The following is a 57,671-nucleotide window of genomic DNA, read 5'->3' as shown; positions in this document are numbered from 1 at the left end:
TCGCACGCGAAGAAGCGCAATGTGCTTGGCAAGACGGACATTGCCGACGTAGTGACGGCCTACCACGCGAGCTTCGACACCGACGGCAGTCCGGCCAACCTCGACGGCGACGGCCGCCTGGTCTCGCGTTTCGTTTCCATGACGGAGATCGCTGCGAGTGGGTGCGACCTAAACATCGGCCGTTACATTAAGCGAGCTGCTGGCGAGGCAGAAGACCTCGGAACCCTCATCGACGCCTACAACGTCGCCCGCGCTGAACGACGCCGCGCCGAAGAGAACATGGTCGGAATGCTAGCCGCCGCCGGAATCGAGGGCTTCGATGAGTGACTGGCAGCAAATCACACTCGAACCGCTCCTCTCGGTGGACAACCCCCTGTTGGGGGCACAGAGAGCCGAACCGACTGCAATGAAGGCTCCGATGAGTGACTGGCAGCAAGTCACACTCGGACGGCTCTTCTCGGTGGACAACTCCAAGCTGGGGCCACACACAGACGAGCCGACCGTGATGAGTCTATCCAAATACGATGGTTTCGTCCGTGCCGACGAATACTTCGACAAGCGGATCGCGTCGGAGAAGCTCGACGGCTACAAGACCGTCGGACCGGGAGGGTGGGCGTACTCCACCATTCACATCGACGAGGGGTCCATCGCTCGGAATAACCTTGGCGAGGTTGGAGCCATCAGCCCCATGTACACCACCCTCCGATGGCGGGGCGAAGGTGTTGCAAGGCCAAAGTACGCAGAACTGATGGTCCGTAGTCCTCGAATGCTGGCCGAGTACGCCAACAATGCACAGGGCAGCGTAAATCGCAGGCGTAGTCTCCCTTTCAAGGTGTTCAGCACTCTCCCGATCACCCTGCCTCCACTGCCTGTGCAGGATCGGATCGTCGAGATCGTCGGCGCAGTGGATGACCAGCTCACCGCGCTTGATTCCGAGGCCAGCACTGCACGGAAGCTCCTCAACATGATGCTCGCGCAGCACTTCGCGGCTGTCGAGGGGGAACCGCATCGCATTGTCGACCTGTGCTCCCATGTAGTCGGGGGCGTCTGGGGCAAGCCGCAGGGCGAAGGCGAGATTGATCGGCTCGCCCTAGGCCCTCGCATCTATACACCCGGCACCTCTGACTTCGTAACCGACGCCTCACCAGTCCGATCGTTCACGACCAAACAGGCGGACACCCGGACAGTGCAGGAACAGGACATCATCCTGGAACGGTCCGGCGGTTCGCCTGAGCAGCCTGTCGGCCGGGTCGTTATCGCAGGACCCGACCTGGAGCCGTGCGTACCAACCGACTTCCAGCGATTGATGCGAGTGGATCCGGAGAAGGCGCTTCCCAGGTACGTGTTCTGGCGACTGCGACACGACTGGGCGTCAGGGCTGACCCGTAACTACTCCCGCCGTACAACGGGAATCACGAATCTTTCGGTGAAGGAGTACATCGCCCGCGAAATCCCGGTGCCTTCATCGGAAGAGCAGGCGGGACTCGTTGAACGCGCTGAAGCGGTCAATAGACTTATTGTCACACTGCGCGCGGAGGCCGCCATCCTCCGTCAAGTACGAGCGAGTCTGTTGTCGGGGTTGTTGGATCGGACGATCAATGTCGAGTCCGCTGGGTTGGAGGACCTCTGATGGCTAAGGGCGTCGCGGAGCGCGAGTTCCAGAACTTAATGATCCAGTGGTCCCTTCCGATGGGCTGGGGCTTCGCACCAGGCAGGTCGCTGCCGCGAGAGACGACACAAACGGTGCTCGCCGGCGAGCTGCGGGGCGCCATCGTCCGGCTCAACCCTGAGGTGATCGACGGGTTCGACGTGGATGCCGTGGTGGAGGAGATCATCGCTACGGTCAACGCTGTCGAAGGCGGGCTGGTGCGGGCCAACCAGCAGGTGCTTGAACTGCTGCGCGGGCACAAGGAGTTCCGGGGCGCCGACGGCGTGTGGCACGCCCTGAAGGTCATCGATTTCGAGCACCCGACTGACCCGACTGCCAACACGCTGGTCGTGTCGGACGAGGTGACCATAACCATCCCTGGCAAAACCCCTCGCCGGTTCGACCTTGTCTACTGGGTCAACGGCCTGCCCCTTGTGGTGGTTGAGGTGAAGTCACCGACGGCGAAGTCCGGGTGGGCCAACGCCGCACGCGAGATCAACAACGTGTACGCCACCGAGTACCCGTGGTTCTTCACCCCCAATGTCTTCTCCGTCGCCTCTGACGGGCTCAAGCTGCGGTTCGGGGCCGCCAGGGCGCCCCTGAACCAGTGGCAGCCGTTCCGGTCCACGGACGACGACGAGAACCTGTCCGGGCAGGCCGACGTGCAGCGCTCGGTCGAGCTGCTGCTCAACCCGGCCACGGTCCTGGACATGCTCGGCAACTTCGCCCTCTTCTCCACCTCTGGAGGAGGGGCGGACAAGAAGTACCTGCCCCGCTACCCGCAGATGGAAGCCGCCCATCTGATCCACGAGCGAGTCCTGGCCGACGGCCAGAAAGGTCTGATCTGGCACCACCAAGGCAGCGGGAAGACGCTGCTGATGGTGTTCGCCGCCTCGCTGCTGCTGGCCGATACCCGTACCGAGTCGCCCACGATCATCCTGCTCTCGGACCGGACTCAGCTCGTCCGGCAGACTTCCGGGGTGTTCACCTCCGCGATGGGGGACGCCTACTTCCACCAGCCCGCCACTAGCAAGGAGTTGCGCTCCCTGCTGGCCGATGACGTGCGTGGTGTCATCTCCACGACGGTCCATAAGTTCGCCGACGCCGGCAAGGACCTGTCGACGCGGGGCAACATCATCGTGCTGGTCGACGAGGCACACCGCACCCAGTCCTCCGAGGAGGAGTCCCTGGCCGGGCAGATGCGCGCAGCATTGCCGAACGCGAAGTTCTTCGGTATGACCGGCACCCCTATCAGAAACCTCTCCACCAACACCTTCGCACTCTTCGGTGAGGAGGCCGACCCGGACAGGGTGCTGCACCGGTACTCGGTGTCCCGCTCTCTGCAGGATGAGGCAACCGTCCCGGTCGTGCTGGACCCGCATCCGGTCCTCTTCGAGATGAACGACCAGGCGTTGCAGGATGAGTTCGACCAGTTCGCCGACGAATTCGACCTCGACGACCCAGACCGTGAAACCTTGTCCCGCAAGTTCGGGCGCCTCACCTCGGTGTTCGCCAACCCCGAGCGCATCCAGACGGTCTGCCAGGACATAGTGGACCACTACCTGGCCGGCGCCTACCGCAACGGCCTCAAGGCCCAGGTCGTCGCCTACAACCGTGAGCTGGCCGTGGCTTACACGGACAAGATCAATGAACTGCTGGCCGGTTTCGAGGCGTCGCAGGTGCTCACCGAGGTCGGCAAGCACGACCGGATCACCGCCGAGGTCAACGTCCACGTCAAGGACTCCAAGGACGAGGTCGCCGCCATGCGGCCGTACCAGCTCTCGGAGGCCGACGAGGAGGACCAGAAGCGGCGCTTCCTCGCCCCGGACGATCCGCTGTGCTTCCTGGTGGTGACCGCGAAGCTGATGACGGGGTTCGACGCCCCCAACGAGGGCGTCCTCTACCTGGACAAGCCGCTGAAGGCCCACAACCTGTTCCAGACGATCACGCGGCCGAACCGCACCTGGGTTTCCCCGACCGGGTTCGTGAAGACCTCCGGGGTGGTCGTGGACTACATCGGCCTGGCCGAAGAGGTCCAGCGTGCCGTTGCCGACCCCACCGCGGACGGGGCCGCCGGCAAGGGGGGCGGGTTCGTCACTGACCTGACCGAACTGATCGCCGAGTTCCGCACCACCTTCGCCCGCATCGAAGACCTCCTCGCAGACGTGGACGGCTTGGACCCCTCAGTCCACGGTTACGCGTCCGTGAGGGCCATCAACGTCTTCCTGGATGCCAATCCTGACGCGGCCGAGGTGTTTTCCAAGGACTACCGGCTCTTGGCCCGCCTGTACCCGCTCATCAACACCGACAAGCGGGTCGCGAAGTACCAGGACGGCTTCGGACTCTTCGGGTCCGCGTATACGACCCTGTTCAAGAAGTCCTCCGACGAGGAGAGGAAGGACCGGCTGGGCGAGCTGGGACCGATGGTCCTGGAGATAATCAATGCCCACGTCCACTCGTTCTCTGTGGCCGCTTCCCAGGAGGAACCCCTCGTCCTGGACGCCCAGGGCATCTCCATCCTCAAGGAACTGCTGGCCCTCGTCCGCCCCAAGCCCGGCAAGGGCGACGATGAAGACAAGAGGCCACCGTCCGCGGCGGAGATCCTGGACCACATCAAGGCCGCCCTCGAAAAGGGCGTCGAGCCAGGGTCCGCAAAGTACACCGCCCTAGCGGAGCGGATCAGGCAGCTGCGGGACCGGATCATCCAGAACGCCCAAGACGCCCTGGAGTTCCTGGCCGAAGCACTCCGAGTCGCCCAGGCCATCGTGAACGCGGAGAAGCACCCCGACGAAGCCGTGGTGCTGGATGATGACCATGTAGGCGTCCTGTCGCGGATCATCCACGACCATGCACCGCCCGGCCTCACCGTCACTGAGCGGAACCTGGCCGAGGAAATTGACCACGTGGTCAAGCGCACGCTCGCCCAGTCATGGGACAACGCCGAGGCCCGCAACCGCGGCGTCCGCCGTGCTACCGCCGCGGTCTTCCGCCGTTACATGTTGAAGCCGGTAGGGGAGCCGTATGGCTCCACCGTCGCCTACATCGAGGCCCACTACCTCGTCGACTGACGAAAGCCCTGAAGCCCGGCAACCTGTCACGGTTGCCGGGCCTCGTCGCGCTGCTCGGGCCTTGAACTGGCTGCTGAACGGCACCCTATGGCAGGTCAGCAGCCTCAGAATCTCCGTACGTTTCCGGATTCCGCGCCCGGTCCACAGCCTGTGCACAAGCCTCGCCGAACGCTACGGCCACAGCGTCCCGGTCCGTGCCGCGGACTTGGGCCTCGACCTCTTGTCCGGGGCGCCGTGTGGTGTGCCATCGGACTGGCAGGTCCGTGTACAGGTCTATCTCGAACTCCCAGGCCGCCACGGACCACTGTTCGGTGCGACCCACATTGAGACGTGCGCCGCCGGGCAGAAACACGGCCTGGGCATGGTGGACACCCCTGCGGTCAGGCACGCGTCCGCGGATGGCCCGCACGCCGCCGGGCCCGTTGTGCTCCCACTCCTCCCGGCCCCATTCCTCCACCTCTGCTGACTGGTCGGGATGGTCGGCACCCCACTGCGCGACCACCGCGCCCGCGTGTTCGCGATGCAGGAATGGGATAAGGCGCTCGCCGAGTCGGGCCACGTGAACTGTCGGCTCCGCCGGGACGGGGCTGTGGCTGTCGCCTGGCAAGGATCCCCCGTGAGTCGATAGAGGCGCGGGGGGCGCCGTTCCCCACAGCAATCCGCCCACCTTCGCCGCCGTCTGCTGGAGCACCTGGCCCGTGAGGTGCTGATAGCGGCGGCGCATCCGGGCGGATTTTCCGGGTTCCCAGCCCATGATGCGATCGACCACCGCTTCCGGGACGCCGAGGATGAGCAAGACGGTCGCGGCCGTGTGACGGGCGTCGTGGAGGCGGCCATCACGGACCTTCGCCGACTTGAGCAGATCCTTCCACCGGTGGAAGTCGGTGTTCAGATTGAGGGGTTCGCCGGTCGGCGAAGTGAACACGTACCCCTTCTCGACCCACAGGTCCCGGGCAAGGGCGCGCTCACGCTCCTGCTCTTCCTTGTGCCGCTTCAGAAGCTGCAGCAGCTCCTCGGGCATGCCGATCGGACGCTTGCCGGCGCGGGTTTTGGTGTCCTTCGTCTCGCGACGAATGTTGATCTTCTGTGGGCAGTAGCCGGGCTTGCGGCCGCACTTGTCGCCGCAGCCGTGTTCGTATCGGGGCCGCAGGCGGCCTCGGCGCACGAGGATGACGCCCACCTCGAAGTCGACGTCCTCCCACTTCAGGCCGAGGACCTCGCCTTGTCGCAGGCCGAGTGCGAGGGCGATGACCCAGCGGGCGGTATTGCGCACCTTGGTGGCCTCGGCGAGGAGGCGCTGGACCTCTTCGAGCGTGTACGGCTCGACCTCCTCCTCTTCTACCCTGGGCGCCTTGGCGACGGAGGCCGGGTTGATGGTGAGGTGGCGGCGGCGCACGGCCTCGTTGAGCGCAGTCTTGACCGTCCGGTGTACCTGGTGGGCGGTGCCGGCGGAGCTGCCGTTCGCCTGCATCTTCCGGTAAAGACGCTCCAGGTGCTCAGGTTCAAGCTTCTCCAGGCGGTGCGCGCCCAAGCCGGGGATGAGGTGGTGGTAGACCGCCACACGGTAGCCGTCGATGGTGTTCTCGCCGACGTTCGGCGCGGCGATGTTCTCCACCCAGTGACTCAGCCAGGTCTCGACTGTCCAGGTTTGGCCGGCCTTGCGGACACCGGTGGAGTCGCGCTGCTTCTCCAGCTCTCGGACGACCTTGGTTACCTCAGCGCGGGTCTTGCGGCTGACGTGGCGCCGGTCTGGGGAGCCGTCGTCTTTGACGCCGACGGTGACGCGGCCGTGCCAACGGCCGTCCGTGCCGCGGTAGATGGACGAGGCGCCGTTGGGCTGGCGGGACTTCGGTGCGGAGGCTCGCGTCACGCGGCGGCCCCGAAGTCGGTCGCCGACAGCCGGCGGGCCAGGAAATCGTCCACCGCCTCCGTTGGGATGCGGCGCAAGCTGCCGATCTTGACTGAGGCGATCTCGCCGGAGGAGACGTACTCGTACAGCTTGGTGCGGCCGATGCCGATCCGGCGAGCTGCCTCGGCAACGGTGAGGGCGACCAGAGTCGCGTCGCCGGCGGATCGTCGCTCGACCATCAAGGTACGAAGGGCGTCTTCAGGGACGCCCAGGAGTTGGGCTATCTGGGAGATGGGCAGCGCAGGCTGCGGCATGGGGTACTCCTCCCGCCGGCATCGCGACGAGGCGGGAGCGGCAACTCCCGCCGGCCTGGCCGGTGGCGTCGTTCAGGGATGGATGGGTCGACGGATGATCGTCGGCGACAGATATCGCCGTGCGTGGAGGTTCTCGGCGTTCGTAGCGCCGTGAGGGGGCAGGAGCCGACTATTCACCCGTGGGTGGCTGTTCCTGGTTTCGCAGGTGCGCCCGGGATGGGTGCAGACTCCTCTGCAGGGCCCGTTCTTCGAGCCGGAGGAGTTCGTCGACCTGCCCCCTTTGCTCGGGGCCCTTATCCCCGTATGCGTTGAGTTCCATGTCGATCTCGTGCAGGTGCATCTGGTTCCGGTCGATCGCTGCTCGCAGTTGGTGGTACTCCCGCGTCATCTGGACGTACTCACGGACAAGCTCGCGAATGCGGGGCGTGGCCAGTTCTCCTGGCGGCCCCGTCAGGTCCTGCATGGTGATGTCGAAGACCTTGCAGAAGCCGAGCGCCTCGTCGAGGTTGACCCTGCGACGGGGTTTGCCGCTTTCGATGCGCCAGATCGCCGACTGGTTGATCGGATGGCCGACAGCGGCCATCTCCTCGGCGAGCTTCACCGTGCTCCAACTGCGGACCTCGCGCTCCAGCTTGATGCGTGCGGCGACATGGTCCTCCGGCACCGGACGACCGGGACCGGCGCGCTCCGCACCTTCCTCACCGCTCACTCGCACCTCCCTTCACGCGACAGGCGGGTCCACTGGGGCCAACGTCCACAACTAAACATCGTTGCGGAGTGAAATGCAAGGCGTTGCGCTTCCGAAAATCTCGGCTATGGTCATAGTCCGCCGTACAGCGTCGAACGGATCCGCACACGCAAGCGGCCCCGGTGCTACGAACACCGGGGCCGAAGTAGAGGCTCCACCGCACAACCATCCATCCCTGAACGATCGAAACCGGAGGCCGGGGTTGCCGCCCCGTAATGGCCTGCCGGATGAGGAGCTCCATGCCCCAGGGTACGACCCTGCCTTCCCAGACGCCATCTCGCCTCGACGCGAATCTCGCCCCGACGGAGCCCCCGCACAACGTGGACGCCGAGCGCGCGGTGCTCGGCGCCTGCATGCACAACGGCGCCATCATCGACGTGGTCCGCCCAGTCCTGGGCGACGACACCTTCTACCGGCCCGCACACGAGACCATCTGGCGCGCGCTGCTCACCCAGCGCCGCGAAGACAAGCCCACCGACCCGATCGTCCTCACCGAGCTCCTTGAGGAACAGGGCGATCTGCAGCGAGTCGGTGGCCGCTCCTACGTCTTCCAGGTCTCCGACGTGCTCTACGGCACCGGCAATGCCGCGTACCACGCGGAGATCGTCCGCAAAAAAGCCGACCTCCGCCGCCTGCGCGCCTCCGCCGTACGCACCCTCCAACGCGCGCAGGAACCGGGTGCCGACCCCGAAGCGATACGCAGCGAGGTCGAAACGGAAGTACGCGCCGAGCGCGAGCGCGCCCTCGCCTCGGGCCAGGGGCGCCTGAACCGCTTCGCCAGGGACGGGTGGTCCTTCGTCAAGGAGACCGGAGCGGATGCCGAGCCGCTGTGGGGAACCCGCGAGAAGACAGTCTGGGCCTCCGGCGAAAGCCTGATGATCGTCGGCGCGCCCGGCGTCGGCAAGACCACACTGGCCCACCAGGTGATCTTCGCCCGCCTCGGCCTCCAGGAGACCGTCCTGGAAATGCCTGTCGCGCCCGCCAGGAGGGTGCTCTACCTGGCCATGGACCGCCCCAAGCAGATCGCCAGGGCCATGGACCGCCGCGTCTTCCCCAGCGACGAGAAGATCCTGCGCGAGCAACTCGTGGTCTGGGAGGGACCACTGCCCGCCACCCTCGACAAGGAGCCCGACCTCCTCGCCGACCTCGCCGCCGCGCACCAGGCCGACACCATCGTGATCGACAGCCTCAAGGACGCCGTCAGCACCATGGTCGACGACAGCCTCGCCGTCGCCTTCCACAACGCCCGCATGCGCGCCCTGCGCAACGGCGTGGAGATCATGGAGCTGCACCACCAGCGCAAGGCCACCGCCGACGCCCCGCGCGGCCAGCGTCCGGGCCTGGACCAGGTTTACGGCTCCACCTGGATCACCGCCGGCGCGGGCAGCGTCCTCTTCGTCACCGGGAAAGCCGGCGATCCCGCCGTCACCCTGCACCACCTCAAGACGCCCACCGGGGAGGTCGGCCCGCTGGACGTCACCCACGACCACAAGCGCGGCACCACCACACTTGACCCGACGAAGGACCCCGCCGTCCTGCTGCGCACCTCCCCGAACGGGATGAGCGCCCGCGAGCTGGCGACTGTCCTGATCGGCGGGAGCGACCCCGAACGCGCCGACCTGGAAAAGGCACGGCGCCGCCTGGAGAACCTCGTGGCCACCGGACTGGCGACCAAGGTCGAGGGCGTCGCCGGAGGAGCCGGTGGCGGCCAGCAGACGCGTTACTACGCCTCAGCACGCCACCTCACCGCCGTCGGCTGACCTCCCCGCCGGACCGCACGAAGCGATCACGGAACCGTACACGCGGCCCTCACGCCTGCACGTCGCCGCGGACCGCTCACAGCGTCCACGGTCACCGAGAAACCGCAGGTCAGGCGTTCACGCGAGCGTCCACGCCGTACACGCGACCAGGCGTACACGCGCGGGCCCCTCTTTAGAAGGGGGCCCGCGTGAACGCCCCCTCCGTGAACGCCCCTCGCTCCCACCTCGTAAGCCCCACTTCCCTGCCCTGGAGACCCCCCTTGCGCTCCCCCGCCCTCCAAGCTCACGCCGTCCAGAGCAGCGGCCCACTCCTGCCGGGCTGGGTCACCTCTTCCGAAATGACAGCGGTACTGGTCGTCCTGCTCGCCGTGTCCGCCGCCTGGCTGGTCTGGCGGCAGCGCCGGCAGCCGCCGGTCCGCAGCCGGTGGCGCTCGACCGTCGCCGTGCGGGTGGCTGCCGTGGCCGCCGTCGGCTGCACCGCCTACAGCGCGGACACCGGCTGGCGGTTCGCCGCCGACTACCTGGCCATGGCCAGCACCGTCGAGCGCGCCTTCATGTTCGCCATCGCCGAGCTGGCCCTGTTCGCCACCGCGCTGATGGCACGCCAGAACCTCAACGGGCCGCGCCAGGCACCCGGGCTGCCCGGCGTCCTGGTGTGGGTGGTCACCGCAGGCCAGCTCATCCCCGCCTACGCCGTGTTCGGCCCCGTCGGCGGCACCGTGCGCGCCCTGATCGGGCCCGTCATGGCAGCCATGCTGTGGCACCTGGCCATGGGCATCGAACTGCGCCACCGCACCCCCGACGCCGCCTCGCGCAGCCTGGCAGCCGTCCTGCTTCGTCAGGCACGTGAACGCCTGCTGGCCCGCCTCGGCATCGCCGACCAGGACGCCGATGCCGCCCGCCTCATCCGCGAGCGCGCACTGAGCGAGGCCGTCGCCCTGATCCTGCGCGCCGAAACGATGCCCGACAAGAAGCGCGGCAAGCGCCGAGCACGGCGCCTGGCAGATCGCCTTCACCAAGCCCTGGAGCGGGCCGACGTCGACGGCAACCCGCGCCAGGACGAGCTGCTGCTGCGCAAGCTCGCCACTCGCCAGCAGGCCCTCGGCCTCGCCTCCCTCACTCTGCCGCCGCGGTGGCAGATCCCTGCCTCATCCGCCCCCCGCAACGCAGAGCACGACCCCCGGGACGCCGACGCGCCCAGGCAGGGCAGGGGGACGGACCGCCTGAACCCGGAAGGTGCGAGTACCGAAGACGCTGACCAGGCCGCCCACCCACCAACAGCACCGCGCGACGAGGACCTTGCACGACCACACCCGTCGGTACCGGACGCCGGCGCCACGCCCTCAGCCACGGCCGACTCCCCTGCGCCTGAGACCGAGGCCGCCCCCGGCGCGGCGCCACCGGTCAAGGAGAAGCCCGAGAAGGGAGGGCGCAAGACCACCGTCCCCGACGCGGTGCTGTGGGCAACCGCCCGCGCCATCGGCGCTGAACTCGGCACGGTCCCCCGCACCCAGCTGGAGGACGCGGTCAGGGCCAAGGAGTACACGATCCAAAAGGACCGCGCCAAAAAGGTCGCCGATGCCGTCATGGCGGAACTCGCCGCCGACAATACCGCCACCGCCGCGTAAACGCCACGGCGGAACTCCCGGCGCTGGCGGCCATGGCGGAACACCCGGTCGTTGGCGGAACTGCCCCCGCCGCCGGCCACCGCCAACGGAACTTCTCCGCCAGCCCCCTCGCCGCGCTGCGGGTCTTCAGCCTGGTTTCGCCAACCGCCAGGCCGCCTACGCCGAGACGCTTCCCCGTGACATCGCCCGCGCGATGAACAGCGCCTCCTTCCCTGGCACCACCACCGCACGTACGACCACACCACGCACAGCCCCACGGAGACACATCCCATGCGCGTCCAGCACCACGAACTCCCCACCCCACAGCAGCAGATGACCACCACTCCGGCCACGGCGTCAGCAAGTTGTACCGGGAGCAATGCTCCCGGAGTCCCCGCCCCACAGGGGGCGGGGAACGCCCGGCACCAGGGGGCGCCGGGCGAACAGGCTGCGGCCGAGGGCGGACCGCAGCAGGGAGGGGAGTGGCCTGTTGAGAAGCCCGCGCGCAAGCGTCAGCGTCTCCGCCAGCCCCCGCACCGCAAGCGCCTGCACCAGCCCAGCTGCCGCATGAACGACGCCGAACTCGCACGCCTCACCGCCGCCGCCGAGACGTGCAAGATGAGCATCGCCGGCTTCCTCGCCTACGCCGTCGACAAGGCCGCCCGCGACCTGAACCGCACCGCCGCCGAGATCGCCGCCGAGCGGCAGATCATCGACGAACTCTTCACCGCCCGACGCCACCTGGGTCGCATCCACGGCCTGTTCAATCAGATCGTCAAGGCCCTCAACTCCGGCGCCGACGTGCCCCACCTCGATGCCGCCGCCCAGCAGGTCGCCAGCGCGGCGGCCCGCATGGAAGACGCGGCCGACGCGCTGCTCGCCCACCGCGACAACGCCGAAGAGGACCGAGCCGCAGCATGATCCCCAGCATCCACAAGCGCGGCAGCGACACCGTCGGCCTGATCCGCTACCTCTACGGCCCCGGCACCAAAGAGGAGCACACCAACCCGCACCTGGTCGCCGCCTTCGACCCGCTCACCCCCGACCCCGGCCGCGACCCGAGCGCCACCTACCAGCAGCTGCAGCACCTGCTCGACCAGCCCGTCAACGCGCTGCCCAAGGGCCGACGCCCGGCCAAGCACGTGTGGCACATCTCCGTACGAGCCAGCCCGGAGGACCCGATCCTGTCCGACGAAAACTGGGCCACCATCGCTCGCCGCACCGTCGCCGCCACCGGCATCGCCCCCGACGGCGACGAAGCCGCCTGCCGGTGGGCCGCCGTGCGCCACGCGGATGACCACATCCACATCATCGCCACCCTGGTCCGCGACGACGGACGCCGACCTCGGCTGCACAACGAAGCCCGCCGCGCCCAGGCCGAGGCCCGCCGCATCGAAGCCGACTACCGCCTGCGCCAAGTCGCTCCGGGCGACGGCACCGCCGCCAAGCGCCCCACCAGCGCCGCCCGCCACAAGGCCGAACGCCTCGGCCAGGAAGCCGCCTCGCAGGAACTGCTGCGCGAGCACGTCCGCCGCGCCCTGGCCGGCGCCTCCGATGAAACAGAGTTCTTCGACCGCCTCGCCGCCGAAGGCGTCCGCATCGACAAGCGCCTCGCGCCCTCCGGCGACGTGCTCGGCTACAAGGTCGCCATCGTCGGCGACCGCAACAAGGCCCAGGAGCCCATCTGGTACGCGGGATCAACCCTCGCGCCGGACCTGTCCCTGCCCCGCATCCGTAAACGGTTCACGGCTGCCGCGGACTTGGAAAGGGAGGCAGCAGCCTTTTACAGCAGCGGCGTCTCGGCGCCGGCCCGCGCCCGGTATGCCGCCGCCGATGCCACCGACACCGCTCGCGCCGCGTTCGCATTCGGCGACGAGCGCACGGCAGCCGCCCATCTGGTCGGTGTCGGGGAGGTCCTCGACGCGATTGCCCAGACCACTATCGGGCCCAGCCGCACCGAACTGCGCGAAGCGGCCTGGTACTTCGAGCGCGCCACCCGCTCCCACATTCGGGCCAAAGATCAGGAGATGTACGCCCTGCGCCGCGCGGCTCGCCAGATCGTGCACTCCGGTACCGCTCTCGGCCGCGGCCCGGACGGCACCGCCACCGCTCTCATCCTCGACGTCGTGATCCTGGCCGTCATCGCCGCCGCCCGCTGGCACGCTGCCCGCGGCCACGCCCAACAGACCGAAGCCGCCCAGCAGGCCGCCGGCCACCTTCGCGCCGCCTACCAGGCCGCCGCAGCCGAACCACTTGCCGCCCTGCGCACCCACGGTGAACGCCTGCATGCACCCACCCGGCAGCGCCACACGAACACGGTCCGCGCAGCCCTCCCGCACCTCGCCGACCGCCTCCAAACCGAGCCCGGCTGGGACTCTCTGGTGATGGTCCTCGACCAAGCCGAGCAGGCCGGGTACGACACCACCGCCCTGCTCTCCAAGGCCGCCGCCCAACGCGACCTCACCAGCGCCGACTCGGCCAGCGACGTCCTGGTGTGGCGTCTCCACCACCTCGGCTTCATCACCCCGCCGCCCCGACGGCCGCGGCCCAATCCGAGCCCAGCTCCCGGCGCCTCTCCCGTCACGGGAGCCGTTCCCCGGCAGGAAGCGACGCGACCGCGCCGACGGCTTTAACCCCACCCCCATCCCCCCTTTGCTTTGAGGAGCCCGTATGCCCGAGATCCCTGTCCGCCCCGACGACCGATCGCGCCTCTACCGCTGCGACGGAAGCCCGTTCACCGCTACCGAACATGCCCTGCTCTCCACCGCCAACCCCGGCGGAGTTCACCGCCGCGAACGACCAGATACGGCTTCAGGACGAATGGGCACGTGAACTCGACAAGATGAAGGAGGACTTCGCCGACCTGCTCATGAAGTACTCCGCCCAGCTCCCCAAAGGCTCCGTCGTCAGCGACGCCATCGAGATCATGACCGCCGAGCACTACGCCGAGTTCGAACGCCTGCTCCCGATCGTGACGGCACAAGACACCTTCGAATACCGCGCCCTGCACAGACAGGACTGATACACGCTCACGGCGACCTCAGAACTCCGCCGCTCCCCTTGGCCCGGACCCCCCACAGCCCGCAGGCCCGACCGGAAGTTACCGGCCGGGCCTGCGGCATACGCACCTTGGAGTCAGCTCGCGCGGTCAGTGCGGCCGATGCCGGAGGCCCCATCACTGCCGAGCTTCTCCAACGCGGGGCAGCCGATCACGGTGAGCTCGTTGTGGCGCTTGGGCCGCGCCAGCCTGTGGGTGCAGCCCTCCACCGGAAAGGTCACTCTCGCTCAGGAGCGCTGGCTCAGCGCGGCCGAAAGCAGTCGTCAGACGATGGGTCCAGGACTTCCCGGCGGGTGTGGGACAGCGGTCCAAGTCCACGGGCGAGGACCGTTGAGTCCGCGCAGGCAAGCGACCCGGTGGCGTGCCTCGTCTGCGGTGTGGGGATGGTCGATGGCCGTCTGGATGGCATAGGTAGTCATGCGGAGTTCGCGGATTCCGCGCATTACCTCGAACCCTTCGTACTCGGTGACGTCGTATCCGCCGTACGCGTTCACATATCGCTCGTACTCGGCCGCGCTGATGGTGGCGGTCGTGGTGACCTTCACGGCCGTGGATGTCAGGTCCCATTCGGGTGCGCCGACGGCGGCAGAGTCGAGGTCGAGAAGGTAGGCGTACCCGTCGTGAGTGCGAACGACGTTGCCGGCCCAAGCGTCGCCGTGGAGCGGAGCGGGGGCGAGCCCCTGGGGCAAGGAGCTCCAGACAGCGGCGAGTTCATCGGCGTAGCCGACGAGCCAAGCCATGTCTCCGTCGCTGATGACGCCAGCGCGCTGAACGGCTTCGAGGCGCGTGCGGGCCTTGGCCGCCGGGTCGGACAGGGTCAGGAGATGCTCAGGGGCGGGCAGCCTGTGGAGTAGGCGCAGGAGACGGGCCACGTCTTCGTGGCGGCCGACAGTGTGGTCGGGCAGCCGCTCCCAGAATGTAGCCGCGCGATCCTCGGGCAAGTCCACCGCAGAGGGGAGAGCGGGGCGAACCGCGGGGACGCCACACTCGGCAAGCCATTGGGCGGTGAGGAGCTCACGGTGTGCGGCGGCTCGACGGCCGGGGCGCGTGACGCGGACAATGATATTGCCGGGTATGGACCAGATGGCGTTGTCGGCAATTCGGACCGGTTCGGCGCCCGAGGGGTCGAGGCCGGCCTTGCGACAGGCGTTTGCGACGAGCGGCCAGGTCGCTTGTGCTGCGGCATCACTGGTGCTGACCGTCACGTAGTCGTCCCCTTGCTGATGGTGCGGGTGATGCGTTCGCTCAGTTCGCGGGCTTCGGCCACCATGCCTCGCTCTTGAGCGGCGGTACGGGCGAGTTCTACCAGCCCAGCTTCGGCTCGGCCAGAGCGGACGCGGGTGGCCTCCTCCAAGGCGGTGGTTCCGATCCGGACGGCTTCGGCGGCATCACCAGCCGCCATGGCCAAGGTGGCCAGTTTCGTACGGGAGAACACGCGCGAGCGGATGTAGGTGTCGGCGTGGTGGGAGCACGCCGCGGCCAACCGTTCAGAGGCGGCTTGGACGTGGTGCCGGTTGCGGGTGGTCATGGCGAGGTCGAACAGGGCGTGCCCGGTGTCGCCTTGGTGTTGGGCGTAGTCGTAGTACGACATCCATGGAGGGTCGTCGGCCGGGTGGGTGTGGCTGTACGCGTCGTCGGCCTCGTCCACGGCGGTAAGGGTAGCCCGCACGTCGCCAGCCTTGGCATGGGCGCGGGCTCGGGCGATGTAGAGCATGGCCCGTTCCGTGTGGGTGAGCCGGTCCGAGCGGATGACGCCGACCTCGGCGTGGGTCAGTGCCGTGTCGGGGTCCCCCATCCACACGGCGTGCCGGGCCCGCCAGCTGTAGATCTTCCCGCGCAGATGCCACTCGTCGGCTTCCTCGGCGCAGGCCGCCGCGAAGGTGAATGCACGGCGGGCGTCGTCATGGGCGAACGCGTCGAAGCAGGCGACGCCAGCGACCATCCCGAGGTGTGCCACCGAGGCGAACAGCGGTTGGCGTAAGACCTCGGAGCACGGCACATCAAGCAGCTTGGCAGCCCACGCCAGTTGGGCAGTTCCCGTCTGCCGGACGAGACCACCGCCGCCGTGAAGGTTGTGCCATGTCGTCAGGGTCAACGCCGCTTGCTGGACTTCTTGGATGTCGCCCGGACGCACCTGCGCGGGGAGCTCCGGCGCAGAAAGGCTGGCGAAGACGCTGAGCGGAGAGGTCGTCTCCAAGCCGAGTGCCGATGTGGCAGCGGTCCCGCACTGCGCCACTTGGCTGTCCGACGGCGGAGGGGTGACGGCCGGGTCCAGGCTCAGAACCTGGGCGATGTAGGGCCACCAATACTTGGGTTCACGCTCGCCCGTCATCCACCTACGGGCGTTCGCTCGCTGCACACGGTCGGGGTCGCCGGATGCAGCGACGCCGACGGCTCGGGCGAGATCGCTCGGCCCCCAGCCTCGTATCTCGACGGCCCGGCGGATCAGCTCAGCGAGCGCCGGGTTCTTGGGCACCTCGCAACCTCCGTCATTGCTGGACTACGCGGGACTACGCAGGACTCCATCCTGGACTCTCCCCACGAGTCGTGACCTGTCGTTGACTGAACATCACCAACCGGTTTCCAGCCCCAAATCGGTTGCGGCGCAACTGCGTTCGTCATGCCGAGGCAACTCAGAGTGCAGAGAGACGGTCCCTGTGATGCAGAGAGCAAAGGCAGGAAGAAGCAGTGCGATGGTGTCCGCGATAGCGGGTTGGACGCCCGCCGGCGAGACGCTCCACCGCACCTCCACCCCCGCAACCTTCCTGATGGTCAGCCGAGCTGTGCCACAGAATGGCGAGATCACGTACGCCCGCGTCGCCGCCGAGGCGTGGTGGCCGGTCGAGGCCATCCTCAGCGATGGTCTGCCGCGTGTCTCCACGAGCCAGACGCCTTCCCACGGCGACAGCTGAGTTCGCAGTCGCCAGACGACTCGGCAATTCCTAGCCGAAGTTCATGAGCTGACGACATGAAGAGAGTCCACGCTCCGCCTTCATTGCCATAAGTGCCTGTGATGGCGTGCGCCCAAAATCAGCCTCACGTTCACGAATTACACATCTATCGGAAGGGCAGCCCCGTGATATCCACCCATCACCTCATCGTGGTCGGTTTCGACGAGATCGTCGCCAACAAGTACCTGCCGTGCATTCGCGATGCCATCAACTCCGGCCACATCGACTCCTACTCCATCATCGACCTGGAATCGCAGCGCACGGAGATCGAAATGCGCATACAGGCGGCGAGCGTAAAGCCCAGTGGAGTCGTCTACCTGCCGAATTCTGGTGACCGAGTCCAGGAGACGCCGCAAGAAGTCATCGCCGCCGCCGTACAGCGCCTGCGAGTACCCGACGTACCCACGAAGGTATACATCGCGACGGAGGTACGAGCCCATGAGGCATACCTTCGATTCTGCGTGGAGAACCACATCGACTCGCTGGTCGAGAAGCCTGTATTAGCCCCGCTCGTCGACGGCCGGTTCAAGCCGTCGTACATCACGAAGGCCATGGAGGAACTCATCGGCATTTCCGCCGGCTCCTCCGCGAAGCATTCGGTGATGACATTGAGCCGGTACCACCAGATCTACAACCAACAGGTCATCGCGCCGCTCAGGGCGCGGATGGAAAGGTGGGAGGCGCCCCTGACTTCCTTCCATCTCCGAGCCGCCGGCGGTGTGTGGAACCTCCAGCGGGAGTTCGAGAGCCGCAACGATCACCCGTACAAGCACGGCTACGGGATGATGATGCACGGCGCGTACCACTACGTGGACCTTGCGACCCAGATCCTGTCACTCAACGCGGAGGTCTTTCCTGAGCGCCAGCTCAAGCTGGAGATCAGCGCCTTCGGTGCCTTTCCCATCGACCAGCACCAGCGCATCTCTCAGCCGATCGCAGGCAGATTCCAGGATGAGGGCGCGCGATGGTCGGCGGACTCGGATGCGAGCTTCCGCTTCGGCGAAACCGACGTAACATCCACGTTCCGCCTCGTGGACACCGCGACCGGGAGGACCGTCTCGCTCGGAACCTTGTCCTTCGAGCAGACCACCCCATCCATCCGGGACTGGGACGAACTCCCGCAGGGCCTCTACAACGTCAATGGCCGCACATCGAGCGTCGACTTGGAGGCCCAACTGTCAACGCTGTTCTCCACGCACGTGCACTGCTACGACATCCCCCGTGGCGTCAGCGCGGACGGGATCGACGCATTCGCCCGCATAACCACGCGCGCCAACGCCGCGCTTTTGCACGACGAGCAGTACGTGTCGGAGGAGTCGTTCGACGGGCTGTTCCACAGCGACAGCAACCGCCAACTCATGGAGCACTGGCTGCGCGGCTCCGAGCACCGCAGCTCCCTCGCGAGCCATCTTCGGCCCATGCAGGTCACCGAGGCGCTCGCCTCATCGGTGCTCACTCCTGGGCGCTTGGCCACGGTGCCTTTCTAGGCGTGCCGACCGCTCCAAACCACCCGAGCGACAGAGGAGTTACCCATGACCGGGCCAGTTTCGCGAGCATCCGTTCGCGCCTTCTATACGGACGCGATCCAGCGGGGACGCAACACCGCGGAGAACCTCCAGGCCGCCACTTCGGAGCGTTTCAACACCCTCCTGGAGTCCATCGCCGAGGCGACCCCACGTGTCGCCCTGGATCTCGGATACGGGGCCGGGACCTACGCCATTGCCTTGGCGCGCGCAGGGTTCCGAGTGGTTGCTGTCGATCAGATCCCCTGCGACCCGCTTCTTCGCCGCCTCAACGGCGCAGGCGATTGGGCCCACCGGATCGAACCCCGACAGTGCCTCGCCGAGGACTTCACCATCGACCAGAAGTTCGGGGTCATCGTCGCCAAGGACGTCCTGCATTACCTCGCAAGACCCAGCGTCGAGGCCCTCCTCACGAGCGCGGTCGCTCATGCAGGCGGGGGGAACTACCACTACCTCGAAGTCTTCACGGCGATCACCCGCAGATCCGCAGACGGCCAACTGCTCCGTATCGAAGGGGAGGCTGGTTACACCCCAGAGTCCTTCCGACGCGACATCGAGCGGATCTACAAGGACTGGGACCTCACGCTGTTCTGGTCCAAGCACGCGGAGCAAGACAGCAGAACCGGGCTCAACTGCTTCGAAGCGATCCGAGCCACCGTCATCGCAGCCAACCGGACAGCCTGATCAGGGACAGGGAGAAAGCCATGCAGTCGAGCATGCCCGAGGGAATCAGCTTCGTTATCCCCTGCTTCAACTCCGGGGACTACCTCGTCGAAGCCGTGGAATCCCTCATCCAGCAACCCCACGCCTTCCCATACGAAGTCGTGATCGTGGACGACGGCTCCGATGACCAGCAGACGCTGCGTGCCATCTCGCTGTGCGCTGAGCGCGCCGAGGTCCGCGTCCTCCGCAAGGAGCACAGCGGCCACCATGCTGCCAGGAACGCCGGCATCGATGCCGCGAGCTTCAAGTACGTGATGCAACTCGACGCCGACGACCGGTTGGCCACGGCCCCGGAGCTGCTGAAGTCCGGGAGCTACCCGGACCGCGCCGTCAGGTTCCTGAAGACGCACCCGCACGTGGCCTTCGTCCACACCATGTCGCGGATGATCGGCGACTTTGACGGGCTCACCATCTCCTCCTACCCGTGCCGCGAGGAGCTGATCCTGCGCAAGCACCACGTGCCCACCTCGATCGTCTACCGCCGCGACGATGCGATTCGCGGTGGCCTCTACGACCCGCGCGTGCGGAAGTGGGGGGACTGGGCGTTCGCCGTGAACCTCCTCGCTGGGCGCTTTCGCCGAGGCGAGGCCAACAACATCGTGTGCATCGCCGGTCCCCTCCATGAGTACCGGGTCCACACGAGCACGCGAAGGGTCTCCAACGCCGAGGTCTCCGAGTTCGATATGACCCTGCTGGTGGTAGAGAAGAACCTCGACCTATTCCGGGACCGCCTCAACCGCGACGACTCCGCTGAGGACATCACGCGCGACGTTCTCGCCTCGAAGCCGTCCCGGCTCGTCGACCTGATCCGCATGGCCGAGTACGACCTCGACCAGGCCCTTGCCGTCGCCCGCCAGCGGGACTTCTCTCTGGCTAGCCCCTTCGAGGGCCTGGGCATCCCGTAACGGGAGACCGCCCCAGCAAATGCGCGAGCCCCGGACAAACACGTCCGGGGCTCGCTTCACTGTCTGACTGGAGGCTACGCGGCGGGCAGGCTGTTGATCTGGTTTTGCAGCCGGACGATCTCCTCTTCCGCCTTCGCGAGACGAGTGCGGATCTTGTCGACCACGTTGTCCGGGGCCTTCGCCAGGAACGCCTCGTTGCCGAGCTTGCCCTCCGCCTGGGCCTTCTCCTTCTCGGCGGCCGCCAGGTCCTTGGCGAGGCGCTTGCGCTCCGCGGCGACGTCGATCGTGCCCGACAGGTCGAGCGCGACCTCCGCGCCGGCGACCGGCAGCGATGCCGTGGCACTGAAGCTCTCGCCTTCCGGCTGAAGACGGAGCAGCTGACGGATGGCGGCCTCGTGCGGGGCGAGCGCCGTGCCGTCCAGGTTCAGACGGGCCGGAACCTTCTGGCCCGGCTGGAGGCCCTGGTCGGAGCGGAACCGGCGGACCTCGGTGACGACCCGCTGGACCAGCTCGATCTCCTCCTCGGCCGCATCGTCGCGGAAGCCCGAGTCCTTCGGCCAGTCCGCGATCACGACGGACTCACGCCCGGTGAACGTCGTCCACAGGGTGTCGGTGACGAAGGGGACGACCGGGTGCAGGAGGCGCAGGGTGACGTCGAGGACCTCGCCCAGGACACGTGCCGAGACCTTGGCCTGCTCGCCGCCCGCGAAGAACGTCGTCTTCGACAACTCGACGTACCAGTCGAAGACCTCATCCCACGCGAAGTGGTAGAGGGCGTCGGCGAGCTTGGCGAACTGGTAGTCGTCATACAGCGCGTCGGCCTCGGCCACGGTCTTGTTGAGCCGCGACAGGATCCAGCGGTCGGTCGCCGACATCTGTTCTGTGGGCGGAAGGTCGCCCTCGACCGTGGCGCCGTTCATCATCGCGAAGCGCGTGGCGTTCCAGATCTTGTTGGCGAAGTTGCGGGACGCCTGGACCCAGTCCTCACCGATCGGGACGTCGACGCCCGGGTTGGCGCCGCGGGCCAGGGTGAAGCGCAGGGCGTCGGAGCCGTACTTGTCCATCCAGTCCAGCGGGTTGACCGTGTTCCCGAACGACTTCGACATCTTCTTGCCGAACTCGTCGCGGACCATGCCGTGGAATGCGATCGTGTGGAACGGCTGCTGGCCGTCCATCGCGTACAGACCGAACATCATCATCCGGGCGACCCAGAAGAACATCAGGTCGTAGCCGGTGACCAGGACGGAGTTCGGGTAGAACTTCTCCAGGTCGGGGGTCTGCTCAGGCCAGCCCAGCGTGGAGAACGGCCACAGACCGGACGAGAACCAGGTGTCGAGGACGTCGGTGTCCTGGGTCCAGCCTTCGCCGGTCGGCGGCTCCTCGTCGGGGCCGACGCAGATCAGCTCGCCGTCCGGGCCGTGCCAGACGGGGATGCGGTGGCCCCACCACAACTGGCGGGAGATGCACCAGTCGTTGAGGTTGTCGACCCAGTCGAAGTAGCGCTGCGACATGTCGGCCGGGTGGATATTGACCCGGCCGTCGCGGACGGCGTCGCCGGCGGCCTTGGCGAGCGTCTCGACCTTGACCCACCACTGCATCGACAGGCGGGGCTCCAGCGTCGTCTTGCAACGCGAGCAGTGCCCGACGGAGTGGACGTAGGGGCGCTTCTCGGCGACGATCCGGCCATCGGCCCGCAGGGCGGCGACGATCGCGGATCGGGCCTCGAAGCGGTCCAGGCCCTCGAAGGGGCCGTGGACGGTGATGACGCCGCGCTCGTCGAGGACCTCGATGGATTCGAGGTCGTGGCGCTGGCCGATGGCGAAGTCATTCGGGTCGTGCGCCGGCGTCACCTTGACGGCGCCGGTGCCGAACTCCGGGTCCACATGTGTGTCCGCGACGACGGGGATCGTACGGTCGGTCAGCGGCAGCTTGATCTGCTTGCCGATGAGGTGCGCGTACCGCTCGTCATCGGGGTGAACGGCGACCGCGGTGTCGCCCAGCATCGTCTCGGCGCGGGTGGTGGCGACGACGATGGTGTCCTCGCCCTCGCCGTACGTCATGGAGACGAGCTCGCCGTCGTCGTCCTGGTAGTCGACCTCGATGTCCGAGATGGCCGTCAGACAGCGCGGGCACCAGTTGATGATGCGCTCGGCGCGGTAGATCAGGTCGTCGTCGAACATCTTCTTGAAGACGGTCTGGACGGCGCGCGAGAGCCCCTCGTCCATGGTGAAGCGGTCACGGCTCCACGCAACGCCGTTGCCCAGGCGCCGCATCTGCCCGGCGATCTGACCGCCGGACTCGGCCTTCCACTGCCAGACCCGCTCGACGAACGCCTCACGGCCGAGGTCGTGCCGGGACTTGCCTTCCTTGGCGAGCTCCCGCTCAACGACGTTCTGCGTCGCGATGCCCGCGTGGTCCATGCCGGGCTGCCACAGTGCCTCGAAGCCCTGCATCCGCTTGCGGCGGACGAGGGCGTCGATCAGCGTGTGCTCGAAGGCGTGGCCCAGGTGGAGGGAGCCGGTGACGTTCGGCGGCGGGATGACGATGGTGTACGGGGGCTTGTCGCTCTTCGCGTCGGCCTCGAAGTAACCGCGCTCTACCCAGCGCTCGTACAGCGGCCCCTCTACCTCGGCCGGCGCGTACTGAGTCGGCAGTTCTGGGGCGCTGTTCGGCCCGCTGTCGGGGCGCTGAGTGTTGTCGGTCACGACGGCCATTCTATGGCCCTGACACCCGTCACCTCGCCTGACTTTTGCGCGCAAGCCGGGCCACGGCCAGGACACAGAAGTGGCCGCACGGATGTAATTCAAGTGTGACCAAGAACCCTCCGTGCGGCCAGCTCCTAGACTACCCCTCCACTTCAGCGAAAACGCGCGGTCCTGGAAGCTGCGGGCATACGCCAGCCTCGCCCCCCTGTCGAAGTCACCGGCGGGATGGGACCAACAGCGCCGGGAAGGTCGGAGGAAACGAAGAACGCTGACCGATTGGCTGAACATCTCCCGCGACCGCTTGCCGACGTAGCAGGATGGTGTCGTGTCGATAGACGACCTGTCCCCAGACGATCGCGAGGCTCTTCTCGCCGAACGTCGGGAGGAGTACAAGTCCTTCTGGCCCGGCCCCCACGGACGCCGTGTTCGCTATGCCATCGAGATGTTCCCCCTGCTGCAAGCTGACAAGCCACGCGGACGCACACTGATTCCCGCGACGCGGGACATGCGCCTACGCAAGGTCGTGGAGACCTTCGGGAAGTACTTCAAGCAAGAGCTGGGCTTCGACTCCGTGCCCTTCGCCGCACAGCGCAGCCGCCTGTACAACAACGACCCCACAGTCGAGGTCGTCCTCTTCGACGCACAGCGGGTGACAGCCACCTTCCCAATCGCAGCCGGCGCTGCCGGGCTGAGCATCCAGGACGGGGAACGCTGGCTGGACTGGTTCTGGATTCACCCCTTCGAACGAGGAAAGGGCCTCGCCGATAAGGCGTGGGCAGACCTTGAGGAGCTGTACGGCAAGCAGTTCCGGATCCAACCGCCGCTTTCGCCCGCGATGGAGAGGTTCCTGACTCACCACGCCGTCGCGCCCGAACGCTGGCGCTCCTGAAGGCTAGGGCTAATCAAACGCGCGTACGCCGAATCCACTGTCTGTAACGGCGCGGATCACGACAGTCGGCAACGGCCGTTCCTCCTGAGACCTCGAACTTCTCGGCGCACGTCGGTGCTCTGCCAGCTGAGCTGGCCCGGGTAGCCCCCTGCGCGACAGGGCGCATCGCCGATCTGGTGGTGGGCTCTGGGCCGGACCAGTACGACGGGTACCGAAAGCCAGGCGTTCCAGGACATTCCCGCCTGGCGGACGGCACCGCACCACGGCGACGTGCGAAGCGCCCTGGTGGGACGCACGATGGAAGGGCAGTGCACGTCACCCATTGGGAGGGTTTCGGGAGGGATCGCCACGAACCACGAGCCTTCCTGTAACGCTGGCGGCACGTACGCGAGGTCGACAGGGAGGTTTCCGCGTGTCTGCGTTGACCGCAGACGAGGCCGGCCCAGAACGCGGTACGGCAGTGTGGGAGGACGACTACATCCTGCTCGCGTTGTTGTCGCACGGCCTCGTCGAGACGAAGCGACGGTTGGAGAGCCTCGGCCAGCCGCGTACTCCTTGGTCCAGCGCGCAGAGGGGGGACCCTGGCCTGCCAGGAGCCTGGCAGGAGGCTGTAACGCGTCTGTGGTGGCGGTTCTTCTGGGCAGGACTTGAGCCGCCTCGCAATGACTACGCGGTTCTGGAGCTGTGCCGGATGCCGTTGGGCCGGTGGCCCCTGCGGATGGCTCTCTCATCGGCCGATGGCGACGTGTGTCTGCTGGACGGGGAGGAGCTGAGCGAGTTCGCCGAGGAGGCTGTGCGGGGCGCTTGGGGGGATCCCGAGGCCCACATCGCAGAGCAGCGCGTGCACCAAGCGCTGCTGCTGGTGGTGGAAGCCAATGCCTGCGAAGCGCGCGATGCCTGGCAAATCTACGTGCGGCTGCGGCGCCTGGTTATCGAGCGGCCGGTGATCAGCGACCTCGAGGTACGGGCGCTGCAGCAGGAACTGCCGGCGGGGCCGAAGGCCGGAGAACCGTATGTGATGGAGTTCGTGCGCACTGCCTATGAGCGGCGGCCAGCCGAGAACGGTGTGACGCTGACCGTTTGCGGGCGGTGCGGCGTTCCGCTGCCGCAGGCCCTGGGGGACCGGAACCAGAGCTGTGGCACGCCGAGCTGTGACACCAGCGCCGAGAGTCTGCATCTACCTACTCTCGGCTTCTATTGGGTGCTCCATCGCGGTGCCCGTCGGTTCGTTCACGACCCTGGCGTGTTCGAACTGCGCGTCTGCGAGGGAGTACGTGCACTGGGGCTGGAGCCCCTGTTGTGGCTGGGCACCGACCAGCCCGACGCGCTGGACGTGTCCTTCCGTCTCCGAAGGGGGAATCGGAGTGAGCTATGGGGCACGGACGAGAAGGACTGGGCCAGCCCGGTTCTTTTGGCCAGGTCGTTCAGGTGGCCCGCCGAGCCTGAATGCGATCGGCGGTTCCTCGTGGTGCCAGAGCACCGCGCCCAAATCCCTGGCTACCTGACGGACCTGCGCACGGAGCTAGCCGGCCGCACAGATGCCGCGCGCCCTTTCAAGGTGGTCACCGAGAAGCAGCTGCTCACGGAGATCAGGCGCGCACTTGCGGGGCGAGGCGGTGGCTCGTGCGCGAGGTGACGGGCTGGTACGAAGACCTGTCGGAGGCCGAGGGCATCTCCCAGGATGCGGTCCGGCCGCTGCAGAAGCGCGAGTTCTTCGCCGTCGAGCTCGGGCTGACCTTCCTGGCGGACCACTTCCCCGACGAGCCGGTAGACGGCTTGTGGTCAATGCTGTCCCACTACGTCGTCCCGCGCCCCGGCGATACCGTGATGGCCGGCCGACTGCACCGGCTGGCCTTGCTGCTGGGACGGTACGGATCGGGCAGCCGCTGGCTGCGAAGTCTCAGCGAGTACGACAAGCTCCCGGACCAACTGCGCGGCTTCACTCGGTTGCAGGCAGGCCGCCAGGACGAAGACGAAGAGATCGCCGCAGTCCACTACAAGATGCGGGATCCGTCGGCGCTGGCCACCCGGTTCGAGCTGTACAGGGCGGTCATCGACCGGCCTGTGCCCTACGCGCCTTTGCGGGTCACCAAGGCGGCAGAGCCCGGAGAGGTGTACGGGTTCACCAACTCCTTCACGGGCTCCGACGAAATGGTCACCATCCCGAAGGTCGAGATTGCGGTAGAGCTTCGCTCCCTGCCCCTGCTCACCACACGACAACGACGTCCGGTGCGCCTGACGCCGAGGATGCTGCGGAAAACGGCGCAGCGGATGGATCGTGTACTCGCGAACCGGCCAGACATCCCTGAGCGGAACTTCTCCGGCCGGTTGCGGAAGGTCGCCTTCCAGCCATGGTCGCCCGAGATGCCGGGGTTCCGCACCAAGCCCACCGGCTTCAGTGTGCGCGGCTTGGTGCATGGCATCGGTCTGCCGAACAGCGGCAAGACGAGCTACGCGCTGATTGGTACGTACGCCGCAGCCAGACGTGGGCGGAAAGTGGTCCTCGTGCTGCCGTCGGTGAGCGACTGCCTGCAGAAGGCCGCGCTCTTCCGGGCCCTCGGCGTAAAGGCTGTTCCCATTTTCGGGGCGGGAAGCCGCTTCACGCACGCGTCGGGATACTGGCGCGGGGTGCTTGCCGACCACGCGCCGGCCTTCCCGACTAGCGCCGATGTGGCAGCGGACTACGTGTCGTGCAACTGCCTTCTGGAGCCCTTCCGCGACGCGCCGGGCGGCAAGCGCCCGCCTCTGCTTGTTAAGGATTTTCCCTGCCGGGAGAGGCTGCTCGACGTTGAGGGCAAGCAGTACAACTGCCCTCTGCTCGCGATCTGTCCGGTCCACCGAGCCGAGCAAGAAATGACCGACGCCGATGTGTGGCTGACGACCCCACAGGCATTGCTGGTCAGCTGGGCACAACCCGTCCACGCACGTCTGCGCTGGCTGGAGGCGGTGCAGCACTGGGCCGACCTCTTGATCGTTGACGAGGCCGACAAGGTACAGCAGACCCTGGATGACGAGTTCCTGCAGAGCCAGGTGCTGGTGGCACAGGGCGGTAGCTGGTGGGATCAGGAGGTCATCACCGCTCAGAACAGTCTGCGCTCGACCGGCCGCCGCCCCTTGGAAGACCAGCGCGCAATGGAGTACTACCGGTTCAAAGGCAAGGCGGACGACGAGGTCAATCTGCTGTACAACGCCCTGCTCGAGCCCGACAAGGACGGCGGCAGCGCCCGGCTGCGCCGGCATCTGCACGAGACGTACTTCTCCGGCCACTCCCTCTTCAACGACCTCTCGCGGCTGCTCCACGGCCTCAGCCCCAACGGGGAGGGTCCACAGGAGCAGGAAGAGAAGGCACTGGAGTACTACCGGAGAAACTTCGAGACGTTCGTCTTCCACACCTTCGACCCAGTGCCGGGGCCCCTCCAGGCCATCGTCCCGGACCTGGAGAACCCCGCGCTCTCGGACAAGGAACTCCGCAAGCGCGTCGACGCCTGGCTGATCGAGACCGCGGAAGCGGCGGGCGGCCCGGCGGCGGTGGGCAGGCTGAGCAGGTACCTGCCGTTCGCGCGCCACCTGCTGCGCGCCGCCTATCACACATCGCTTCTGGGGAGCTCGTATCTCAGGATGGCGACCATCCGGCCAGCGGTGGAACGGTTGTTGGGGCTTTCCCGAGACGAGGAATTCTGGAGTAGTCGGCCGCCAAGCGACTACGACGCCTTCGTGCCCGAGGCACTGCAGGGCAACATGCTCGCCTTCCAGTGGCTGGACAACAGGGCAGGCAGTGGCGACCTGCGTATCTTCTGGGTCCGCGGTGTGGGCCGCTGGCTGCTGCACCACATGCACGACCTGCTGGCGGCCGAAGGGATCGAGGGACCAAACGTTCTCCTGCTCTCGGCGACAAGCTGGGCAGGAGACTCGGCCACGTACCACGTGGACGTACCCGTCGACTTCCTGCTACGCGAACCCGACGAGGACCGCAAGGCGATCGCACGCAGCCGCTTTCACTTCCGCCCCGCCCGGACTCCGGACGGGCGGCTGATCTCTCCTTCAGGGCGCCTTGGCGACGAGCGTCAGGAAGCCGTCCGCGGGGTCGCGGCCTCCATCGCCCCACCAGGCGGGCGGGAAGGACTGCTGAGCAGCGTGCTGGAACGGCTGCCCCCGCAACGCCGTAAGGCCCTCCTGGTGGCTCAGAGCGGTAACGACGCGCGCACCATGGCCGAGTACCTGGTGAGCGGCACCGCCTTCACCGCCCAGCACGTGGTCAAGGACGCGGAGACACCAGGGCCGCACGGGATTCAGCGTCGTGATGTTCACCGCTTCGGTCTGAGCGAGCACGACGCTCTCACGGCCGCCCAGCTGTCGATCGAACGTGCCGTCAACGTGCTCAACACCGATGGTGTGGCCGCCTTCGGCGCAGAGTTCTTCCTCAGCCGTCAGCATCCGCCACCCGACGAGCTGGACTTGGCCATGGGCCTGTCCAACCGCTCTTCGATGGCCAAGCTGCTCGACCCTCTCCTCGCGCCCACGTCGATCGTCCGCGCAGCTGCTGGACTGCGCCAAGAGAGCCGCATGGACTGGCACACCCTGGTGGGCCGACCGGTGGTCTTCCGCCGTCTACGCGGCCGGGCACATCGCGCGTTTGTGTGGAACTCGATCACCTCGATGTGGCAGACGATCTGCCGATCCATCCGCGGTGGCCAACCGGTCGAGGTGTATTTCTGCGACCCCGCCTTCGCGCCGCGACACGCCCGTTTCGACACCGCCGCAGATACCGCGAACACGAGCATTCTCATTGCCATGGAGCGCGCCCTGCGCGACAAGATCCGGCCCGCCGAGCCGGTTGACGAGCGCGACCGCGCTGCCGCTGAGGTGCTCTACGAGCTGATGCTGCAGTGCCTGGAGAACATGGACTGGGAACCGTGACCGTAACGACAAAGCCGCAACCCTACCCGCGCATCGCGTGTATGTCCGGCACGATCGAGCAGGGGGCGCTGCCGCCACGGCGGCTGCACACGCTCCGTTTTCCCTCACGATGGCTGCGCCTCCTGCAAAGCCAGTACCGCCCACGCCACACTCGGGACGGCTTGCCTGTCCGCGCTCTCGCCGACCTCCTGCGCGCCGTAGACCGCAACGTCGTGGATGTCGCCAACTGGGGGCTGGACGACCAGGACAAGTACTGGATCGCCTCTATCGAACCCGTGCCCACGGCCATCGTCCACACCGTCGTCGCAACCTGGGCCAGCGTCTTCGTCACCGCCGACCGTCCGCACATCGACTGGTACCAGCTCCTCGACGCCGAAGACCTCGAACGCACCCGCGACACGGAGGACGTCCCCGTAACCGTCTGGACAGTCGCGCCTAACGGGACAGCGGCGCCGACACGCGGCTTCTTCCAGATCCTGCCGGGCATGCTCGCGGTTCACCTGGCCGAGGCCGGCCTGCCTCTACTGCACCCCGAGTCATCCAAGCGGCGCCTGGTGCTCGGCCCCACGCTCGACGGCCCCCGGGAGGCTGTGGAGTGGCCACCGCGGTGGATGCCCGACCGTAACGGTGACGCCCCTTGGTCGCTCGGCGTACGAATCGGTGCCCAAACCGCGTGGCAGGAGCCCGAGCCCCGCATCCATATCGACCTCGTATTGCACCGCTGGCTCCACTTGCCGCTCAGCTACTCCCCCAACCTCAACCTGCACGCCTGGCTGCTAAGCCCCGCAGGCATCCTGCGCCCTAGCGAACGTCCCACCTTCCTGCGAACACCCGGGACCTGGCGTGGCCGCTGGAGGTGGTCCAATGGCCTCGAACAGCTCCTTACCCGCCTGAGTCAGCTGCCTCACCCCTCCCTCCTCGATGTCCTCGGAGATCCGCTCGGGCACCTGCCCCGCGCCGGCACGAACAGCGCTCCTAATGAGGAACACGAACAGCTCCCGTACGCCGCCGTCCAGTACCAGAGCGGTATGCGGCTCCTCCGCCCCGAGAGCCCCCCGCCTCCGGACGGTCGCCGACAAACCGCCAAGACGTGTGATCACCCGGTGAATCCCGGCTTCATGCCGATCAATCACCAGCAGCTGTTCGAGGCCGTGACCAACGCCCTGGCCCCTGTCGGCTTAACCCCCACCCAGACCTACTCGCGCCGACGGCCACGCGGCCGGAGCACCAGTCCCCGCCTCGCCCCAGAAGGGCGCTGTTACCAGCTGGAGTTCTGGAATCAGACGGACACCACCCGCCGCGTGCTGCTCAACGCCCTCCAGGACAACAAGCACGGCCTCGCCCTGACCCCAGCGCCGACAACCCAGGGCTCAAGCCGGTCCTTCAGCAACGGCTCGCTGAACCTCTCGGTCAACTTCCATGACATCGGCGAACTCGCCGCCGCCCTGCGCCTGCCCGACGGCGAGGAAAGCAAAGCCGCCCGGACGGCCATCGCGGCTCGACAGCGCCTTGAGAAGATCCGCACCCGCCTCGCGTCCCTGTCACTCTACGAGGTGCCAAGCGATCCGCCCGTCACAGGACACACGGCAGCCCTCATCGAACTCGACGGCCCCCGAGCGTTCGCCGGCAAGGAGATCGCCGACCCAAAAACCACGCTGCGAAAGGGCTTCGCCCACGGCGACCGCGTCACCCAGTTCCTCCGCCCCATCACCGCCACAGACACCGCAGCCACCGACGACGAGTACCTCGACGCGGACGACGTGGTCAGCGCCTCCACGGTCGCCAACGATGACGTGGACGTCGACGTTCAACTCCCGCCGGAGGACGCCAACGAAGTAGCCGTCGACCGCGACCTTCCCCGAGCGGCCAACGCCATCCGCGACGCCCTGCGCCAACTGGGTCACGTCCCAGCGCCGCATGCCTCCCCAACCGGCACACCGATCGAGGTCTGGGCGCTCTGGTACGAACCCGTTCGCGGCGGCGCCATCCCCATCCTGCTCCGTCACCGCCCTAACGGCACCCTCACTACTCTCCTCCCCGGCATGCCCCCCATGCCCTACAGCGCCCTGCACCTGGCACTCGCGACCGGCCGTGGACGACTCCCCCGAGGTAAGGGCACCGACACCGAGTACACCGAATTCCTGCGGCGAGCCCTCGTTCTCGACGACCCCACACCCAGGCTCCTGCTCGTCGGAGGGCGGAACTTGCGAAGCCGCGGCTGGTCATGGCTCCAGACCCAGCACATGCGACGCGACGTCATGGTCCTGCCCGGCGCGGACCCCAGCGAGAGTGCAGACCTGACCGTGGATGACCTAGCGGTGCAGCAGCCGCTAGCCCGACTCGGCGTACGCCTGCCCAGCCAGTGCCCTGGCCTCCGGATCGCGCGCGTCATTAGTCGGGACAGCGCCCGTGAAGTGCCCCACATCTTTGCTCAGGACGACAACCGCCCCTACGGAATTACATCCGGGCTCTTCAGCGTTCACGACCGGCTCTACTACGCCCTCGCACCTAAACCTGTCCAGGCCAAGGCACCCATCGGTCTCGACAAGTTCGATCCTGCCCGACCCCGGGCCGCTTCCAGACGAGCCTGGAACCCGGGCGCCCTGGAAATCGCCCTGCCGTTCCTGCAACCGGAGGACACTGATGAGGCAGCCTGGGCCCAATACGTCCACGCGCTCCGCACGGCTCATCTGCATACCACCATCCCTACCCGCCTCCCGGCCCAGCTCCACCTCGCTGACCTCGCTGGTCGATACATCGAGGCTCGCTGGTGACTTCGCTGGCAAACATCTCGGAGCCGCGTTTCGCGAGCTGCCGGATGTTCACTGCATCCAGGGCCAGGGCGCGATGAGGTCACGCCTCTTACGGGCGGGCTGGTCTCAGGTTCTGGTCTGGGCTCGACGTCCTATCTAGGGCACGGATCGATGCCCCGCACAGCCGCGTAGCTGGAACCCCCGCCGGGCTGTCGCAAAGCGTCGCTCGAAAGGTCCTCCCGGGATCGTTCAGGAGCCCCGTAAGGTGACCAGATGCTTCCGCCCCAGGGGGCCGCCGACATCACGATGTCGGCGCCCGATGCCTTCGACATACCTGTTTTCGTACGGCGCAGTTCGCCGCTGGAGCCAGCGCCCCGGCCCACAGCTGTGATGCTGTCCCAGGCCAGCAACGCATGGCCGACGCCTGCGGACATGCCGCCCGATGGCAACTACCTGGTCACCACAACGTGGCGCGACATCCTCGACGCCGCCGTCACGGTGGGCAGGGACATCGCCCCCTGGATCGCGGCCGTGCCCAAGTTGGCGCGCCGCGAGATCCTGGCCCGGCGCTACCCCCTTTCGGCATACCTCATTCGCAGGCAGGCCGTGGTGCCCCACCAGGACGGCGTAGGGCGTGAGGTCGTGCCGAGCGTCGTTTACACCCACGGAACGGAGAACTCGACACGATCGGCCTTCGGCTACCACGTCGGGATGACGATGGCGGAGTGGGCCTGCCGAGGGCTCATGGGTCTCGGCCCCACCACCCATGCCGAAAGCGCGGTACCACCCGGCGCACTTGCGGGATGGAAGCATTCCAAAAGCCTGCCCGACCTCTTCGGCACTCACAGCTCGACTTCCGGCCTCTGGCTCGTGGAAGCGAAGGGAGGTCGCGTCCTCGGCTCACACAGCCGCCGGAAGGGGGCACGGCAATTGGACGTCGGGTCGTTGGTGCCTGACGCACACCAGAAGGTGCTCTGCGGAACGAGCCTTCAGCAACGCCTGTTCATGATGATCGATATCGAGGCTGACGGCCCGGCGGCGGAGAACGCTGATTCGTCTGAGCAGGTCGATGACGACGTGCTGGAACACAACGACGATGCGCTTGTGGAACTGGCACGCGCGCGCATGCTCACATATCTGGCCCTCGTGTCTCTTCCGCGAGGCAGTCTGAGAGTGACTGCCGTAAGTGATTCGCTGAACGACAGACCCTCCCGCCGTACGGGGGGTCTCGTGCACTTGTTGGGGGGCGAAGACGCGACCTCCGCTCTGAGGCATGGCCTGGACCACGAGGCGACCAGTTCGGATATCGCCCAGCGGGAAGGGATTGACATGCTGGCTGCCAGATTGCCTGGCACCGACCTCATGATCGGCATGTCTCGACGGCTCTTCGGCGCCTGCCAGGAACTGGCAGGCGCCGAAGCAACTATGGTCGTGGAGATCGAGAAAACCTCCGGCTCGCGCCACTCTGAGTTGCAGACAATCCGGGCGCTCACCGAGGAAGTAGCCTCCGTCCCGGCGCTGCCCGGTGATGTGAATGAGCAACGGTACGAGAGGCACCTCAGCGAACGACACGAACGGGTACGGGGCTACCGTGACCGTCGACGGGACGAGTTCCGCCAGGCCACTCGACGCGGTTTCATCGCCGGCGAGTCGAGCCCTTGGGAGCGCTTCATCGAGATCACGCCCCAGCTCACGAGCCCAGCGGAATACGGGTTCCTGGAAGCCGCCACACGGGACACATACTTGGCAGTCGAACAAGAGGCGCTCGACCTGGACACCTGAGCACCCTGATGGCGGACGGCACGGAAACGGGCCAAGGCCACAGGACGTGTAGCAAGCAGCCCGCGGTACCTGGTCTCGTTCACCCCCTTCCAGCGGCGTTCGTAACCTCCGCCACCACCCGCTCCACCGCAGGTCAGAACTTTGGGGGCAACCCCTCGCGAGTTCGAATCTCGCATCCTCCGCCGCCCAGAGCAGTCAAAGGCTCCGACCGCCTAGCGGTCGGAGCCTTCGTCGTTGCGTGGCTTCAGTCGTGCGGTACGGGCAGGCGCGAACGTCCACTGACGCTTCGAGACCCCACTGGGGATCGGGATCGCGCCCCTGGGCACCCTCCGTACCGCGCGAGCTTGTCGACCAAGCAGAGCCATGGGATGCGGTGCGATCCGAACTTTGGCGGGAGAAAGGCGAGTTGAGCAAGTCTCACAACCCCAGCCAGCAAAGTAGTGATCTGGCTCACAATCTGAGTGCCATTCCAAGCGACACTTCTCCGCCACCACAGCCCCTGCACGTCCACCAACAGCGACTGAACTCCACCTCGCCTGCGCAGCATGGCTGCGCAGGTGCCGAACTGCGCGAGGACTAGGAAGCGTTAGCCGCACGCTCATGGCCGTCCACTGCTAGATTCTCCATCAATCCACCTCGAATCCAGGGCCCGGGTACAGCCATCGTGCAGCCAAGGCCCCGACCTCAAGGTGTGCGCAGTACCACTGCGCAAAGAATCAATCGAGAGTGGCAGGGGGCACCACAGAGTGAAGTCGTTCTTCGAGCTGTTGGGGAAGGCGATGCAGAACACAGGCATGACGTTGCGTCTAAGCCTGCTGATGGTCGTCGCCTCAGCAGCGGCGTACGCCATCAGCCAACTGCGGTAGGTCGACATGGAGCAAGGACACCCACAAGTGGAAACAAAGACCGCAGCTGCAGACGTTGTCGACCGGCTCTGGCGGGCATACGCACCCTTCCAACGAGGCCGGAACACGTTCGGCGACCTCACCTCCATGACCACAATCCTGCTTCTCGCAAGGTTTGTTGAGTCAGTTGGTGAACCAGAGGATGAGTTCGTCAAGCGGTGGACTCGAGCGGCCGCGGAGGCCCAGATCGGCCTCTCGCCGTTGATGGACCTACGCGCCGCCCTGAGGAGCGCGAGCAGGCATCAACTCTTTCCTGTGCCTGAAATTGACAGGCTTGACGTCGAGTTCCTCAACGGGAGTGAAGGAGCAGATGACGCTCCCTGGGCAGCCGCTTTCCTTGCTGCCCTAACGCAGGGTCCGACGCTGGCCAAGGCAAGCCTGACGGAAGTCTATGAGCTCCTCCTCGAACGCCACGTTCAAGAAGGGACCTTTCCGGTAGGAGAGTTCTACACACCGCGCGCCGTCGCGCGCCTGCTCGTGGAGACTGCAGCCCCGCGACCGGGGGACCGAATCCTTGATCCGGCTTGCGGGACTGGTGGCCTTCTTGCAGTCGCAGCGGAGCGAATCGCGGAACGCGGCCGGCTGGACGGCGCTTCCTTCGAGGCTCATTCCACAGATCGCAGCAATCCACGGCTAGCGATGATGAACCTGGCCATCCACGGAGTGGATCAGCCCGTCGTAAGTGCCTCCGATCCAGTGTCGCTCTTTCAGCACCGGGGCACGGGCCTTGTTGACCTGGTGCTGAGCAACCCGCCATTCAACCAGCACATCGCGGCTCATCACGCAGTCGACTGGCCCTTCGGGCAACCGCCCGAATCCAATGCGAACTTCGCCTGGCTCCAGCTCGCGTGGAGCCGACTGAGCGAGGAGGGGTTCGCGGTAATGATCATGCCGCCGGGAGCCGCCTGGTCCAGCGGCCGTGAGGCACTGATCCGCAGGAACATGATCGCCAGCGGTGCTCTCCTCGCTGTCATTGCGTTGCCGGCGAACCTTTTCGCACCCCACACCGCCATCCCCGTGCACATCTGGGTGTTGGCACGCGACAAGTCCCGCCACCTGCCGGTAGGCGATACCGAATCCGTCCTCTTCATCGATGCAAGCAGACTCGGTACACAGGTTCCACGGCAACCATGCACCTTGACCACCGAGGACACTGATCGCATCAGCACACGGTTTCACGCGTGGCGGCTGTCTCCTTCCGCAACGCCTGATGAATCAGGATTCTCTCGTTCGGTTTCACATGCCGAGATCGACCAGAACGACGGCAGCCTCGATCCGCGCCGGTACGTCCACTTCGCCCCTGAGCAGCAGCCAGCAGCACCAGACCTTGATCTCATGCTCGATGCCCTGGACCGGCATGACGGTGCGACGTCGAGTTCGAGCCGTGCCGTCCAGGGAAGTCTCACCGTGTGCGAGCGATTGACTCGCAGGGGGATTGAACTCCCCCGTGTGTCTCTTGGGCTCATTGTGAAGGGCACTCGAGCTGACTTGTTCGAGGAATCTGAGCCCGGCCTGCTCTTCGCCGGGCCTTCGGGAAGTCTCATCCGAGCCGAGGACTACGTGGACGTCGGCATCCCCGTGGTGATGCCCAAAGACCTCACCAACAATGGCATCAGCACGGCGAGCATCAAGTACGTCGCCGAGCATCAAGCCCGTGATCTAGAACGTTTTCGCCTTCACCTCGGAGACGTGGTCCTGGCACGTCGCGGAGAACTGGGACGATGTGCGGTCGTCCGAGCGGATCAACAAGGATGGCTCTGTGGAACTGGCTGCTTCGTGCTTCGGCCGCCCGCTGAGCTGAACGCCGACTACTTCGCGGCCTACCTCCGCAGTACGGAGGCACGCCAGTGGCTCGATGCCCACTCCACGGGCAGTATGACCATGAAGACCATCTCTCTCAATGCTTTGAGTGGCTTGCCGGTTGTACTGCCAGACCTCGGAGTGCAACAGGCAGTCGCCGACGCGATGAGGCAGCTGGATGAACATGAGCGACGGCTGCAGGAGCAGCTCGCGCTCACACAACAGATCCGACGCGACTCGCTCACGGGGCTCCTGCGAAGTTGAGTGCCTCTCTTCCCACGATCGAGGGCCCGGTGCGACGGAGCATCCGGCGGTTGAGTCATGGTCTCAGTTCTGGTCTCATTCACCCCCGTCCGCCGCCGTTCACTACCAGGAGCGATATCCGCCCCGTCCCAGGTCAGAACGGCCACGGGCACTGCCGTACACCCAGACGAACATTTGGAAAGCGTGTTGGGGGCAACCCCTCACGAGTTCGAATCTCGTATCCTCCGCCAGTGCCTCACCGGGCACGATGTCGAAGGGCCCCACCGTTCGCGGTGGGGCCCTTCGTCGTTGCGCGCCCGGCTTCCCGTCTCAGCCGGGGCCGCACGGCTCGCAGTCGGCCGTAGAGCCCGAGCCCAGCCCCGCCCTCCGTCCGTGATCGCGGCGCCGACGACTGCCGGGGCGCCGAGCGCGAGCAGATGGGATCAGATCCGGGCGGCCGCGTGACGCCGAGCCGTCGGCGGGCCGGAACTCCGGAACTCCGGATGTCCGGATGTCCGGATGTCCGTGTCCGGATGTCCGGATATGGCGAAGCCCTCCCGTGATGCGCTCACGGGAGGGCTTCGTTCACCGGGTGGCCCGTCAGCCGTACTTCACCACGCTCGGCGCGCCGAACGTGCCGTCGCCGTTGCCCAGCCACAACTGCTGGGCCCAGATGCTCATGTAGGGCTTGGCGATGAGGTCGGTCTTGCCGTCGCCGTTGAAGTCGCCCGTCATGGCCTGTTCGAAGTTCCAGTGGTCAAGGAGCAGCTGCGGGTCGGCGAAGCCGCCCTTCTTGTCCGCGAAGGCGACATGGAGCTTGTCCTCCGCGTGGTGGTCCTGCACGAGGAGCTCGGAGACGCCGTCGCCGTTCACGTCGCCCGCCGAGAGGTCCGGGAAGCGCCAGTCCTTGGCGACCTGCCGGGCCTGCGCGAACGTGCCGTCCCCGTGGCCTTCCAGCAGGTAGAGGTTGCGGGCGCCATCGAGGGCCACGACGTCGGCCTTGCCGTTGCCGGTGAAGTCACCTGCGACTATGTGCCCGTACCGCGGACCGCTGTCCAGCACACGCTCGTCGCTGAAGCCGCCGGCCGTCGTGCCCGTCCGGAGGGACAGGCGGCCCTGGCTGTCGGAGGAGAGCAGGTCCAGCTTTCCATCACCGTTGACGTCAGCGACAGCGGCGCCCCAGGGACCCCACTTCGGGAGAACGGTCACCGGGCTGCCGAACGAGCCGTCCTTGTGTCCCGCGCGCACCGACAGGTGCTCGGGGGACACCATGGCGTTCGGGTCATCCGGGTCGCTGGTGAACAGGTCGGCGGCACCGTCGCCGTCGAAGTCCCCCACGGCGACGATGTTTTCGGCGTGCTGGGCGCCGATGGCCTGACCCGTACCGACCGCCAGCGCCGGAGTGGTGGTGGCCAGAGTGGCTGTGGCAGCGGCCGCCGCCAGCAGGCCGGCGGTCCATACGGTGCGCGCGCTCATACGAGACATGCGAATCCCCCCAAAGGATCTCGAAGTGACAACTGGAGACGGAGACGGAGGCGGTCCACACGATCCCCCCGAAACCGTGACATCTCCACCCGACTACAAACACTACAGTCGCACCGGGATCACGGGTTATCCGTTTTTGGCCACACCGTGCGGTAAAGGCGGACACGTCGCGTCGTTTTGTGTCAGATCGCGTACGACTGACGCTCGTCACACATGCCATAACTGCCATAACGCCGTGCTCAGGCATGGGCACGATTCGAGGCCGGACGCGGCGGTGGGAGGTGCGCCGTCGCGGTCTGGTGGCGGCCGTCGATCAGGGTCGCCCTGCTGCGGGCACTGTCAAGGCCGGATCCAGCGAACGCCGTACGGTCGTTTCAGGGTTGCCCAACAAAGGGCGGCCGACCGTCAGGACTGCCGGGTCCGCGCTTGACCAGGCGCTGGAGGAAGGTGGGCGAGTACCGGCAGTTCTTCGACGGAGCGGTCACCGCGCGGGTCCAGACGGCGGCCAAGGTGCCGTCGGGGAGGTGGACTTGCGCCGTCCGGACTCGGGCTTGGCGGGCGCGGCGTGTCGCCCTGACCGGAGCTGAGCGGTGCGCGATGGACAGGTATGGCTCTGGTTGCCCACGAGCCCAACCTCGGCCTAGAGAGCGTCGAGCGCGGCTTCCTCGGTTGTCTTCTGCTGTGGCACGTCGGCCGGCTGCCACGGAATGCCACTGAGGTCCACTCCGAATCGTTCATTTTCCTCCAGGAAAACTTCCTTTCGGAAGACCAGGACCAGCTTGACCCCCTGCGCCGAACTCTTTCCTTCCTGCCAGATGACTTCCGCAGGACGGTTTCGGAATTCCAGCAATTTCTGATCGCGCTCAGCACCCGCGTCCATCAACGAAATCTCGATGCCGTCCTGGACGAGCTCTCGCATCTCGGCACTGCTGTAACTGCGGTTGCACGTCAGCCCGGCCGCTCGCTTCCGTCCCGGATGGATCGAGTCCCAGACCGAGCGCGCGTTCCTCCTGCCCCGGCCCGGTGGATTTCCCCCGAAGCCCGTCACGACGGTGTTCCACAGGACGGGGCTGTAGGCGCGCAGCAGGGCCCGCTCCCCCAGCACGATCCAAATGTCGTCGAGGGTCAGATATCGAACATCGAAATGCGACGCATGAAGGTTACCCGGTTCGCCGATACTCCTGCGGTGGTCGCTTATTCGGTCGAACAGCTTTCGCTTGTCCAGGGTCGAGGGATCTCCGTAGTTACTGTCGCCGGCCGAGGCCTTTCCCACGTAAATGGGGATGTCCTTGTCCTTGATCCCCGCGTAGATTTCGAGATCGCCCTTGTAGTAGAGCGCATACAGGCCCGCCCCCGGGAATCCCGTCACCTGGTCCAAGGGGACGCGTGGACGCCCGTCCATCTCCGCCCGGAGGTTACGGCCGAGCAAGTCGAGGCTCAACGGGTTGAATTGCGGGGACACGGAGCTGGGAGCCATGCACATGATCTTACTCATCGTCCAGCGGTGACGGAGGATCTCAGCCTTGACCGGCCATGAGTTCCCTTTACACGCTGAGCGATTGACTCGAGGGCCGCGAACGGAGGCTCTCATTCCGTTCAGGATTCGTTTGTGGACGTGCCTCGCACCACGCCTATCACCCGCGCGGCCGCCACATCAGGATCCTCGTGCTCCCAGACACGAACGACCGTCCATCCCGCCTCTCGTAGGAGACGATCCGTCTCCGCGTCCCTGTTCTGGTTGCCCTGGATCTTGGTTCGCCAGAACTCGGCGTTCTTGTGGGCTTCCCGCAGGTGGTCTGGACAGCCGTGCCAATAACAACCGTCGACGAACACCGCGACCCGGGGCTTGGAAAAGATGAGGTCGGCCGTGCGCCGCAGTTCGGGAAGGGGTCGGGCCGCCACGCGATACCGCAGGCCCTGTCTGTGCAACAAGGAGCGGAGCCTGAGCTCAGGCCGGGTGTCCTTGCTTCGATTGGCCCGCATCACCGCGCGTACGGAGCGTGACGTGGCCCAAGAACCCTCGGCCGGCGGCTCCTCGGTCAACAGGCCCTTGTCCCAGGCCATCTTCCAGCCTTCGGCGAGGTTCGCGGGCCGCGTTTCGTGCTCGACCTGCCCAAGGTAGCGAGCGGGAGACTTCCCGCCGTCGGACCACCGCAGGTACGCGCGGATGCGGCGGGTGTCGGGAAGGACTTTCAGCTCCACCGAAGCCCTGGCGAACCGCCCCTCCCCGAGGTCGACGGACCGCCTGTGCCGACCGCCCGCCGCCCGGTCCTGTTCGGCGGCGATGGCGGCGCGGCTCCTGCCGGCCCGCCCTCTCCACGCCCGGTCCGGAGGCGCGTCACGTTTCCAGCCGCTCTGCGCTCCGCTGGTGGATCCGGTCACTTCCGACGCTCCTCCGCATCATCCAGAACGGCGGCAACGGCCTTGGCGAAGACCTCACCCAGGGCAACGGGAACGGCATTGCCGAGCTGCCTCATCTTTTCCCCCCGCGGTCCCTTCAGCTCCCACGTGTCCGGGAAGGTCATGACCCGGGCGGTTTCGCGGACCGTCATGTACCTGTGCTTGTAGCGGACACCGCCGGGGGCCGTCCTGTCCGGCACCAACTCGTCGAGCAGCATGACGGATTCACCACCGGGGACACCGTGCACACCGGCCTTGACGGTCTTCGCCGGACGATCGAGTTCATTGGGGGTGTGCCCGTCATAGACGCGCGCCCCGGGCCAGCCGACGTGATCAGTGAATCCGCCGAGGTAGCGCTCGTTCCGGTCCAGCTGGTCGTCCGTGATCTCAGGCAGAGGCTTGTTGTCCCCGATGCCGGCGAGCGCGTCCCGCAGCGTGTGCCAGGGCAGCAAGCCGTCATCCATGGGCATGGTCTTCGGGAGGCGGGCCATGGCCCTTTCCCGCACGTGATCCGGGACACTCGGGTAGCGCTTCCAGTACTCCCCGTCCTCCTCCATGGAACGGATGAGGGCGGTCTCGGAATGCGTCGGCCTCACGAGGTTCTTGAACAGCTGGAGGTCGACGTTCAGGTCGCGACGGAACGCGACGATGATCACGCGGTTGCGGATCTGCGGCACCCCGTAGTCAGCGGCGTTCACCGGCATCATGACGATGTCGTACCGCTTCGTGGGGTCGTCGGGCTCCTCCTCCCGTCGCTCCAGCAGGCGCTCGTAGTGTCGCTCCCAGTCGGTGCCTTTGGTTCGCTCCTCGAAGGGCAGCTCCAGCTCACGCTGGATGTAGTCGAAGTAGCGGCGGAACGAGGGCCTCAGCAAACCGCGCACGTTCTCGCAGATCACGGCCTTCGGCTGAATCTGCCGTACGGCCCTGAACATCTGCGGGAACATGTTCCGCTTGTCCTCGTCGCCCTTCGCGACGCCACCGAGGCTGAACGGCTGGCATGGGGGACCGCCGGCGAGCACATCCACCTGGCCCGACAGGTAGGTCATGTCCAGAGCTTGGACATCGCCCGCGACGAGGGGCACCCTCTCGCCGGGCCCCGGGGCCCGCGTGGGCGCCTGACCGTCAGGCAGTCGCTCCGCCCCATTGGCCTCCAAGGTCTCGCACGCCCGCTTGGCGAACTCATTGAAGAGGAGGGGGCGAAACCCGGCACGATGGACGGCCATGGCCAGGCCGCCCGCACCAGCGAAGAGCTCGACACCGGTGCGATCCTTGTTTGATCCTTCGTGCAGTTCAGCCATTTCAAAAGCATACCGCGGAGTTGTAGATCTTCAAGCCGATTTCAGCCGAAGACCCCTCAATGTGTACAGGACATCGATAGGGTCGCCGTGATCATGTCGAGCTAGGGGGAGGGCGGATGACGCCTACGGTGGGCTTCACCAACGGGACGCGGTATCACAAGGACTTCACGTTGAGCATCACCAAGGCGCTCGGCGACCAGCTGGCCGCGGCGCTCGAAGGACTCGGCAGGGCGCCCCTGACCGAGGAGAGCATCGCGCACCTCGACGAGAAGCCGGGCGTCTACCAGCTCTACTTGAACGGCGAGTTCGTCTACGTCGGCAAAGCGGACAAATCCCTGCCGGCCCGCCTGCGCAACCATCTCCGCAAGATCTCCGGGCGCCGCGACATCTCCTTGAGCCAAATGGCCTTCTCGTGCCTGTACGTGGCCGAGGACTTCTCGGCTCTCGCGCCGGAGCAGTTGCTCATCAGTCACCACAAGGGCATGGGGAACATCCCTTGGAACAACAACGGTTTCGGCAACAAGGACCCCGGCCGCCAGCGGGACAGCACCGTCCTGAAGCGGAACCACTTCGACGTTCTGTTCCCCATCGACCTTGATCGACCGGTCGATGGGCTGCACCAGGGCGAGGCGACGCTGCATGAGTTCCTGGAAATGATCAAGGCCGGACTTCCGTACAACTTCAGGTACGGGAAAGCCCCGGAGTTCAAGACCAGGCGCGTCAGGGTGCCGGCGGCCGGGTCGACCGCCGATGAGGTCTTCCAGTCGCTCTCCGTGGCGATACCGGCCCCATGGCAGGTCACCGCCCTCATGGGTTACGTGATCATGTACGACGACAGTCCCGCCACGTACAAGAGCGCGTGGCGGTACTACCGTGACGGCCGGCGGATCAGCGCCGTGCCCGAGGCCGAGCCGGCGGGGGCCGTCGAAGTGGATCCCCCGACGCTCGCCGACTGAGCGGGGGAAACGAGGCTCTGGCGTCCGGGCTCGCCGACGTTGTCGACCGCGCGGATGGCCCCTTGCGCCTCGCATCCCTCACGGCCGGCCGCGCCATCGCGCACGACCTCGGCCGCATTCGCGCGCGCCGCGGCGGCGACGGGCGGAGTCGCCCGGCATCCTGCCCAGGCCCACGTGGCCCTCAGGTGTCCCGGCCCCCGCACGCGGAGTGCGGCAGGAAGTCGTCCGGAGGAGCCGGGCCCGGGGAGTGGTGGGCGTCGGACAGGGACGCGGGGACGCGGTCCAGGAGGACGAAGGCGGATTCCAGGTTGGCCAGGCGGAACAGGCGCATGACGCCGGGGGCGCCCCGGACCACTCTCAGGGTGCCGCCCCGCGCGCTCACGCCGTCCTTGACCGCGATCAGCAGCCGCAGGCCTCCCGCGTCCAGGAACGTGACGGGGCGCAGGTCCACCACCACTTCGGGCGCCTCGCGGTCGATCATTTTCTCCACAGCGGGTCCGAGGGCGATTCGGGCCTCGATGTCGATCTCTCCGAACAACTCGAGCACGGTGGACGCCTCCACCACTCGTTCCCACAGTCCGAACCCGGACGCGTTGGCACGCATGAGGAAACCCCCACGATCCTTTCAGAAGAGGCACATCAGCACGCGGACCGGACGACTGCTTCCTAGCGCCGGACAGCACAGCGGCGCCGCCAGGGTTCGCGGCGACACCGCTCGGGGTGCGTCCACCATCATGCCCGGTGGCCGCCCCGCGGACCCCGGTGCCGGGCAGGGTCGATCCGAACCGATCAACGGGCAACACGTCCCCGGTGGGGCGCGCACCCGGCCCTCAGAGCGGGGGCTCATCCGGCCGGCGCGGGACGCGTACCACGTCGGACGGGCGCAACTGGCGTCGCATGGACGGTAGTTGGCCGGCGCGCTGTGCGGTCTGGGCGGAGAGCGGCGGCGGTTCGGCCGGGCGGCCGCGCGGGCCGCGCCGGTGGGGCGGGGCGCCCGGCGGCAGGGCGCTCGTACGGTAGAGGTAGCCCACCTTGATCCGCAGGGCCCACGGGTCGAGCGGCTTGATCAGGTAGTCGGCGACGCCGAGGCGCAGGGCCTCGTCGGCCGTGGCGCTGTCGTGGCCCATGCCGGTCACCAGGATGACGGGGATCAGCCGGGTCTGGGACAGCCTGCTGAGGTAGCGGGCCACGTCGAGCCCGCTGACGCCCGGCATCACCACGTCGAGGACCGCCACCGCTATCCCGCCGTGCAGCGCGGCCTTGAGCGCGGCGTCCCCGCTGGTCGCGAGCTCCAGCGGGTACCCCAGCGGCCCGAGGATGCTCTCCATGGCGAACAGGTTGTCCTCGTGGTCGTCGACCAGCAGCACCTTCATGTCCGCGGGCATGGCCCCATCACCTTCAGTCGGGAGCGCCGGAAAGGCATATGCCCGCTCGCGGCCACTCGTACGCAGTCGGGGAGCACCACGGCGGCGTGCATGGGGGGAACGCACATGTGGCGCGCATGTGCCGGGCCGGTCCGCGCGCAGACGTCGGCGGCTCGGTGCAGCGCATTGTCGCACCGGGCGCCCATGAACATCAGGGTGCCGACCGAGCCGGTTGCCGGTCCCGGCCGGTGGCACGACGTGCCTATACGCACGTGCCAGAGGTTCATGCCGGGACGGGGTGACACCTATGGGTGAACTCTCCGCCCACCCCCGGCCGGCTCCCCCGGCGGCGCCCCCGGCAGCCTCCCCGACGGCTCCCCGGCCGCCCCACGCCCCCGGCGCCCCCGGGACACCCCCTGGACACCCCCGCAAGCGGCCCACGCCGGTCTGAACCACCGTACTTCGGGCGGCACTTGACCGGTCCAGGAGTCCAGAATGACCGGATGATGATCCCGTCATCCCCTCCCGTGCGGTACGCGGCCCCGAGCGGCGAGCGATGAAGGCGCTCACCAACGCCCTTCGCGGCAGGTCCGCGGCGCTCGCCCCGGCGGTGGCCGGCCTCGCGCTCGCCCTCGTCGCCGGCTGGCTGCTGTTCGCCACCGTGCCCCGCGCGCTCGACGACGAGCGGGCGTTCACGACGGCGCCGGCCTGCTCGCCCGCGGCGGTGTCCAGGGAGTGCAGACACACGGTCACGGCCGCCGTCACCAGGGCCGCCGCCAGGCACAAACACCGCTCGACGTACTACTGGCTGGGTCTGCGCCGCGTACCTCGGGAATCGCTCGCGCCGCCGGGGCGCCTGAAGTCGGGCCCGCTCGGCTCCGCGCCTCCCGCCACCTCCGCGCCTCCCGCCACCTCCGCGCCGCCCCGCCTCACCCTGGACGGCCCCGCCCCGGTATTCGCCGCCGTGCGCCCCGGCGCGACGCTCCAACTGACGTACTGGCGCGGTGAGATCAGATACGTCGACTACCAGGGGGTGCGCCAGTACACCGAGGCCGATCCGCGCGGCGGCCACCGACTGCCGTTCGCCGCCGCCCTCGTCCTCGGCTCCGTCAGCGCGGCGTGCCTGCGCACCGCGTACTGCTGGGCCCGGCGCACCAAAGAGCCGCCCGCGCACGAGCCCTGGCGGTTAAGGGTGCCGCTCGCGGCGGTGCTGCTGATCTCCTGCTTCGCCCTCGGTACACCCTGGGTCGCCGACGGCGGCGTGACCATCGCGCTGCTGCTCACGGCGGCGGGGGCCGTTCCGGTCCTCGGGGTCGCCGCCCGGCTGTCGCGCCGGCACCATCGGCGTACCACCGACACGATCGAGGTGAACCCGCTGGTTCCGGCCGCCGAAGTGTGTTTCCCCGGCGCCTTGCGGGGTGAAGTCCCGTACAGCCACCCGGAGTTCGGCTATCTGGTGGCGGGGCCCGGTCTGCTCGCCGCCACCCCCGACCCGGCCGGCCGCTTCGCCCGCCGTCCGGTGCCGCGCACCCTCACGGCGCTGCGGGTCCGGCCGCCCTACTGGACCGACCCCGGCCCCCGGCCCGCCCCGGAGTCGCAGGTGGTGGAGTGCCGCGACGGGGCGACCCCGGTGTACGTCGTGACCGAACCGGCTTAGAAGCCATCTCATTTGGGTGACTCGGTATTCTGTGAGTCATGGTGGGGATCGTTGAGCGGCTGGTGCCGGACGAGTTGTGGGAGTTGTTCCAGCGGGTGGTGCCGGAGGCGCCGTCGCGGCCGCAGGGCGGTGGTCGGCGTCGGCACGGCGACCGGGAAGTGCTGGCCGCGATCGTCTTCGTGGCTACGTCGGGTTGTACCTGGCAGCAGCTGACTTCGGCGTCGTTCGGCCCGTCCGGAGCGACCGCCCACCGGCGGTTCTCGGAGTGGTCGAAGGCCAGAGTGTGGGCCAAGCTCCACCGCCTGGTCCTCGACGAACTCGGCGCCCGCGGCGAGTTGGACTGGTCGAGGTGCGCGATCGACTCGGTGAACATGCGGGCCCTGAAAAGGGGGACCTGACAGGTCCGAATCCTGTCGACCGGGGCAAGTACGGCTCGAAGATCCACCTGATCACCGAACGGTCCGGTCTGCCCATATCCGTCGGCATCTCCGGGGCCAACCTGCATGACAGCCAAGCCCTGATCCCGCTCGTGAAGGGCATCCCGCCGATCCGCTCGCGCCGCGGCCCGCGACGGCGCAAGCCCGGCAAACTCCACGCCGACAAGGGATATGACTACGCCCACCTGCGGCAATGGTTACGCGAACGCGGCATCACCCACCGCATCGCCCGCAAGGGAGTCGAGTCCTCACAGAGGCTGGGCCGCCATCGCTGGACCGTGGAGCGGACCATGGCCTGGCTCGCCGGCTGCCGCCGCCTCCACCGACGCTACGAACGCAAGGCCGACCACTTCCTAGCCTTCACCAGCCTCGCCTGCACCCTCATCTGCTACCGCCGACTCGCCAAATGAGATGGCTTCTTACATGCCGCAGGTGTTGGGCGCTTTGGCGCACCCGGCAGGCGCGCGGGCGCAGCAGCCCTGAGGACCGGCGGCGCGCGCTCCGTCAGACGCTCCGGCCCGGCGCCGCCGCCTCCTCCTGCGTCCGCTCGCGCGCCCGCTCCTGCCCCTCCCGCTCCTCCAGCCACCGCGCGAACCCCGTGGTCCCCCGGGCGTCGGGCCGTTCGGCGGTCAGGTGTCCCGCGCGCAGGGCCCGGCCGATGCGGCCGGGGAGCGGGAGGGGCAGGAGGACGGCCCCGCGCCCCGTGGCGGCGCGCCAGGTCGAGGCCAGGGTGCGCAGGTCGGTCCGCTCGGGGCCCGCCACCTCGACGCGGCCGTTCCTCGGCGCGCGGACGGCCGCGTCCGCGACGGCGCGGGCCGCCTCGGCGGCGGCGACGGGCTGGAGCGGCACGTTCTTCGGGGCCGGCAGGAAACGTCCGCGCGCCGTCGCGGCGAACACGCTCGCGGCCAGCTCGTGAAACTGCGTGGCCCGCACGGTCGTCCACGGCACGAGGCCCGCCGCCACCAGGTCCTCCTGGTCCGTCTTGACCTTGTAGTAGGGCATCGGCACCCGGTCGCAGCCCACGATCGACACACAGACATGGTGGCCGACGCCCGCCGCGCGCTCGGCGTCGAGGAGCCGGCGCGTGCCGTCCACCAGGGTGGCGCGCATGGTGCGCGGGGAGGTGGAGTTGGCCGCGTCGACGACGACGTCGCAGCCGGCGAGCGCGGCCGTGAGGCCCCGGCCCGTGGCGAGGTCGACGGGGTACCGCTCGGACCCCCGGCTCAGCACCCGCACCCGGTGCCCGCGTGCCGTGAGTTCCGTGACGACGTGCCGGCCGAGGGTGCCGGTGCCGCCCGCGACGGCGATGACCAGAGGGGTGCGCGCGGTGTCGTTCTCGTACGTGTCACTGATGTCGCTGTAGGCGTTCATGCCCAAGGGACGGGACAGCACCGCGATCTGTGACAGCGGGACCGGCGAAGGCAGCGGGAGCGGCGGGCGGCAGCGGCACCGGCCGGGAGGCACCCGGGGGGCCGGCCCCGCCCCCGCCGCCCCCGCACCCGCTCCCGCACCTGCCCCCCGCACCGCCTCTCAGAGGATCATGAGGTGTGGCTCCCCGCCACCCCGGGAGCGGGCGGGGCCGGCACCTGTTCCGTCGCCGCTGCCACCGCCTCCGGCAGCCGTACCCGGTCGGCGGACGTACCCGCTCCGGTGGGCCGCATCCACCAGGGGGCAGCCCCCGATCCGACCTGGGGCGAGCCGCCCGAGCCCTCCTCAAGGAGGATGTCGGGCAGTGGTCCCACAGGGAGCGCGCCGACGGGGACCGAACTCTCGGGGACCGCGTGGACGGCGAGCGGACTGTCGGGCAGGACGCCGCCGTCGGGCAGCGCGCCACCGTGGGGCAGGACCTCCGGCAGGTCCTCGGCCTTGTAGCGGCGCACCGAGGAGTGCCAGTTCAGGATGCCCGCGATCCAGTCCTGGAGCTCCGCCACATAGGTGTCCAGGAGCGCCCGGCCCGCCCCGTCGAGCTCGAAGTCCTCGCACAGGACCGGGAGTTCGTGGTCGATGACGTGCTGGAACTGGCGCAGTCGCGACCGCATCAGGTCGTCGACGATGCGCAGACCCGTCGGATAGTCGCAGTCGAAGAAGTTCTGCACGACGAGGACGCCGTTGTGCAGCTCCCCCTCGTACTGGATCTCCTTCTGGTACGAGAAGACGTCGTTGAGCAGACAGCAGTAGTCGGCCGCGGCGTTCTCCAGGGCGCGGACGGGACCGCTCTCGTAAATCGCGGGGGGCAACTGGCCCGCGTGCCGCAGGCGCGCCAGGCTCATCGTGAGTTCGGAGCCGAAAGTGAGGCGGCGCATCTCGATGTAGTCGACGGGGTCGGGGATGCGGTGCTGCGCCTGGTTGTGCAGCTCCCACAGCCAGCTCTCCAGCATGACGTCGACCGACCGGCGGAAGGTGGCGCGGGCCTCGGGGGACATCGGGCCCGCGGTGCGCTCCCACAGGTCGGCCAGGCCGCGCTCCAGCGGCGTCTGGGCGGCAAGGGCCCCGTCCTGCGGCCGGTCGACCGGCATGCACGCGGAGAGCCGTTCGTTGGTGGCGTGCGCGCCGGCCAGGTTGCGTGAACGCCCGAAGGCCAGCGGGTAGTAGTCGTCGCCGTAGGTGCCCCAGGTCAGCCACTGGGCGCTGAGATCGAGCTCGTCGGGCGTCGCGTCCGGGTCCAGTCCGGCCGCACAGAGCGCCAGGTCGTAGGCGGCCATCTTCTCCGCGTCCCAGATGTCGGCGAGCAGCCCCATCCGCTCCGCCCAGGCGACGGACGTCTCCCGTGCGCGGTCCAGATGGGGGCTGAGCGCCAGCGGGTAGGGCACGTCGAAGTCGGGCAGCAGGGAAGGGCCGATCTCGCGCATCGGGACGTGCGTGAAACCGCGCTGCCGGGCTTGGGCCGGGCGTCCGAACAGAGTGGTGATGTCGAACGCGGACGTGCCGAGCACCCCGCTGGTGAGGGAGGGGCCGAGGTCGGCGGCCTTGTTCATGTAGCGGCTTGAGCGCATGTGCCACTCGTGGCCGCCGGACTGCCAGTCCTGGAGCCCCTTGACGTACGCCGCGACGGCCGCGCTCTGCTCGGGGGTGAGCCCCTTCTCCTGGCACAGAACCGGGACTTCGGTGAGCGCGGTGTTCTCGAACTGCTGCAAGCGTGAGGTCAGCAGGTCGTTGACGGCTTCGGCCGCCTCCTGCGTGGTGCAGCCGAGGAAGGTCTCAAGGACCAGGACGCCGTTGCTGAGTTCGCCCTCGTCCTCCACTTCGCGCTGGTAGGAGAAGAGGTCGTTGCGCAGGTGGACCGCGTCGGCGAAGGCGTCGGTGAGGACGCGCAGGGGGCGCGTTTCGGCGACGGACGCGGGGAGTTCGGCGTTGGCGGCGTACTCGATGAGCCCCGCCGACCAGGGCGCGCCGCCCACCTTGCGGCGCATCTCGATGTACTCGACGGGGTTGGCGATCCGCCCCTCGTTGATGTTGGCCAGTTCCCACAGCGACTCGTTGAGCAGATTGCGGGTGCTGACCGCGAAGCGTTCGCGCCACGCGGGCGTCATGGCCGGCACGGTCCGCGCCCACAGGTCGGCCAGGCCCGCCTCCACCGGGTTGGTCGCCTCGGGGAACCCGTCGGCGAGGTCCATCGGCATGAACGCGGGCAGCCGGCCGAGATAGGCCTTGCCGCCCTCGCGGTCCAGGGTCCGCTTGAACATCTCCAGGAAGTGGTCGTCGAAGAAGAAGACCCAGACGTACCAGTCGGTCACCAGGGCGAGCTGGTCCGCGTCGCAGTCCGGGTGGGTGTACGAGCAGAGCAGGGCGTAGTCGTGCGCGTCGAGGTCGGCGAGCTCCCAGATCCCGGAGCCCTCCAGCATGCCCATCTGCCGGGCCCAGGCGCGGGAGTGCGTCCTGGCGGATTCCAGGTGGGGGTTGAGCCGGGCCGGATACGGCACATAGAAGTCCGGCAGGACAAAAGGCTGGCTCACTGCGGTCGCCCCTCTTGGTACGCACATGGTGACGGTCCGACCCGAACTACCCCATCGCACCCGGCCCATTCGGCACGGAGCCGCCTGCCATACGAAAGCGTGAGTTCGCTCGAACAGGGCGCGGCGGGGCGAAGGGCCGAGGTATGGACCGACGGCGCGACCTTGGTGACGCCGGGGTGCGGTGCCGGGTCAGGAGGGGCGGGCGGTGCCGGGGTGCGGTGGGGGCGGGCGGCGCCGGGGGGTGCGGCGGAGGCGGGCGGCCGCCGGGGTGCGGCGGAGGCGGGCGGCCGCCGGGGTGCGGCGGAGGCGGGCGGCCGCCGGGGTGCGGCGGAGGCGGGCGGCGCCGGGGTGCGGTGGGAACGTGCGGCGCCGGGGTGCGGCGGAGGCGGCCGGTGCCGGGGGGTGCGGCGGAGGCGGGCGGCCGCCGGGGTGCGGCGGAGGCGGGCGGCCGCCGGGGTGCGGCGGAGGCGGGCGGCCGCCGGGGTGTGGCGGAGGCGGGCGGCCGCCGGGGTGCGGTGGGGGCGGTGGCCGCCGATCATCGAGGCATGACCACGACCCTTCGGCTCGCCCAGCGGCCCGAGGCCGACGAACTGCTCGGCCGCAGCCCGCTGGCCGCGCTCGTCGGCATGCTGCTCGACCAGCAGATCCCCATGGAGTGGGCGTTCTCGGGCCCGTACACGATCGCTCAGCGCATGCGGGCGGACGATCTCGACGCGGGGACGATCGCCGCGTACGACCCGGAGGCGTTCGCGGAACTCCTCAAGGAGAAGCCCGCCGTGCACCGCTACCCCGGCTCGATGGCGAAGCGGATCCAGCAGCTGTGCGCGTTCCTCGTGGAGGAGTACGGGGGTGACGCGGCCGGGGTGTGGGAGGGCGCGGGGACCGGGGCCGAGCTCCTGGACCGGCTCAAGGCGCTGCCCGGCTTCGGCGAACAGAAGGCCAAGATCTTCCTCGCCCTGCTGGGCAAGCAGCTGGGCGTACGCCCGCGGGGCTGGCGGGAGGCGGCGGGGGCGTACGGCGAGGCGGGGTGCTTCCGCTCGGTCGCCGACATCACGGGCCCGGACTCGCTGACAAAGGTCCGCGCGTACAAGCAGCAGTCAAAGGCCGCCAACCGCCCCAAACCCGACCCGTCCTGACATTACGACCGGCCCCACCCCCAGCCCCGCCAGGGAATCCGAATCCGGCTGACACCCTCACGCAGCCCGACACCAACCTCGCCAGGGCGCCCATCGCAGGCTGCCGCCCCCGCCCAGGCCGACACCAACCCCGCCAGGGGCGCGGGGAACTGCGCGGGCGACCACCCACGACCTGCGGGCCGGCGCGTTCCCCGCAGGCCGGCACCGGGTGTTCCGGGGCACAACCACCCGTGTTCGGGGCGCGCCCGGGGGCACGAGGAGCGCACGGGCGACGGAAGGCACCAACCATGTTCGAGGGCTTCGAGACCACGCGGGTGCGGATCGACGACGACACGACGATCTTCGTCCGGCACGGTGGCGACGGCCCACCCGTGCTGCTGCTGCACGGCCACCCCCGAACCTCCGCGACCTGGCACCGCGTCGCCCCGCTCCTCGTCCGGCAGGGCTTCACCGTGGTCTGCCCCGACCTGCGGGGCTACGGCCGGTCCACGGGCCCCGCGCCCACGGAGGACCACTCCGGACACTCCAAACGGGCCGTCGCCAGTGACATGGTCGAGGTGATGCGCACCCTCGGACACACCCGGTTCGCACTGGCCGGTCACGACCGCGGCGGCCCGGTCGCGCTGCGGCTCGCGCTCGACCACCCCGGCGCCGTCTCGCGCGTGGCGCTGATCGACTGCCTGCCCCTCAGCGAGCACCTGTCCCGCATCACGGCCGAGTTCGCCACGCAGTGGTGGCACTGGTTCTTCTTCGCGCAGCCCGGTATCCCCGAGCGGGTGATCAACGCCGACCCGGACAGCTGGTACCGGGGCGATCCCGCGACCATGGGCCAGGAGAACTACGACGAGTGGCGCTCGGCGATGCGCGATCCCGCCGTGGTCCGGGCGATGCTGGAGGACTACCGGGCCGGTCTCACCATCGACCGGCGCCACGAGGAGGACGACCGTGCCGCCGGAACCCGGATCAAGGCCCCCGCCCTGATCCTCTGGTCCCTGCGGGACGATCTCGTCGACCTGCACGGAGACCCGCTGGAAATCTGGCGCTCGTGGGCCCCGGACGTACGCGGTCATGGCATCGACGCCGGGCACCATGTGGCCGAGGAGGCTCCCGGACCGCTCGCGTCGTCCCTCGCGGGCTTCTTCGCCGGCCGCCCCGAGTAGACACCTGTGCGTACGGGCGCGTCCGCAAGCACTGGCCGTCCCACAGGAGGGCGCCGAGGTCGAGGGCGGGCCCGGCGAAGGCGTACCCGGCGGCGACGGCGGCGGCCCCGGGCGAGGCCGGTTGCGGCACGGGCGAGGGCGCTCGTAGCCCGGGCGAGGGCGCTCGTAGCCCGGGCGAGGGCGCTCGTAGCGCGGACCGGGGCGCGGACCCGGGGACGGGCGCCGGGGCGGGACCCCGCGCTCCGGTTCCGTCCGGGCCGGTGGCCCTGAGGGGCGCGGGCACGGCCGCCGTCCGGTCGCTGTCGGTCACGACGGGCCCCCCACGCCAGGTTTCCCCCGTTTTGCCCGGAATCGCACTCCACTTCCATGGCTGCGCCCGGAGCCGCTGGCCCGGTAGGCTTTCCGTGTGATCTTCAAGCGCATCGGAAGCGGGCGGCCGTACCCCGACCACGGCCGGGAAAGCACCCGGCAGTGGGCGGACGTCGCGCCGCGCCCGGTCCGGCTCGATCAGCTCGTGACCACCAAGGGCCAGCTCGACCTGGAGACTCTGCTCGCCGAGGACTCGACGTTCTACGGCGACCTCTTCGCGCACGTCGTGAAGTGGCAGGGCGACCTCTACCTGGAGGACGGGCTGCACCGGGCGGTGCGGGCGGCGCTCCAGCAGCGCCAGGTCCTGCACGCCCGCGTACTCGAAATGGACTGACCCCGCCAGCCGGGTGCGCCTTTCGGACCCTTTGCCGCGCATACGGGCGCACACACGCGCCCAGCGTTGATCATTTAGTAGGCATCGTCACGGGTCGGCACTACCCTGCGCCTATGAGCATGCTCACTCCCCCCGGCATGGGCGGAAAGTACCGCATCAAGGGTGACGCGTACCCGCGGATGCGCCGTCCCCGAAAGCGCGGCCGGCTGGTCCTCGCGCTGGTCGGCGCGGTCGTGGCCCTCGGCCTGATCGGCTGGGGGACCGTCCAGCTCATCGACGTGTTCGGGGGCGGCGGCACGTCCAAGGCCGCCGCCCACAAGAAGGGCTGCCCCGCGCCCGCCGCCTCGCGCTCCCCCGTCGCCGCGCCCCAGGCCCTGCCCAAGCCCGGCCAGATCACCGTCAACGTCTACAACGCGACCCCGCGCGCGGGCCTCGCCAAGACGGTGGCGGACGAGCTGAAGAAGCGCGGCTTCGCGATCGGCAAGGTGGGCAACGCGCCGGAGGAGTACGACAAGAAGGTCCCCGGCAACGGCGTGCTGCTCGGCGCGCCGACGGCGACCCGGGGCCCGTTCTCCGTCCTCGGTACGCAGCTCAAGGGCGCCGCGCAGAAGACCGACACGCGCGAGACCCAGGACGTCGACCTGATCATCGGCACCACGTTCGCCGCGCTGAACCCGCAGAAGGACGCGGACACGGCCCTGGCCGCCCTGGCCAAGCCCGCGCCCGCGCCCTCCGGGAAGTGCTGAGCGCGCCCCAGCCGTCGAGCGGTCGGCCGGGGCGGTTAGTCGGTTAGTCGGTTAGTCGGCGGTCCCGTACATCCGGTCGCCCGCGTCGCCCAGGCCCGGCACGATGTAGCCGTGCTCGTTCAGGCGCTCGTCGACCGAGGCGGTCACCACGGTCACCGGCGTGCCGGCGAGCTCACGCTCCATGATCTCGACGCCCTCGGGGGCGGCCAGCAGCACCACGGCGGTGACGTCGTCGGCCCCGCGCTTGATCAGTTCGCGGATCGCGGCGACGAGCGTGCCGCCGGTCGCCAGCATCGGGTCGAGCACGTACACCTGACGGCCCGACAGGTCCTCGGGCATCCGCGTCGCGTACGTGGAGGCCTCCAGCGTCTCCTCGTTGCGGATCATGCCGAGGAAGCCCACCTCGGCGGTCGGCAGCAGGCGCACCATGCCGTCGAGCATGCCGAGACCGGCCCGCAGGATCGGGACCACCAGGGGACGCGGGTACGAGAGCTTCACGCCCGTCGTCGGCGTCACCGGGGTCTCGATGTCCACCTGCTCGGTGCGCACGTCCCGGGTGGCCTCGTAGGCGAGCAGGGTGACCAGCTCGTCGGCGAGCCGCCGGAAGGTCGGGGAGTCGGTGCGCTTGTCGCGCAGCGTGGTGAGCTTGTGCGCCACGAGAGGGTGGTCGACGACATGGATCCGCATGACGTCCACAGTAACCGGGGCACAAGCACCCCGTGTCCCACCCGGTCACGGCACGAGCTGGCGTCAATCGGCCGAACGGGGGGAAGGTGGGAGAGCAGGAACCGAAACCGGGCGGTGTGAGCCAATGCCGGATAAGCACGACACTCGACAACGACGCGACATCTCGCCACGACGCGACACCACATCACGGGGCGACACCGCATCACGACGCGACGTCCCTCCGCGTGATGTCCCTCCCCGTGATGTCCCCCCGCGCGAGGTCCCCCCACGACGTGACGCCCCGCCGGAAGCGGAGAGCGACGCGGACCGCAGGCGGCGACGCGCCCAGTTCCTGCGCGAACTGCACGAGGCGAAGGCGCTGCGCGACCGGGTCAAGCCCCGGCGCGCCCGCGCCGCCCGGATGCGCCAGGCCATGCGCATGCGGACGTTCCGCTGGTGACCAGCGAACCCGGCGCCCGCGCCGCCCGAGGCGCCCGAGGTCACGGCGGTCGGGAGCCGCTTTTCGGAGCCGTCCCGCGGGCTTGATCACGGCGCGTCGGGACCCGTGATCGCGGCGACCGGGAAAACCCAACCGCGGAAGAACTCTCGCAACCGCGGTTTTTTCTGCCACGATTCCGAAGGAAGCCACACAGCCGGGGGGACCCCCAACCGGCACGCCTATGACCAGTGGGAGAGTCACGGTGTACTTCGCCGCACTGCTCGCGCGCACCGAAGACGGGTGGGAAGCGAGCGACACAGAGCTCGACGATGTGGAGACGCTGTCGGATCTGGCCGACCTGGCCCGGGAAGCAGCAGCCGACGGGGCCGACGACACGGTGCTCGTCCTGGTCGAGCAGGAGGACGCGTGGTTCGGCGTCGTCCGCGTCGACGGCGAGGAGGACCCGCGCGTCTTCGTCTCCAACGCCGCCGTCGCGGCCCGCTCCTCGTACGGGGCCATGCTCACCGACGAACTGCTAGGCCACGACCAGGACGACGAGGAGGACGACCTGGACACCCTTGACCTCGATGGCACGGAGGACGGCTACGAGGACGAAACGGCCGAAGCGGCCGAACCGGCGCAGGCGGCCGGAGCGGACGGGGCGGCCGACGTCCTGGACGGCCCGGACGCCGACGACCCGCCGTCGGACGGCGCCGTCCCCGCGGGGCCGCTCGGCGAGAGCGCGATCCTCGCCGACCTCGGGGTGAGTGAGCGCCGCCTCCTGGCGCTCGACGGCGACGCCCTCGTGACGATCGCGGACGCGCTCGGCGCGGCCGAGGTCCTGGAGGCCGTCCGCTAGTGACCCACCCGCACGATCCCGTACGCGACCGGTGGGCGGAGCCGATGCGCTCCGCCCTGGCCGGGGCCGCACGGGCCGAGGCGGCCGGCGACGTACCGGTCGGCGCGGTCGTGCTCGCGCCGGACGGCTCGCTCCTCGCGTCCGGGCACAACGAACGCGAGGCGACGGGCGATCCGACCGCGCACGCCGAAGTCCTCGCGATCCGGCGCGCGGCCCGCGAGACCGGCGAGTGGCGGCTGACCGGCTGCACGCTCGTCGTCACCCTGGAGCCGTGCGTGATGTGCGCGGGCGCCCTCGTACAGGCCCGGATCGACCGGGTCGTCTACGGCGCCCGCGACGAGAAGGCGGGGGCCGCGGGATCCCTGTGGGACCTCGTACGCGACCAGCGGCTCAACCACCGCCCCGAAGTCGTCGCCGGGGTGCTCGAAGAGGAGTGCGCGACCCAGCTCACGGCCTTCTTCCGGCACCGGTGACGGACCTCTCCCCGAACCGATTTCAAACCACGGGCCACCTTGGGCTAAGCTCTCTCTCGGTAGCGTGTCCGAGCGGCCGAAGGAGCTCGCCTCGAAAGCGAGTGTGGGGAAACTCACCGAGGGTTCAAATCCCTCCGCTACCGCAGGTAGACGAAGGGCCCGGTTCATTTGAACCGGGCCCTTCGTGCTGTTCCGTCTCATTCCGCCTCAGTTGGCCCTCGGCCGACCGGCACGAGAACCCCGGCGGCCCCGTTGTCATCATCGCCCGGGCTGTCCCCGCGCGGCTTCCGGACGAGTCCGTCGACTTGGCGCGCGACTTCGTTCCGCACCGTGTCCACCATGCGCTGATACCGCGCGGCCACGGCAGTTGAGGACCACCCCATGAGACCCATCGCCGCACGCTCGGCAACTCCGAGGATCAGCAGGACCGTCGCGGCGGTATGCCGGGCGTCGTGCAGCCGGCCTTGCGCCCGCACGCGTCGTTGGCCGATGCGCTCCAGCCACAGCGGTGGAAGCCGTGCGGGGATTGACGGTACGCCAGCGGCAGCCTCGCACCCCTGTGATCATCACAGGCTTCCACGCCACCCGCGCCCACACTCGGCGGCGCCGCCCGAGCGGTGACGCTGGGGGCGTTCGGTAGGGTTCCAGGGTGCCGGCTTACTGGCCGGTGCCTTCCTGGGGGGATGAGGAGACGAGGCTTATGCCGGAGCAAACGAGTCCGCCAGTGATATCACCGAGTGGGCCTGTGGCCGCGTCGGTCGAGGCGGCGCGGATGGCGGCGGTGCGTCGTTACGACATTCTCGACACTCCGCCGGACGGCGCCTACGACCGGGTCGCGGCGCTGGCGGCGCGACTGTTCGATGTGCCGGTGGCGACGGTGACGATCGTGGACGAGGACCGGATCTGGTTCAAGGCCACGCACGGCCTGGAAGGCGTCACCGAGATCGGCCGCGATCCGGGCCTGTGTGCCTCGGCGGTGCTCACCGATGACACCACCGTCATCCCCGACACCCTGCTCGACCCGGTCGCCTGCTCCAACCCGCTGGTCGCCGGCCCGTTGGGGGTGCGGTTCTACGCAGCCGCTCCGATCATCACCGCCGACGGGTACCGGCTGGGCACGGTCAACATCCTCGACACCCGCCCCCGCGAGATCAGTCAGGCCGATTCCTCCACTCTCGGGGATTTGGCCGCGGTAGTGCGTGACCAGCTTGAGCTGCGACTTTCGGCCCTGAACGCGGTACGCGCCGAGCAGGAGCGCCGCAAGGTCGAGCAGGAGAAGCGCCAGGCGGAGGAGGAGGCCCGCCGGCGTGCGGAGCGGGACAAGGCGGCCATCGCCGCGTTCGCCTCCACTCTGCAACGCACCCTGGTGCCCCCAGCACTGCCCGCGGTGCCGGGTCTGGAGCTGGCCTGCCATTACAAGACCGCCTCCCCGCAGGAAGTGGGCGGTGACTTCTACGACGTCTTCCCCGTGGGCGGGGGCCGGTGGGCGTTCTTCCTGGGCGATGTGTGCGGCAAGGGCGCCGAAGCCGCCTCGATCACGTCACTGACCCGCTACACGCTGCGGGCCGCAGCCCTCGTCGACGCGGACCCCACGGCCGCGCTCAAGGCTCTGAATACCGCGCTGCTGCTGGACGCGGCGGTCGGCACCCGCTTCTGCACCGCCGTCTTCGGTCTGCTCGATCCGGCTTCCGATGGCGGTTTCACGGTCACGCTGGCCACCGGCGGTCACCCGCCCGCCTACCGCCTGAGCCCCGTCGAGGGCGGCGGGGTGCAGGTGGAGGCGGTCCGCGC

General features: G+C 68.2%; 44 protein-coding genes, 1 tRNA gene and 2 pseudogenes (2 of these 47 running past the window's edge). 30 read left to right on the top strand and 17 right to left on the bottom strand.

Annotated features, from left to right (window positions below):
• From ABR738_RS21690 to ABR738_RS21680, 3 genes are all read left to right on the top strand, one after another.
• On the top strand, positions 1-327 hold the 3' portion of the coding sequence (locus tag ABR738_RS21690; protein ID WP_350231651.1) for a type I restriction-modification system subunit M. It extends 1,245 nt beyond the left edge of the window; only the last 327 of its 1,572 coding nucleotides appear in the window; its start codon lies off the left edge, out of view; it ends in the stop codon at positions 325-327.
• 91 nt (positions 328-418) lie between these two features.
• Complete coding sequence (locus ABR738_RS21685; protein WP_350231650.1) at positions 419-1,630, top strand: restriction endonuclease subunit S; 1,212 nt, start codon at positions 419-421, stop codon at positions 1,628-1,630.
• Positions 1,630-4,716, top strand: a complete 3,087-nt coding sequence (locus ABR738_RS21680) for a type I restriction endonuclease subunit R (RefSeq protein ID WP_350231649.1) — start codon at positions 1,630-1,632, stop codon at positions 4,714-4,716. Before ABR738_RS21685 ends, ABR738_RS21680 begins: the two co-directional genes overlap by 1 nt.
• 610 nt (positions 4,717-5,326) lie before the next feature.
• Here ABR738_RS21680 and ABR738_RS21675 read toward each other — a convergent pair.
• The 3 genes and pseudogenes from ABR738_RS21675 to ABR738_RS21665 all read right to left on the bottom strand — a co-directional run.
• A pseudogene (locus tag ABR738_RS21675) lies at positions 5,327-6,586 on the bottom strand (tyrosine-type recombinase/integrase); the annotation flags it as partial.
• Positions 6,583-6,879 (bottom strand): helix-turn-helix domain-containing protein, encoded by a 297-nt coding sequence (locus ABR738_RS21670; RefSeq protein WP_350231647.1) that lies wholly within the window; start codon positions 6,877-6,879, stop codon positions 6,583-6,585. The pseudogene ABR738_RS21675 and the gene ABR738_RS21670, both read right to left, overlap by 4 nt.
• A gap of 169 nt (positions 6,880-7,048) precedes the next feature.
• The gene (locus tag ABR738_RS21665) at positions 7,049-7,588 is read right to left on the bottom strand and encodes a helix-turn-helix transcriptional regulator (protein ID WP_350231646.1); all 540 of its coding nucleotides are present in this window, start codon (positions 7,586-7,588) and stop codon (positions 7,049-7,051) included.
• Positions 7,589-7,866: 278 nt separating this feature from the next.
• Here ABR738_RS21665 and ABR738_RS21660 point away from each other — a divergent pair, with 278 nt between their 5' ends.
• From ABR738_RS21660 to ABR738_RS21640, 5 genes are all read left to right on the top strand, one after another.
• Positions 7,867-9,387: a DnaB-like helicase N-terminal domain-containing protein gene (locus tag ABR738_RS21660; RefSeq protein ID WP_350231645.1), complete on the top strand. Its 1,521-nt coding sequence runs from the start codon at positions 7,867-7,869 to the stop codon at positions 9,385-9,387.
• Positions 9,388-9,725: 338 nt separating this feature from the next.
• On the top strand, positions 9,726-11,015 hold the full coding sequence (locus ABR738_RS21655; RefSeq protein ID WP_350231644.1) for a hypothetical protein: 1,290 nt from the start codon (positions 9,726-9,728) through the stop codon (positions 11,013-11,015).
• A gap of 270 nt (positions 11,016-11,285) precedes the next feature.
• Positions 11,286-11,915, top strand: a complete 630-nt coding sequence (locus ABR738_RS21650; RefSeq protein WP_350231643.1) for a hypothetical protein — start codon at positions 11,286-11,288, stop codon at positions 11,913-11,915.
• Positions 11,912-13,627 carry a relaxase/mobilization nuclease domain-containing protein gene (locus ABR738_RS21645; RefSeq protein ID WP_350231642.1) on the top strand — a complete coding sequence of 572 codons (1,716 nt, stop codon included), beginning with the start codon at positions 11,912-11,914 and terminating at the stop codon, positions 13,625-13,627. Before ABR738_RS21650 ends, ABR738_RS21645 begins: the two co-directional genes overlap by 4 nt.
• 116 nt (positions 13,628-13,743) lie before the next feature.
• Complete coding sequence (locus ABR738_RS21640; protein ID WP_350231641.1) at positions 13,744-14,016, top strand: hypothetical protein; 273 nt, start codon at positions 13,744-13,746, stop codon at positions 14,014-14,016.
• A 113-nt stretch (positions 14,017-14,129) separates the two neighbouring features.
• Here the strand turns inward: ABR738_RS21640 and ABR738_RS21635 are convergent, their stop codons facing one another.
• Genes ABR738_RS21635 through ABR738_RS21625 form a run of 3 tightly spaced genes read right to left on the bottom strand, consistent with a single transcriptional unit; the run spans position 14,130 to position 16,528 of the window.
• The gene (locus ABR738_RS21635; RefSeq protein WP_350231640.1) at positions 14,130-14,273 is read right to left on the bottom strand and encodes a hypothetical protein; all 144 of its coding nucleotides are present in this window, start codon (positions 14,271-14,273) and stop codon (positions 14,130-14,132) included.
• Between the two features lie 42 nt (positions 14,274-14,315).
• Positions 14,316-15,257, bottom strand: coding sequence for a phosphotransferase (locus tag ABR738_RS21630; protein WP_350231639.1), 942 nt, complete (start codon positions 15,255-15,257; stop codon positions 14,316-14,318).
• Entirely contained in the window at positions 15,254-16,528 is a 1,275-nt protein-coding gene (locus tag ABR738_RS21625) for an NsdA family TPR-like regulatory protein (protein WP_350231638.1), read from the bottom strand. The genes ABR738_RS21630 and ABR738_RS21625 overlap by 4 nt, the downstream gene beginning before the upstream one ends.
• A gap of 217 nt (positions 16,529-16,745) precedes the next feature.
• On the opposite strand from ABR738_RS21625, the gene ABR738_RS21620 reads away from it, so the two are divergent.
• From ABR738_RS21620 to ABR738_RS21605, 4 genes are all read left to right on the top strand, one after another.
• Positions 16,746-16,964, top strand: coding sequence for a hypothetical protein (locus ABR738_RS21620; protein WP_350231637.1), 219 nt, complete (start codon positions 16,746-16,748; stop codon positions 16,962-16,964).
• A gap of 188 nt (positions 16,965-17,152) precedes the next feature.
• The gene (locus tag ABR738_RS21615) at positions 17,153-18,490 is read left to right on the top strand and encodes a hypothetical protein (RefSeq protein WP_350231636.1); all 1,338 of its coding nucleotides are present in this window, start codon (positions 17,153-17,155) and stop codon (positions 18,488-18,490) included.
• Between the two features lie 45 nt (positions 18,491-18,535).
• Positions 18,536-19,210 (top strand): class I SAM-dependent methyltransferase, encoded by a 675-nt coding sequence (locus tag ABR738_RS21610; protein WP_350231635.1) that lies wholly within the window; start codon positions 18,536-18,538, stop codon positions 19,208-19,210.
• 20 nt (positions 19,211-19,230) lie between these two features.
• On the top strand, positions 19,231-20,154 hold the full coding sequence (locus tag ABR738_RS21605) for a glycosyltransferase family 2 protein (RefSeq protein WP_350231634.1): 924 nt from the start codon (positions 19,231-19,233) through the stop codon (positions 20,152-20,154).
• A gap of 74 nt (positions 20,155-20,228) precedes the next feature.
• Here ABR738_RS21605 and ABR738_RS21600 read toward each other — a convergent pair whose 3' ends face one another.
• On the bottom strand, positions 20,229-22,868 hold the full coding sequence (locus ABR738_RS21600; RefSeq protein ID WP_502964120.1) for a valine--tRNA ligase: 2,640 nt from the start codon (positions 22,866-22,868) through the stop codon (positions 20,229-20,231).
• A gap of 316 nt (positions 22,869-23,184) precedes the next feature.
• Here ABR738_RS21600 and ABR738_RS21595 point away from each other — a divergent pair, with 316 nt between their 5' ends.
• The 6 genes from ABR738_RS21595 to ABR738_RS21570 all read left to right on the top strand — a co-directional run bounded on the left by ABR738_RS21595 (position 23,185) and on the right by ABR738_RS21570 (position 36,169).
• Positions 23,185-23,748, top strand: a complete 564-nt coding sequence (locus ABR738_RS21595) for a hypothetical protein (protein ID WP_350231632.1) — start codon at positions 23,185-23,187, stop codon at positions 23,746-23,748.
• 412 nt (positions 23,749-24,160) lie between these two features.
• Complete coding sequence (locus tag ABR738_RS21590; protein ID WP_350231631.1) at positions 24,161-25,384, top strand: restriction endonuclease-related protein; 1,224 nt, start codon at positions 24,161-24,163, stop codon at positions 25,382-25,384.
• Positions 25,372-28,665 carry a pPIWI_RE_Z domain-containing protein gene (locus tag ABR738_RS21585; RefSeq protein WP_350231630.1) on the top strand — a complete coding sequence of 1,098 codons (3,294 nt, stop codon included), beginning with the start codon at positions 25,372-25,374 and terminating at the stop codon, positions 28,663-28,665. The genes ABR738_RS21590 and ABR738_RS21585 overlap by 13 nt, the downstream gene beginning before the upstream one ends.
• Positions 28,666-28,706: 41 nt before the next feature.
• Positions 28,707-31,439, top strand: coding sequence for an RNaseH domain-containing protein (locus ABR738_RS21580; RefSeq protein WP_350231629.1), 2,733 nt, complete (start codon positions 28,707-28,709; stop codon positions 31,437-31,439).
• A gap of 252 nt (positions 31,440-31,691) precedes the next feature.
• A complete protein-coding gene (locus tag ABR738_RS21575) occupies positions 31,692-33,200 on the top strand; it encodes a hypothetical protein (protein WP_350231628.1) in 1,509 nt (502 codons plus the stop codon).
• 992 nt (positions 33,201-34,192) lie between these two features.
• Positions 34,193-36,169 carry an N-6 DNA methylase gene (locus ABR738_RS21570; RefSeq protein WP_350231627.1) on the top strand — a complete coding sequence of 659 codons (1,977 nt, stop codon included), beginning with the start codon at positions 34,193-34,195 and terminating at the stop codon, positions 36,167-36,169.
• A gap of 579 nt (positions 36,170-36,748) precedes the next feature.
• Here the strand turns inward: ABR738_RS21570 and ABR738_RS21565 are convergent.
• From ABR738_RS21565 to ABR738_RS21550, 4 genes are all read right to left on the bottom strand, one after another.
• On the bottom strand, positions 36,749-37,624 hold the full coding sequence (locus ABR738_RS21565; RefSeq protein WP_350231626.1) for an FG-GAP repeat domain-containing protein: 876 nt from the start codon (positions 37,622-37,624) through the stop codon (positions 36,749-36,751).
• Between the two features lie 649 nt (positions 37,625-38,273).
• Positions 38,274-39,110, bottom strand: coding sequence for an Eco29kI family restriction endonuclease (locus ABR738_RS21560; RefSeq protein WP_350231625.1), 837 nt, complete (start codon positions 39,108-39,110; stop codon positions 38,274-38,276).
• A gap of 119 nt (positions 39,111-39,229) precedes the next feature.
• Entirely contained in the window at positions 39,230-39,835 is a 606-nt protein-coding gene (locus ABR738_RS21555) for a very short patch repair endonuclease (protein ID WP_350231624.1), read from the bottom strand.
• Between the two features lie 176 nt (positions 39,836-40,011).
• Positions 40,012-41,331 carry a DNA cytosine methyltransferase gene (locus ABR738_RS21550; RefSeq protein WP_350231623.1) on the bottom strand — a complete coding sequence of 440 codons (1,320 nt, stop codon included), beginning with the start codon at positions 41,329-41,331 and terminating at the stop codon, positions 40,012-40,014.
• A 116-nt stretch (positions 41,332-41,447) separates the two neighbouring features.
• Between ABR738_RS21550 and ABR738_RS21545 the strand changes: the two genes are divergently transcribed.
• Entirely contained in the window at positions 41,448-42,287 is an 840-nt protein-coding gene (locus ABR738_RS21545) for a GIY-YIG nuclease family protein (protein ID WP_350231622.1), read from the top strand.
• A 181-nt stretch (positions 42,288-42,468) separates the two neighbouring features.
• Here the strand turns inward: ABR738_RS21545 and ABR738_RS21540 are convergent, their stop codons facing one another.
• A complete protein-coding gene (locus tag ABR738_RS21540) occupies positions 42,469-42,891 on the bottom strand; it encodes an STAS domain-containing protein (protein WP_350231621.1) in 423 nt (140 codons plus the stop codon).
• 226 nt (positions 42,892-43,117) lie between these two features.
• Positions 43,118-43,672 (bottom strand): response regulator, encoded by a 555-nt coding sequence (locus tag ABR738_RS21535; protein WP_350231620.1) that lies wholly within the window; start codon positions 43,670-43,672, stop codon positions 43,118-43,120.
• A gap of 535 nt (positions 43,673-44,207) precedes the next feature.
• Here ABR738_RS21535 and ABR738_RS21530 point away from each other — a divergent pair.
• Together ABR738_RS21530 and ABR738_RS21525 are read left to right on the top strand one after the other, a co-directional pair.
• A complete protein-coding gene (locus tag ABR738_RS21530) occupies positions 44,208-45,308 on the top strand; it encodes a hypothetical protein (protein WP_350231619.1) in 1,101 nt (366 codons plus the stop codon).
• 38 nt (positions 45,309-45,346) lie between these two features.
• Positions 45,347-46,155 (top strand): IS5 family transposase gene (locus tag ABR738_RS21525; protein ID WP_502964114.1). Its coding sequence is split into 2 segments (ribosomal slippage): positions 45,347-45,695 and positions 45,695-46,155, totalling 810 coding nucleotides; the frame shifts between segments, so codons are not numbered across the junction.
• A 94-nt stretch (positions 46,156-46,249) separates the two neighbouring features.
• Here ABR738_RS21525 and ABR738_RS21520 read toward each other — a convergent pair.
• On the bottom strand, positions 46,250-47,116 hold the full coding sequence (locus ABR738_RS21520; protein WP_350231618.1) for an SDR family oxidoreductase: 867 nt from the start codon (positions 47,114-47,116) through the stop codon (positions 46,250-46,252).
• Positions 47,117-47,283: 167 nt separating this feature from the next.
• The gene (locus ABR738_RS21515) at positions 47,284-49,698 is read right to left on the bottom strand and encodes a terpene synthase family protein (RefSeq protein ID WP_350231617.1); all 2,415 of its coding nucleotides are present in this window, start codon (positions 49,696-49,698) and stop codon (positions 47,284-47,286) included.
• Between the two features lie 545 nt (positions 49,699-50,243).
• Here ABR738_RS21515 and ABR738_RS21510 point away from each other — a divergent pair.
• The 4 genes from ABR738_RS21510 (at position 50,244) to ABR738_RS21495 (ending at position 53,443) form a co-directional block, all read left to right on the top strand.
• Positions 50,244-50,834 (top strand): HhH-GPD-type base excision DNA repair protein, encoded by a 591-nt coding sequence (locus tag ABR738_RS21510; protein ID WP_350231616.1) that lies wholly within the window; start codon positions 50,244-50,246, stop codon positions 50,832-50,834.
• Between the two features lie 287 nt (positions 50,835-51,121).
• On the top strand, positions 51,122-51,994 hold the full coding sequence (locus ABR738_RS21505; RefSeq protein WP_350231615.1) for an alpha/beta fold hydrolase: 873 nt from the start codon (positions 51,122-51,124) through the stop codon (positions 51,992-51,994).
• A 406-nt stretch (positions 51,995-52,400) separates the two neighbouring features.
• A complete protein-coding gene (locus ABR738_RS21500; protein ID WP_053725882.1) occupies positions 52,401-52,697 on the top strand; it encodes a type II toxin-antitoxin system VapB family antitoxin in 297 nt (98 codons plus the stop codon).
• A gap of 113 nt (positions 52,698-52,810) precedes the next feature.
• The gene (locus ABR738_RS21495; protein ID WP_350231614.1) at positions 52,811-53,443 is read left to right on the top strand and encodes a LytR C-terminal domain-containing protein; all 633 of its coding nucleotides are present in this window, start codon (positions 52,811-52,813) and stop codon (positions 53,441-53,443) included.
• 51 nt (positions 53,444-53,494) lie between these two features.
• On the opposite strand, the gene upp is transcribed toward ABR738_RS21495, so the two are convergent.
• On the bottom strand, positions 53,495-54,130 hold the full coding sequence (upp, locus tag ABR738_RS21490) for a uracil phosphoribosyltransferase (protein WP_053725981.1): 636 nt from the start codon (positions 54,128-54,130) through the stop codon (positions 53,495-53,497).
• A gap of 160 nt (positions 54,131-54,290) precedes the next feature.
• On the opposite strand from upp, the gene ABR738_RS21485 reads away from it, so the two are divergent.
• The 4 genes from ABR738_RS21485 to ABR738_RS21470 all read left to right on the top strand — a co-directional run bounded on the left by ABR738_RS21485 (position 54,291) and on the right by ABR738_RS21470 (position 56,023).
• Positions 54,291-54,569, top strand: a complete 279-nt coding sequence (locus ABR738_RS21485; RefSeq protein ID WP_502964234.1) for a hypothetical protein — start codon at positions 54,291-54,293, stop codon at positions 54,567-54,569.
• 241 nt (positions 54,570-54,810) lie between these two features.
• Positions 54,811-55,407, top strand: a complete 597-nt coding sequence (locus tag ABR738_RS21480) for a tRNA adenosine deaminase-associated protein (RefSeq protein ID WP_350234674.1) — start codon at positions 54,811-54,813, stop codon at positions 55,405-55,407.
• Positions 55,408-55,451: 44 nt separating this feature from the next.
• On the top strand, positions 55,452-55,880 hold the full coding sequence (gene tadA / locus ABR738_RS21475) for a tRNA adenosine(34) deaminase TadA (protein WP_350234673.1): 429 nt from the start codon (positions 55,452-55,454) through the stop codon (positions 55,878-55,880).
• A gap of 58 nt (positions 55,881-55,938) precedes the next feature.
• Positions 55,939-56,023 (top strand) — tRNA-Ser (locus ABR738_RS21470).
• Positions 56,024-56,077: 54 nt separating this feature from the next.
• On the opposite strand, the pseudogene ABR738_RS21465 reads toward ABR738_RS21470, so the two are convergent.
• A pseudogene (locus tag ABR738_RS21465) lies at positions 56,078-56,347 on the bottom strand (site-specific integrase); the annotation flags it as partial.
• 278 nt (positions 56,348-56,625) lie between these two features.
• Between ABR738_RS21465 and ABR738_RS21460 the strand changes: the two are divergent.
• A protein-coding gene (locus ABR738_RS21460; RefSeq protein ID WP_350231612.1) for a PP2C family protein-serine/threonine phosphatase crosses the window boundary here: on the top strand, positions 56,626-57,671 show its 5' portion. Its footprint extends 379 nt past the window's final position; only the first 1,046 of its 1,425 coding nucleotides appear in the window; the start codon lies at positions 56,626-56,628; its stop codon lies off the right edge, out of view.

Source organism: Streptomyces sp. Edi4 (genome assembly GCF_040253615.1).
Lineage (GTDB): Bacteria > Actinomycetota > Actinomycetes > Streptomycetales > Streptomycetaceae > Streptomyces.
Note: the sequence above shows the minus strand (reverse complement) of the source record. Positions and strands in the feature narration are given on the sequence as shown.

Bases quoted from the DNA above. Each gene is read 5' to 3' on its own strand.
- ABR738_RS21685 (WP_350231650.1), top strand. From the start codon at position 419: ATGAGTGACTGGCAGCAAGTCACACTCGGACGGCTCTTCTCGGTGGAC.
- ABR738_RS21680 (WP_350231649.1), top strand. From the start codon at position 1,630: ATGGCTAAGGGCGTCGCGGAGCGCGAGTTCCAGAACTTAATGATCCAG.
- ABR738_RS21670 (WP_350231647.1), bottom strand. From the start codon at position 6,879: ATGCCGCAGCCTGCGCTGCCCATCTCCCAGATAGCCCAACTCCTGGGC.
- ABR738_RS21660 (WP_350231645.1), top strand. From the start codon at position 7,867: ATGCCCCAGGGTACGACCCTGCCTTCCCAGACGCCATCTCGCCTCGAC.
- ABR738_RS21655 (WP_350231644.1), top strand. From the start codon at position 9,726: ATGACAGCGGTACTGGTCGTCCTGCTCGCCGTGTCCGCCGCCTGGCTG.
- ABR738_RS21650 (WP_350231643.1), top strand. From the start codon at position 11,286: ATGCGCGTCCAGCACCACGAACTCCCCACCCCACAGCAGCAGATGACC.
- ABR738_RS21645 (WP_350231642.1), top strand. From the start codon at position 11,912: ATGATCCCCAGCATCCACAAGCGCGGCAGCGACACCGTCGGCCTGATC.
- ABR738_RS21640 (WP_350231641.1), top strand. From the start codon at position 13,744: ATGCCCTGCTCTCCACCGCCAACCCCGGCGGAGTTCACCGCCGCGAAC.
- ABR738_RS21620 (WP_350231637.1), top strand. From the start codon at position 16,746: ATGGTGTCCGCGATAGCGGGTTGGACGCCCGCCGGCGAGACGCTCCAC.
- ABR738_RS21610 (WP_350231635.1), top strand. From the start codon at position 18,536: ATGACCGGGCCAGTTTCGCGAGCATCCGTTCGCGCCTTCTATACGGAC.
- ABR738_RS21605 (WP_350231634.1), top strand. From the start codon at position 19,231: ATGCAGTCGAGCATGCCCGAGGGAATCAGCTTCGTTATCCCCTGCTTC.
- ABR738_RS21600 (WP_502964120.1), bottom strand. From the start codon at position 22,868: ATGGCCGTCGTGACCGACAACACTCAGCGCCCCGACAGCGGGCCGAAC.
- ABR738_RS21580 (WP_350231629.1), top strand. From the start codon at position 28,707: ATGTCCGGCACGATCGAGCAGGGGGCGCTGCCGCCACGGCGGCTGCAC.
- ABR738_RS21575 (WP_350231628.1), top strand. From the start codon at position 31,692: ATGCTTCCGCCCCAGGGGGCCGCCGACATCACGATGTCGGCGCCCGAT.
- ABR738_RS21570 (WP_350231627.1), top strand. From the start codon at position 34,193: ATGACCACAATCCTGCTTCTCGCAAGGTTTGTTGAGTCAGTTGGTGAA.
- ABR738_RS21565 (WP_350231626.1), bottom strand. From the start codon at position 37,624: ATGAGCGCGCGCACCGTATGGACCGCCGGCCTGCTGGCGGCGGCCGCT.
- ABR738_RS21560 (WP_350231625.1), bottom strand. From the start codon at position 39,110: ATGGCTCCCAGCTCCGTGTCCCCGCAATTCAACCCGTTGAGCCTCGAC.
- ABR738_RS21550 (WP_350231623.1), bottom strand. From the start codon at position 41,331: ATGGCTGAACTGCACGAAGGATCAAACAAGGATCGCACCGGTGTCGAG.
- ABR738_RS21545 (WP_350231622.1), top strand. From the start codon at position 41,448: ATGACGCCTACGGTGGGCTTCACCAACGGGACGCGGTATCACAAGGAC.
- ABR738_RS21540 (WP_350231621.1), bottom strand. From the start codon at position 42,891: ATGCGTGCCAACGCGTCCGGGTTCGGACTGTGGGAACGAGTGGTGGAG.
- ABR738_RS21535 (WP_350231620.1), bottom strand. From the start codon at position 43,672: ATGCCCGCGGACATGAAGGTGCTGCTGGTCGACGACCACGAGGACAAC.
- ABR738_RS21530 (WP_350231619.1), top strand. From the start codon at position 44,208: ATGAAGGCGCTCACCAACGCCCTTCGCGGCAGGTCCGCGGCGCTCGCC.
- ABR738_RS21520 (WP_350231618.1), bottom strand. From the start codon at position 47,116: ATGAACGCCTACAGCGACATCAGTGACACGTACGAGAACGACACCGCG.
- ABR738_RS21510 (WP_350231616.1), top strand. From the start codon at position 50,244: ATGACCACGACCCTTCGGCTCGCCCAGCGGCCCGAGGCCGACGAACTG.
- ABR738_RS21505 (WP_350231615.1), top strand. From the start codon at position 51,122: ATGTTCGAGGGCTTCGAGACCACGCGGGTGCGGATCGACGACGACACG.
- ABR738_RS21495 (WP_350231614.1), top strand. From the start codon at position 52,811: ATGAGCATGCTCACTCCCCCCGGCATGGGCGGAAAGTACCGCATCAAG.
- upp (WP_053725981.1), bottom strand. From the start codon at position 54,130: ATGCGGATCCATGTCGTCGACCACCCTCTCGTGGCGCACAAGCTCACC.
- tadA (WP_350234673.1), top strand. From the start codon at position 55,452: ATGCGCTCCGCCCTGGCCGGGGCCGCACGGGCCGAGGCGGCCGGCGAC.